This is a genomic window from Maribacter sp. ACAM166 (genome assembly GCF_005771495.1).
Classification (GTDB): Bacteria; Bacteroidota; Bacteroidia; order Flavobacteriales; family Flavobacteriaceae; genus Maribacter.
Genome location: NZ_VAUW01000032.1, coordinates 1 through 49729 on the forward strand (window position 1 = coordinate 1; position 49729 = coordinate 49729).

Annotated in this window: 37 protein-coding genes and 1 pseudogene; 30 read left to right on the top strand and 8 right to left on the bottom strand. The window is 35.5% G+C overall.

Features of this window, described 5'->3' with window-relative positions:
• Both ES765_RS16715 and ES765_RS16720 read right to left on the bottom strand, forming a co-directional pair.
• Positions 1 to 119: pseudogene (locus ES765_RS16715) on the bottom strand (IS1595 family transposase); the annotation flags it as partial.
• 260 nt (positions 120 to 379) lie between these two features.
• The gene (locus tag ES765_RS16720) at positions 380 to 2635 is read right to left on the bottom strand and encodes an FUSC family protein (RefSeq protein WP_138115484.1); all 2256 of its coding nucleotides are present in this window, start codon (positions 2633 to 2635) and stop codon (positions 380 to 382) included.
• Positions 2636 to 3158: 523 nt separating this feature from the next.
• Here ES765_RS16720 and ES765_RS16725 point away from each other — a divergent pair.
• The 16 genes from ES765_RS16725 (at position 3159) to ES765_RS16800 (ending at position 21699) form a co-directional block, all read left to right on the top strand.
• Entirely contained in the window at positions 3159 to 3581 is a 423-nt protein-coding gene (locus ES765_RS16725; RefSeq protein WP_138115486.1) for an HYC_CC_PP family protein, read from the top strand.
• A 128-nt stretch (positions 3582 to 3709) separates the two neighbouring features.
• A complete protein-coding gene (locus ES765_RS16730; RefSeq protein WP_138115488.1) occupies positions 3710 to 7474 on the top strand; it encodes an efflux RND transporter permease subunit in 3765 nt (1254 codons plus the stop codon).
• A 79-nt stretch (positions 7475 to 7553) separates the two neighbouring features.
• Entirely contained in the window at positions 7554 to 7919 is a 366-nt protein-coding gene (locus tag ES765_RS16735) for a four helix bundle protein (protein WP_138115490.1), read from the top strand.
• 115 nt (positions 7920 to 8034) lie between these two features.
• Positions 8035 to 9243 (top strand): TolC family protein, encoded by a 1209-nt coding sequence (locus tag ES765_RS16740; protein ID WP_171017341.1) that lies wholly within the window; start codon positions 8035 to 8037, stop codon positions 9241 to 9243.
• Positions 9244 to 9245: 2 nt separating this feature from the next.
• Positions 9246 to 9812 (top strand): helix-turn-helix domain-containing protein, encoded by a 567-nt coding sequence (locus ES765_RS16745; RefSeq protein WP_138115492.1) that lies wholly within the window; start codon positions 9246 to 9248, stop codon positions 9810 to 9812.
• Between the two features lie 75 nt (positions 9813 to 9887).
• The gene (locus ES765_RS16750; protein ID WP_138115494.1) at positions 9888 to 12272 is read left to right on the top strand and encodes a multicopper oxidase domain-containing protein; all 2385 of its coding nucleotides are present in this window, start codon (positions 9888 to 9890) and stop codon (positions 12270 to 12272) included.
• A 2-nt stretch (positions 12273 to 12274) separates the two neighbouring features.
• Complete coding sequence (locus ES765_RS16755) at positions 12275 to 13588, top strand: APC family permease (protein WP_138115496.1); 1314 nt, start codon at positions 12275 to 12277, stop codon at positions 13586 to 13588.
• A 20-nt stretch (positions 13589 to 13608) separates the two neighbouring features.
• The gene (locus ES765_RS16760; protein ID WP_138115498.1) at positions 13609 to 14148 is read left to right on the top strand and encodes a hypothetical protein; all 540 of its coding nucleotides are present in this window, start codon (positions 13609 to 13611) and stop codon (positions 14146 to 14148) included.
• A 67-nt stretch (positions 14149 to 14215) separates the two neighbouring features.
• The gene (locus tag ES765_RS16765) at positions 14216 to 14407 is read left to right on the top strand and encodes an SHOCT domain-containing protein (RefSeq protein WP_138115500.1); all 192 of its coding nucleotides are present in this window, start codon (positions 14216 to 14218) and stop codon (positions 14405 to 14407) included.
• A gap of 6 nt (positions 14408 to 14413) precedes the next feature.
• Entirely contained in the window at positions 14414 to 14800 is a 387-nt protein-coding gene (locus tag ES765_RS16770) for a DUF302 domain-containing protein (protein ID WP_138115501.1), read from the top strand.
• Between the two features lie 40 nt (positions 14801 to 14840).
• Entirely contained in the window at positions 14841 to 15458 is a 618-nt protein-coding gene (locus ES765_RS16775) for a DUF3347 domain-containing protein (RefSeq protein WP_138115502.1), read from the top strand.
• 73 nt (positions 15459 to 15531) lie between these two features.
• Entirely contained in the window at positions 15532 to 15990 is a 459-nt protein-coding gene (locus ES765_RS16780) for a heme-binding domain-containing protein (protein WP_138115503.1), read from the top strand.
• Positions 15991 to 16001: 11 nt separating this feature from the next.
• Entirely contained in the window at positions 16002 to 18500 is a 2499-nt protein-coding gene (locus tag ES765_RS16785; protein ID WP_138115504.1) for a heavy metal translocating P-type ATPase, read from the top strand.
• Positions 18501 to 18518: 18 nt separating this feature from the next.
• Positions 18519 to 18989 carry a DUF305 domain-containing protein gene (locus ES765_RS16790; RefSeq protein WP_138115505.1) on the top strand — a complete coding sequence of 157 codons (471 nt, stop codon included), beginning with the start codon at positions 18519 to 18521 and terminating at the stop codon, positions 18987 to 18989.
• A gap of 45 nt (positions 18990 to 19034) precedes the next feature.
• Positions 19035 to 20774, top strand: coding sequence for an efflux RND transporter periplasmic adaptor subunit (locus ES765_RS16795; protein WP_138115506.1), 1740 nt, complete (start codon positions 19035 to 19037; stop codon positions 20772 to 20774).
• A 697-nt stretch (positions 20775 to 21471) separates the two neighbouring features.
• Complete coding sequence (locus tag ES765_RS16800) at positions 21472 to 21699, top strand: hypothetical protein (RefSeq protein WP_138115507.1); 228 nt, start codon at positions 21472 to 21474, stop codon at positions 21697 to 21699.
• A gap of 193 nt (positions 21700 to 21892) precedes the next feature.
• Here ES765_RS16800 and ES765_RS16805 read toward each other — a convergent pair whose 3' ends face one another.
• Positions 21893 to 23428: a pyruvate kinase gene (locus ES765_RS16805; RefSeq protein ID WP_138115508.1), complete on the bottom strand. Its 1536-nt coding sequence runs from the start codon at positions 23426 to 23428 to the stop codon at positions 21893 to 21895.
• Between the two features lie 63 nt (positions 23429 to 23491).
• Entirely contained in the window at positions 23492 to 24247 is a 756-nt protein-coding gene (locus ES765_RS16810) for a carbonic anhydrase family protein (protein WP_138115509.1), read from the bottom strand.
• 1943 nt (positions 24248 to 26190) lie between these two features.
• Here ES765_RS16810 and uvrA point away from each other — a divergent pair.
• From uvrA to ES765_RS16845, 6 genes are all read left to right on the top strand, one after another.
• On the top strand, positions 26191 to 29025 hold the full coding sequence (gene uvrA, locus ES765_RS16820) for an excinuclease ABC subunit UvrA (protein ID WP_138115510.1): 2835 nt from the start codon (positions 26191 to 26193) through the stop codon (positions 29023 to 29025).
• A gap of 40 nt (positions 29026 to 29065) precedes the next feature.
• Entirely contained in the window at positions 29066 to 29752 is a 687-nt protein-coding gene (locus tag ES765_RS16825) for a TIGR00730 family Rossman fold protein (protein WP_138115511.1), read from the top strand.
• Between the two features lie 53 nt (positions 29753 to 29805).
• Positions 29806 to 32610 carry a metalloprotease gene (locus ES765_RS16830; protein WP_249356555.1) on the top strand — a complete coding sequence of 935 codons (2805 nt, stop codon included), beginning with the start codon at positions 29806 to 29808 and terminating at the stop codon, positions 32608 to 32610.
• A gap of 157 nt (positions 32611 to 32767) precedes the next feature.
• Positions 32768 to 35179 (top strand): thiamine pyrophosphate-dependent enzyme, encoded by a 2412-nt coding sequence (locus ES765_RS16835; RefSeq protein ID WP_138115512.1) that lies wholly within the window; start codon positions 32768 to 32770, stop codon positions 35177 to 35179.
• Positions 35180 to 35427: 248 nt separating this feature from the next.
• Positions 35428 to 37695, top strand: coding sequence for an aminotransferase class III-fold pyridoxal phosphate-dependent enzyme (locus ES765_RS16840; protein ID WP_138115513.1), 2268 nt, complete (start codon positions 35428 to 35430; stop codon positions 37693 to 37695).
• 27 nt (positions 37696 to 37722) lie between these two features.
• Positions 37723 to 38100 (top strand): DoxX family protein, encoded by a 378-nt coding sequence (locus ES765_RS16845; protein WP_138115514.1) that lies wholly within the window; start codon positions 37723 to 37725, stop codon positions 38098 to 38100.
• A 3-nt stretch (positions 38101 to 38103) separates the two neighbouring features.
• Here the strand turns inward: ES765_RS16845 and holA are convergent, their stop codons facing one another.
• Positions 38104 to 39105 carry a DNA polymerase III subunit delta gene (gene holA / locus ES765_RS16850; RefSeq protein ID WP_138115515.1) on the bottom strand — a complete coding sequence of 334 codons (1002 nt, stop codon included), beginning with the start codon at positions 39103 to 39105 and terminating at the stop codon, positions 38104 to 38106.
• A gap of 26 nt (positions 39106 to 39131) precedes the next feature.
• Here holA and ES765_RS16855 point away from each other — a divergent pair, with 26 nt between their 5' ends.
• The 3 genes from ES765_RS16855 to ES765_RS16865 all read left to right on the top strand — a co-directional run bounded on the left by ES765_RS16855 (position 39132) and on the right by ES765_RS16865 (position 41541).
• Positions 39132 to 39578: a type I restriction enzyme HsdR N-terminal domain-containing protein gene (locus tag ES765_RS16855; RefSeq protein WP_138115516.1), complete on the top strand. Its 447-nt coding sequence runs from the start codon at positions 39132 to 39134 to the stop codon at positions 39576 to 39578.
• A 12-nt stretch (positions 39579 to 39590) separates the two neighbouring features.
• Complete coding sequence (locus ES765_RS16860) at positions 39591 to 40592, top strand: glycosyltransferase family 2 protein (protein ID WP_138115517.1); 1002 nt, start codon at positions 39591 to 39593, stop codon at positions 40590 to 40592.
• Positions 40593 to 40686: 94 nt separating this feature from the next.
• Positions 40687 to 41541: a flagellar motor protein MotB gene (locus ES765_RS16865; protein WP_138115518.1), complete on the top strand. Its 855-nt coding sequence runs from the start codon at positions 40687 to 40689 to the stop codon at positions 41539 to 41541.
• Positions 41542 to 41743: 202 nt separating this feature from the next.
• On the opposite strand, the gene ES765_RS16870 is transcribed toward ES765_RS16865, so the two are convergent.
• From ES765_RS16870 to ES765_RS16880, 3 genes are read right to left on the bottom strand one after another with little or no spacing between them, the layout of a single operon-like run.
• On the bottom strand, positions 41744 to 42364 hold the full coding sequence (locus ES765_RS16870; RefSeq protein WP_138115519.1) for an L-threonylcarbamoyladenylate synthase: 621 nt from the start codon (positions 42362 to 42364) through the stop codon (positions 41744 to 41746).
• A gap of 6 nt (positions 42365 to 42370) precedes the next feature.
• Complete coding sequence (locus tag ES765_RS16875; protein WP_138115520.1) at positions 42371 to 43261, bottom strand: family 16 glycosylhydrolase; 891 nt, start codon at positions 43259 to 43261, stop codon at positions 42371 to 42373.
• 59 nt (positions 43262 to 43320) lie between these two features.
• Positions 43321 to 45645 (bottom strand): ATP-dependent helicase, encoded by a 2325-nt coding sequence (locus ES765_RS16880; RefSeq protein ID WP_138115521.1) that lies wholly within the window; start codon positions 45643 to 45645, stop codon positions 43321 to 43323.
• Between the two features lie 271 nt (positions 45646 to 45916).
• Between ES765_RS16880 and ES765_RS16885 the strand changes: the two genes are divergently transcribed.
• The 5 genes from ES765_RS16885 to ES765_RS16900 all read left to right on the top strand — a co-directional run.
• Positions 45917 to 47227, top strand: a complete 1311-nt coding sequence (locus ES765_RS16885) for an amidohydrolase (RefSeq protein ID WP_138115522.1) — start codon at positions 45917 to 45919, stop codon at positions 47225 to 47227.
• A 652-nt stretch (positions 47228 to 47879) separates the two neighbouring features.
• Positions 47880 to 48020, top strand: a complete 141-nt coding sequence (locus ES765_RS21855) for a hypothetical protein (RefSeq protein WP_171017340.1) — start codon at positions 47880 to 47882, stop codon at positions 48018 to 48020.
• Between the two features lie 26 nt (positions 48021 to 48046).
• On the top strand, positions 48047 to 48817 hold the full coding sequence (locus ES765_RS16890; protein WP_138115523.1) for a hypothetical protein: 771 nt from the start codon (positions 48047 to 48049) through the stop codon (positions 48815 to 48817).
• An 88-nt stretch (positions 48818 to 48905) separates the two neighbouring features.
• Positions 48906 to 49424, top strand: a complete 519-nt coding sequence (locus ES765_RS16895; protein ID WP_138115524.1) for a hypothetical protein — start codon at positions 48906 to 48908, stop codon at positions 49422 to 49424.
• A 145-nt stretch (positions 49425 to 49569) separates the two neighbouring features.
• A partial coding sequence (locus tag ES765_RS16900) for a transposase (RefSeq protein WP_138115525.1) occupies positions 49570 to 49729 on the top strand: 160 nt, incomplete at its 3' end.

Below are 49729 nucleotides of genomic sequence, written 5' to 3' on the forward strand. Positions count from 1 at the left end.
CACTTAAGGCATTTATATGTATTTCTTCCCTTTAAACCAGCTAGATATTCTTTACAATCCAAGTCCGTTTTGAACCGATCAGAGAACTCTAGAATGTTTTGACCCTTAAATATGTCCATAATTCAACATATTCACTAATACTAAAGATAAGCACTTATCTACTGACCTCTATAAGTCATTATAAAGGTAATGATTTACCCCTAGCTCTGCCTCGGGGTAGTTCATTTAAACGCTTCTATTTTAAATGCGATAATAGCGGAATAAAAAAGAGACTTATAAATGAAGTTATTGACCATCGCTAAATTCAATCTTTCAGGGTTATGTCTGTAAATAAGAATAAGATGCATGATAGGCGTATTTCCTTAAAATAATTATAACCCTACTGTTCATCTACAAAAGAAGAACGATAACGTTCAGTCGCCTTTCTTAGGGTTTCTGAAAGGGATTTTAACCAGCTCATGTGATTGGTAATCAAATAGGCTTCTTGAAGACCATGAAGCGTCTCAGTGTCTAATTCGGTGTTACCCTGTCTGATATTTTCATCTCGCAAATTTGATAATTGCTGGTATTTGTCCAACAAATTCTCTTGCGCATATTCAACCGTTTCTTCAGCGATTTTTTTCTTGATTTGTGTTTGGCCCAAACTATCGTACGACATTTGTAGGGTATTGGAAATTTTTTTGATGAGTAGATTAAATTCTTTCGAGGCAGGCGTGGTTTTATGATTGCTGATAAAATTACCTATGGATGCGATGGCCGATATCATGGTCTGATTAAGGGTCACAATTTCATAAATCAGTTGATATTCTTTTTGTTTCGATTTTGGGTCTTGTGTTAATCGTTGAAAGGCAGCATTTAAATTACTTATAGCAAGAAACGCCTCTTTCCTTGCCACATTATAAGAAAGTTTGTGTTTTGATGTATCTTCATAGAACTGTTGTGTTGCTAAAAGATATTTTTTGTTCATTCTTAAAGCATTAAGAAGCACCTGTTTTAAATTATCGGCTTCCCAACTTGGCAAAAGCACATAATTTGCAATGACAGCGATAGATGAGCCAATAATGGTATCGATGACACGATATTGAATCACTTCAAAAGCATTCGGATTGATTAAGGAATACACAAAAATGATACTGATGGTAATTAACGCAGCTGCAGATTTATAATTTTGCTGAATCAATGAGAATGCCAATACCAATGAAACAATTGCCAATACCGAATAGATTACTACATTTTGCGTAATCAGTACAATACCAACAGCTACTCCTGCACCAATCAGTGTACCGATAATTCGATCTTTCGAACGCACTTTGGTTAGTCCATAGCTAGGTCGCATAATAACAACGATGGTGAGCAGAATCCAATACGTGTTTGGGATGTCTAAAAGAAAGCCTAACAGATATGCAAATACAATCGCAATGGCAAAGCGAGATGCATGTCTAAACATTATAGATTTTAAACTTAAATTCTGAACAAGCACATTGAGTCTGTATTCCTGGAGCGTTAAAAACTGGCTCGAATCTTGTCTTTTTAAGGATATTTTGGAGGCATCTTTGACATTCGCCATTACACGTCTAATAACCCTAATTTCTTCAAGCAGTTGTTCTTGGTAATCGTATAAGTTTTTCAATATTAAAGCACCTTCGCGTGCTTCAGGTAATTTGACGGTATCAATGTAATCTGTAATAGATTCGTTCGCTTTTAATAATGCATTTAAAAGATTATTTTTATTTGGTATTTTATCATTTTGAATCAATAATTCAGACAAACGGATAAGGTGGTTGCCCATTATTTTGTTCAGCTTTTTGGAAGATTTTAGGTATCCTTTTCGATTACCAAAAATCCTATCAATCATTTTATAATCCAAATGTTTTGCCTCTATCAATTCGAAGATATTGATAGAGGAGCGTAAAATAAGTAGTTGCTTTTCATCATAATGCGAACGTCCTGAACGTTTACGCTTGGTAAGCAGTGTTTCTCGAAGTGTTTCATGCTTCTCGTTAATTTGATTTTGAAGGACGAAGGTTTGTTTAAGGAGCTCCTCACGCTTAGTTTTCTTTGTCAATAATTTAGCTCGTAATTTTAGATACTCACCGATAAAGAGAAGCGTATCTGACAATAGCTGGTTCTGATCTTTTTTTGGAGCAAGTTTTTGAAAAATAAAGGATACGACTAAATACCAAAGCCCACCAACTCCCATTAAGGCAACGTGAACTAAAATCTCATTCGGTGTTTCTTTTTGAATGGCAAATGCCAATACCATTGCTAACAAGCCAGAAAAGGATACCAAAGAGGCTCTAAAACCATAAACTGAAATTAGCGAAACAATAAACGAAATAATCGTAAGCGCCACCAACAAAAGAGGTAAGAAAGGTTTTGAAAATAAGATTATGATTGTAATAACCATTGTTAATCCAATACTGATTAAAATGGCATTGACCTTACGTTTAATACTTCCTGGAATGTCACTTGGCGCATTTAATAAAACACCAACGACAACAGCTGGAGCATATTCAAAATACCCAAAAAAATACAGTATAGCAAAAGGCACAACAATCCCTATCCCAAGCCGAATTCCTCGGTCAAAGTTGGAACCTTTTAGAAATAACTCTAGTTGTATGAGTTTTTCTTTCAAATGGATTTACAATTTAATTGTAAAGTTAGGATAATTGAGTTGAAGTATTGTCTCGTGTAATTATTTTTGTTACTGCATTTAAAAGAATTGCCTAGTGTAAACTAGTTGGTTAAAAGCCTTTTGGATATAGACTGATTTGTTACACTATGCTCTTGAATTCGGGTATTCATTATCAATAATTCTAAAAGCGTACTAGCCCCTTATTTCTTTTAAAACAGCAGTTTATACTATTCTGATAGATTTAGAAGATTCAACATGATTTACGAATTATCATACGTTTAAAAACGACCAAATGATAAGTACAAGTAAACTAATTTAGGGTTTTAGAAACTTCAAAAAATGCTGGGTTTAAATACCCTAAGTTCGATTAAATGTAAACTAAGGTTTATTTGAACTACACGATTTTAATATATTTTGCGAAAAATTATGGTACTATAGATCAGCTCCCTACATCATAATTCATGTTTTAAACTTCTGTTAAATAATACAACGAATCTTTAAATTTCGTACTTTTGATTTAACAATGGAAGAAGCTTTACGTAAAATAGCGTCTATTTCAATGGCATTTATTGTGCTATTCTCCACCATGTCCTTTTCTGTGGATGTGCACTATTGTGGGGACCATTTGATAGATTTCAGCCTTTTTAATAAGGTTGATACGTGTATGATGAAAGCGGAAAAGTCGAAATCATCTAGCGAATGTGCGGTGATAAAAATGGAAATGGATTGCTGTTCAGATGTCGTAGTTATTATCGAAGGTCAGGAAGACTTAAAAATATCATTTGACCAGCTTGCTTTTGAACAACAATTATTTATTACGTCTTTCGTTTATTCCTACATCAATTTATTTGAAGGATTTGATGACAATGTAATTCCATTTGAAGACTATTCCCCACCTCCACTGATTAGGGATATCCATATCCTAGACCAGACCTTCTTGATTTGATTTTTAAACATTTCCCGATACCTATCGGGACTTAGCTCAGCGGTAATCGTTTTGGGCTTGTTTTGTTGTATTCAATTTCTTGGATACCCCTAAATAACCAATGTTTAACGGTCTAATTATTATATCCTATGCTGAATAAAAGCATAAAATTCCTAATAGAAAACAAACTTGTTGCGGTACTGATGCTCGTCCTATTTGTAGGATGGGGCATCGTGAATGCTCCTTTTAATTGGAATACGGGATTCTTGCCCACAGACCCTGTTGCGGTAGATGCCATTCCTGATATTGGTGAAAACCAACAAATTGTATTTACAAAATGGCAAGGGCGTTCACCACAGGACCTAGAAGACCAGATAACCTATCCTCTTACTTCTTCACTATTAGGTATTCCTGGAGTAAAAACTATTCGCAGTTCCTCAATGTTCGGTTTTTCAAGTATCTATATCATTTTTGAAGAGGATATAGAGTTTTATTGGTCACGAAGCCGCATCCTAGAAAAATTAAATTCCCTACCAAGTGGATTGCTGCCCGATGGAGTTAATCCTGCTTTGGGTCCAGATGCCACCGGATTGGGTCAGATTTTTTGGTATACTTTAGAGGGTCGAGATAAAGATGGTAATGTAACAGGTGGTTGGGATTTGCATGAACTCCGCAGTATCCAAGATTACTATGTAAAATATTCACTTTCTAGTGCTAGTGGCGTGTCGGAAGTGGCATCTATTGGAGGTTTCGTTCAAGAATATCAAGTGGACGTAAATCCTGAATTGATGCGCCAATATAACATTGGTTTAAGTGATATTGTAAAGGCTGTAAGAGAGAGTAATCAAGACATTGGCGCGCAGACCTTGGAAATGAACCAAGCTGAATATCTTGTTCGAGGTCTGGGGTATGTAAAATCTATCGAGGACATAGAAAATGCGGTAGTCACATCAGAAAATTATACTCCAATAAGAATTAAGGATGTTGGGAAAGTGCATTTAGGGCCAGCACCCCGAAGGGGTATTCTAGACAAGGAAGGTGCGGAAGTCGTAGGAGGTGTGGTAGTGGCTCGATACGGCGCAAATCCGTTAGAAGTCATCAATAAAGTTAAAGACCAAATCAAAGAATTAGCGACTGGCCTACCTTCCAAAGTATTGGCCGATGGTCGTACATCGCAAGTTACCATTGTTCCATTTTACGACCGTAGCGAATTAATACAGGAAACCTTGGGTACGCTAAATGAAGCCTTGACTTTAGAAATCTTAATTACCATTCTGGTCATTATCATTATGGTGTTCAATCTTAGGGCATCCATTTTGATTTCAGGTTTGTTACCCGTTGCCATATTGATGGTTTTTATTACAATGAAACTCTTTAATGTTGATGCCAATATCGTAGCGCTATCCGGTATCGCTATCGCTATCGGTACCATGGTTGATGTGGGCGTAATTCTCGCTGAAAACATGATACGGCATTTGGAAGATGAAAAATTACGTTTTAAAGAAAACGGAATTGAATACACTACAAATGAAGTCATCTATAATGCAACCTCAGAGGTTTCAGGAGCAATCCTTACTGCAGTACTAACGACGATTATTAGTTTTATTCCTGTATTTACAATGATAGGTGCCGAGGGTAAACTATTCCGACCGCTGGCATTTACAAAAACAATGGCACTTAGTGCGTCGTTGGTCATCGCTTTATTCTTGATCCCACCCTTTGCTGCCTTTCTTTTCAGAAAAACAGATATTCGGGAACGCTCCAAATATGTTCTCAATGGGGTACTTATTACCTTGGGTATAACCACAATCTTCTTTGGGTCTTGGTTGGGTATTATTTTAATTGCCTTTGGCATAGTTGCATTTCTAAAAATCCAGAGAAAACTTACCGCTAAGCGTGCCAATTTGGTTAATATCATTATATCTTCCACGGCAATCATATTCCTGCTGGCAGAATACTGGCGCCCCTTGGGCTTTGATAGAAGTATTGTAATGAACCTGATTTTCGTAGCCATAATCTGTTTCGGATTGTTGGGCGCATTTTCGCTGTTCAAAAGGTACTATTCTAGCATCCTGCAATGGGCATTACAGAACAGACTTCTATTCCTTATCGTACCGGCCACCGTATTGACATTGGGAATTATTATCATGAGAAATACAGGAAAGGAGTTCATGCCGGCACTCAATGAGGGGACTTTCCTATTGATGCCGACCTCCTTGCCACATGCTGGAGCAGAAGAAAACAAACGGGTCTTGCAACAATTGGATATGGCGGTTGCCAGCATTCCTGAAATTCAAACGGTTGTTGGAAAATCCGGTCGTACGGAATCCGCACTAGACCCTGCACCACTTTCTATGTACGAGAATATAATTCAGTACAAGTCAGAATACATGCGAAATGAAAAAGGGGACCGTCAACGCTATAAAGTGAATAATGACGGGCTTTTTGTATTGAAAAAAGATAGGTTCTTAATCAATCCAAATAATAAAGTGGACGATAGTGCCAACTATGACACTTCACAACTTGCGACTACAGCGACAAGTGAAGAACTGATTCCCGATGACGATGGCGAATATTACAGGAATTGGCGACCGAAAATTAATAACCCTGATGATATTTGGAATGAAATTGTTCGGGTAACAAAACTTCCAGGTGTTACTTCAGCACCCAAACTTCAACCCATCGAAACCCGGCTAGTCATGCTGCAAACGGGAATGCGAGCACCCATGGGAATTAAAGTTAAGGGGCAAAATTTAAGACAAATCGAGGCCTTTGGCCTACAACTGGAAGAAATACTCAAACAAGCCGAAGGGGTAAAGGAACAAGCCGTTTTCGCAGACCGTATCGTAGGAAAACCATACCTCTTGATTGATATTAAGCGTGAACAACTGGCCCGTTACGGTATCTCAATAATGGATGTCCAAGAAGTACTGCAAGTGGCCGTTGGCGGCATGCCCTTGACCCAAACGGTTGAAGGTCGGGAACGTTATGCCGTTCGCGTGCGCTATCCAAGAGAACTTCGTGCAAACCCAACAGATCTCAAGAATATTTATGTACCCGTTGAAAAAGGCAGTCCGGTTCCTCTTGGAGAACTTGTTGATATTAGATATGAGCAAGGCCCCCAGGTCATAAAAAGCGAAGACACATTTTTAGTCGGCTATGTTCTGTTCGATAAGTTAGATGGTTTTGCTGAAGTAAATGTAGTCGAAAGCGCACAAGCCTTGATTCAAGACAAAATCGATAATGGAGAATTGACGGTACCCAAAGGTATAAGTTACAAGTTTACGGGAACCTATGAAAACCAACTACGAGCAGAAAAGACCCTGTCAATCGTGGTGCCATTGGCACTCCTCGTTATCTTTTTAATTCTCTATTTCCAGTTTCGTTCGGTTGCTACTTCTTTGATGGTATTTACAGGTATTGCCGTAGCCTTTGCAGGTGGTTTTATAATGATATGGTTATATGGTCAGGGTTGGTTCTTCAATTTCAACCTATTCGGGGAGAATTTACGGGAGCTATTTAACATGAAGACCATTAATTTGAGTGTAGCGGTATGGGTAGGTTTTATTGCATTGTTCGGTATTGCTACCGATGATGGGGTTGTAATGGCAACCTATCTAACACAGACCTTCGACCGTGAAAAACCTATGGACAAAAAGGGAATTCGCTTAGCTACACTTGAAGCCGCTGAAAAGCGTATTCGCCCCTGTTTGATGACCACTGTTACTACTATTTTGGCATTATTACCTGTATTGACTTCTACCGGAAAAGGAAGCGATATCATGATTCCCATGGCGATACCCATTTTTGGAGGGATGATTATCGATGTTACATCGTACTTCATTGTTCCGGTGCTATATAGCTGGAGACAGGAAATGAAAGTTAAAAGAGAAAGACTGAAAGTAAAAAATTAAAGGAGATAAACTACAAGTGAAAAGTTAGAAGTGCAATGGTTCGAAGTTGTGAATGAGAAGTGTTTAAAGAAATGAAGATATGGCTGAAAGTATTTTTAAAACCAAGAGTTATCAGTTTGCTATTTTAATAGTGAAGTTATCACAGACATTAGTTTCTGAAAAGAAAGAATATGTCTTAAGTAAGCAACTTTTAAAAAGTGGAACTGCTGTTGGCGCATTGATTAGAGAAGCAGAGTTTGCCCAAAGTAAAGGTGACTTTAGCCATAAAATGAGTATTTCTTTAAAAGAAGCTAACGAATCTGTTTACTGGATTGATTTACTTAAGGATACAAATTATATTAATGAAGGCACGCATACGTCGTTAGTTTCAAATTGTAAAGAATTGGTCGCCATGCTAGTGAGTTCTATAAAAACCACTAAATCTCGAATAGAATATGGAAAATAAAAAACTAAAAGTAAAAAGTGAAACGTTCACTCAGTTAACAATGCCAATCATTGAAGTACGGTATAGAAAAATTGATACCTATAGTTTTTCACTTATCGCTTTTCACTTGAAGAGAATGCTCATTTTTAGTTTTTCACTATTCATTATCCACTTTTCATCAGCACAAGAATTACAAGGATACATTCAGGAAGCTGAAGCGAACAACCCAGAAATTCAGGCCTACGAACTACGCTATAACATTGCTAAAGAGAAAGTCGGCGAGGTCAATACATTGCCCAACACTTCGGTAAGTGCAGGCTATTTCGTCAGCGAACCCGAAACCCGAACAGGTGCGCAGCGCGCCCGATTTTCTGTATCTCAGATGTTGCCATGGTTCGGTACCATTACCGCCCGTGAGAATTATGCTAGTGCTATGGCCGAAACCGAATTTGTACAAATCGCTATTGCCAAGCGCAAACTCGCCCTGTCAGTCGCCCAATCGTATTATGAACTGTATGCTATACTAGGAAAACAGGAGGTGCTGCATGAAAACATACAACTCTTAAAGTCGTATGAGCAGTTAGCTTTGACTTCTGTAGAAGTAGGGAAAGCATCGGCTGTGGATGTACTGAAGTTGCAAATTCGACAGAACGAATTGCAACAACAAAAAGAGGTTTTAGAACAGGAATATCTAGCGGAACAGACTGCCTTTAATACCCTTAGAAACCAAAAGAAGAGCCTTGCCGTCAATGTAGTTTCCGAATTGTTACTTCCCATAGAAGACCCTAGTTACTCAGAAAACGGGCTACAACTTAATCCAGAACTGTTGAAGTATGACCGACTCTACGAATCTATAAAACAGTCGGAACTTCTGAACCAAAAAGAAAGTGCACCTGACATCGGTTTTGGGTTGGATTATGTGCCCGTTTCGGAACGTCCCGAAATGAATTTTAGTGATAACGGAAAGGATATTGTGATGCCCATGGTATCTCTATCTATTCCCATTTTCAACAATCGCTACAAGTCAATTTCAAAACAGAACGAATTTAGGCAACTGGAAATTCAATCCGAAAAAAACGGACGGCTGAATATACTGGAAACTGTTTTCGCAAGGGCTATATCACAACTTAATCAAGCACGAATCAAGTTCAACACCCAGGCTAAGAACCTTAAGCAGGCTAGGGATGCCGAAGAAATACTGATAAAGAACTACGAGACAGGTACCATCGACTTTAACGATGTTTTGGATATTCAAGAACTACAACTAAAGTTTCAAACGAACCAAATCGAATCAATTAAAACGTATTACAAACAAAGTTCAATTATAAATTATTTAATCAACTAATTATGATTAAAGATTATTTTGTGAAAAATATGGTATGTGATCGTTGTATTAAGGTACTACGGGACGAACTTATGGAACATAACTTAAAGTTGTTGGAAATTGAGTTGGGTAGACTGAGATTATACATTGAGAGCGAATCTGAATTCGAGAAATTGGAGGCCATTTTTAAAAATAATGGATTTTTGTTATTGGAAACACCGGAGCATAAATTGATAGAAAAAGTCAAAATAGAATTAATAAAGATGCTGCAATCCATTCCGTTGAACTTGAACAAGAAATTATCTGTCTATTTGGAAGAAAAATTGAATCGAGACTATTCTATGATAAGTAGAATATTTTCTGCTACAGAACACATTACTATAGAGAAGTACTTTATCAAACTAAAAATAGAAAAGGTAAAGGAGTTAATTCAGAACAAGGAAAATAATTTTACAATGATTGGTCAACTTTTGGATTATAGCCATATCAATCATTTGAGCAGTCAATTTAAAAATGAAACAGGAATGAGCCTGTCGGAGTATAAATTACGACAGAACAATTCTAGGAATTCGTTGGACAAAATTATGTAGATAACTACCATAATTTTGGTGCAAGTCGCTAAAATTCAGAAGTATTTTTGATAGATATTTAGAACTAATAATATTATGAACAAAAAAATTATTATGTTTTTTACAGCTCTGATATCCTTTGGGGTCAGCGCACAAGAACTACAATATTCTGAAGGTAATATCGATAACTTACCGGTTAGAGAACATACCATAACCTTACGTCAAGCAACAGTTAATATAGCAGAAAAAGACGTAATGGGAATGACCGTTAACGGAACTATTCCTGGCCCTACTCTAGAGTTTACAGAAGGAGACTACGCCGTTATCTATGTGAAAAATGAAATGAGTGTAGAAACTTCTGTGCATTGGCACGGACTGTTATTACCTAATTTTTATGATGGTGTACCCTACTTAAATACACCGCCCATAGAACCAGGGCATATACAGAAATATGAATTCCCTATAAAACAATCAGGAACGTATTGGTATCATTCGCATACCATGTTACAAGAACAAAGTGGGGTATACGGTTCTATTGTTATAAAACCTAAAAAGCAAACATTAGCTTATGACAAAGAATTGGTATTGATGCTATCTGATTGGACAAATGAAAAGCCAATGAACGTTCTCAGAAATCTAAAACGAGGAAATAAATGGTACGGTATTAAAAAAGGTACTGCGACACCACTAAATCAGGTTATTTCGCGTGGAGCTTTTGGAGCACAGCTCAATTTTTGGAGACAGCGTATGGAAGGCGCAGATATAGCAGATGTATATTATCCTGCTTTCTTAATTAATGGAGAAGAGACTATAGAATATCCAGAATTGAAACCTGGTGAAAAGGTGCGATTGAGAATTATTGATGGTGGCGCTTCCACATCTTTTTGGATGACTTTTGGCGGAGAAGATCCACTACTAATTTCAGCCGACGGTCTTGATGTTGTTCCCGTAAGAAAGAACAAAACTTTTATTGGTATTGCTGAAGCTTACGATTTTATTGTAACCATCCCAGATGAAGGGAAAATAGAATTTAGAATAACAGCACAAGATGGTTCTGGAACTGCATCTGCTTTTTTAGGAAATGGGAAGATTCTGCCTGCTATAAATATTCCAAGGCCAGATAAAATTGGAATGATGAAAAAAATGGCAAAGATGGATATGAAAATGGGAGCGCATGCCTTAAAATTTCAACCCAGAAAAGATAAACGCTATGAAATAAAGATGGAATACGGAATGCAGATGAAAAAAAAGCAAGGGGTGAGTATGAATACTTCTGAAAAGAATGAAGATGCAATGAAAAACAGGAATCATTCCGAGATGAAAGGAATGGAAATCAAGAAGGATTCAATACATATGGATCATTCCAAGATGAAAGGAATGGAGATGGGTAAGAATAAAACACCAATGAAAATAGATGGTATGGATATGAAGGACGGAATGAGTGATATGCCTGATGTAGATATGTTTTCAGCGTATAATTACGATTACCTCAAATCGCAAGAAAAAACTACATATGATGCTTCTGTTCCAGTTAACGATATCCTATTAAATCTTACAGGAAATATGGATCGCTATATCTGGAGTATGAATGGCGTGCCTCTTTCTGAGACAGATAAAATTAAAATTAAAGCAAACGAAGTAACTCGTATCACTTTTAATAACCTCACAATGATGCACCACCCTATGCATTTACACGGTCATTTCTTTAGGGTTATTAATAAAAACGGAGCTTATTCGCCTCTAAAGCATACCGTGAATGTACCGCCTATGCAAGAAGTGACCATAGAATTTTACGGTAATAATGGCGACGAAGTTGGCGATTGGTTCTTCCATTGTCATATACTCTATCATATGATGGGTGGTATGGCTCGTATTATAAGCTATGATACACCTAGGGATCCAAGAATGGATGAATTTCCAGTGTCTAATATTATTCAAGAAACCAATAAGTGGTATTCGTGGGGAATGGTAGATGCAGCTTCACATACAACAGGATTTAATCTGGTTACTTCAAATATCAGAAACCAGTTTAACGCTTCTTTTGAATATGGATGGAACAAAAATTTGGAAGGAGAGTTCACGTATGAACGGTACTTACACGATTATCTACGTGTTTTTGGTGGTGTTAATATAGAAAACGAAACGCAAGAAAGTTTTGATGAATTTAAAACAACTGCAGTTGTTGGAGTTCGTTATTTAACGCCCTATTTATTTGCCCTTGATGCTCGAATTGATAATGAATTAAAGCCAAGAATTGGGTTAGGACGAAGTATCATGCTATTCCCTAAATTCGCTGTTTTTGGTTATTATGAATATCAAATAGATTTAGGTTTTGTCAATGATCTACCTATAAATAAAAATGTTACTTCAGAAACTGTTTGGAGTGCAGGAGCTGAATACATGCTTTCACGAAATTTTTCTCTAATGGCTAGTTACGATAACAGATATGGTGCTGGTGGTGGATTGTCCGTAAGATTTTAATGATGAAAAATAACTATAAAAAAGATAGCCTATCACTAATAGGAGCCATAGCACTAGGTACAGGTGTAATGATTGGTGCTGGCATTTTTGCCCTATTGGGCCAGGTCGCTGAACTATCAGGCAACTTATTTCCATTCGCCTTCATTGCTGGAGCTATAATTTCAGGATTTAGTGCTTATGGGTATATCAAATTGTCAAATGCATTTCCGTCTTCCGGTGGTATTGCTATGTATTTGGTGAAAGCCTATGGTAAAGGAACTGTTGCAGCATCGGGTGCACTTTTAATGGCATTCTCAATGATTATCAATGAAAGTTTGGTAGCACGAACTTTTGGTTCTTATACGTTACAACTTTTCAATGTAGGAGACAACAGTTTTTGGGTTCCCATATTAGGAGTACTTCTTATTGTTGGAGCATTTCTAATTAATATTTCAGGAAACAATATTATTGGAAAGTCATCATTAATTATGGCTATTATTAAGGTAGGAGGTATCGCAATTTTTGCCATAGGAGCGCTTTGGGCTGCTGAATTCTCTTTCGAAGATGCTATTTCGTTGAATAACTCGACAAATTACCCAACAACAGATTATTTAGGTGCATTGGCTTTATCAATTTTGGCATATAAGGGGTTTACTACCATCACAAACAGTGGTGGAGAAATTGTAAACCCAAATAAAAATGTAGGAAGAGCTATTATTATTTCACTAATCATATGTACGGTAATATATGTATTAGTGGCGTTTGCGGTTTCTTCTAACTTAACTATTATAGAAATTGTAGCAGCTAAAGATTATTCATTAGCAGAAGCTTCCAAGCCCGCTTTTGGTAAATACGGATTATGGTTTACCGTTGGTATAGCAATAGTAGCTACCATATCTGGAATTATAGCCAGCATCTTTGCCGTATCAAGAATGACAGCAATGTTAACGAATATGAAGCTCATTCCACATAAACATTTTGGTATGCCGGGAAATATTCAAAAACACATGTTGGTGTACGTTACTGTTATTGCAATGATACTAACTATATTTTTTGATTTAAGTCGTATAGCATCTTTGGGTGCAATATTTTATTTAGTCATGGACATCGGCATCCAATGGGGAATACTGCGAAACTTAAGAAAAGAAGTTCAGGCTAATTCAGCTATAATCATAACCGCTATACTTTTAGATGTCATCGTCTTAAGTGCCTTTTTATGGATTAAAGCAAGCTCTGATATAACCGTAATCATTGTAGCAATAGTGGCTATGACTCTTATCATTTTAGGAGAAAGATGGTTTTTAAAAACTAACAAACACAAACAAGATTCAGAATAAATAATTTAAAATTAATAATTATGAAAAATTCAAGAACAACAACTGTGAAAATTTTAATGGCAATTGGCTTAGTAGGAACAATGGTCAGTTGTAAATCAACCTTCAATGCCACCGAGATATTGCAGGTTAATAAAAATAAAAATGCCATATACCAAGAAATCATTACAAACCCTGTTCAGTTTACCGATTTCATCACTGAGGCACGAAAAAGTGAAGGGGCCAAAAAGATAATGATGAAGGCTCATATGGAACAGATGGAATCTGGAAAAATGAAAATGATGATGGAGAAAAATCCTGAAATGATGCAAAAGATGCAATCCCATATGCAGATTATGATGGAAAAAAATCCGGAAATGATGCAAAAGATGCAATCCAAAATGCTAAATAAAATGATGGAGAGTGAAAAGGGTCGTGAAATGCTGATGGATGAAATCCATAATAACAAAATGATGAAAAAGCAAATGAAAACAAAAATGATGCAAATGATGAATGAAAACCCTGAAATGATGAAAAAAATGAAAGGGAAAACGAAAGGGAAAATGAAAAATGATGAACAATAAATTCCTACCCTTATGATTGGGAAACTACAAATAAAAATAATTAGTTAACTATTAAAAATATACAATTATGATGATGTGGTGGTGGATATTAATACCGGTTTTGCTTGTAATGGGCGTATTTCTATACAATGGAAGAAATAGACAAAATACCGAGAAGATAGAAAATCCTATGGATATTCTGGATAACCGATTCGCCAAGGGTGATATATCCAAAGAAGAATATAAAGAACAAAAACGAACGTTGAACACTAAAAATTAAAAGACGATGAACTATTATTTTAATAAAACAATCAAAGGCACTTTTGAAGAGGTCATTAAAAAAGTCACAGAAGCATTAAAAGAAGAGGGTTTTGGAATACTTACAGAAATAGATATAAAGGAAACCCTTAAGAAAAAACTTGATGTTGATTTCAAGAAGTATAAAATTTTAGGGGCATGCAACCCACCATTTGCGCATAAGGCTCTTGTGGTAGAAGATAAAATTGGGACGATGTTGCCTTGCAATGTCATTGTCCAAGAATTGGAGCCAGGAACCATTGAAGTTGCTGCTGTCAATCCGATGGCCTCAATGCAAGCTGTAAATAATGAAGAACTCCATAAAATAGCATCTCAAATAACAGCAATGTTAGAAGATGTGATTAAAAAATTATAGAATTTTAATAATAACAAGTAAATTTTAAATCTAAACACAAATGAAAAAAGTAAGGATAACAACAGCAATTTTTGTAATGTCTTTCGTAAGCCTAACAGTAATGTCTTGTAAAGACAGTAAAAAGGAGAATTTGGAAAGTGATAACCATTCTGAAATGACCCATGATGCTACTAAAGATAACACCATGGAACATGATAACATGGATATGGTATCCCATGTTGGGCAAATGACCGGTTCAAAACAAGTGATAGCAGATTATATGACCTTAAAAGAAGCCTTGGTAGCCACTAATAAGGACGCAGCTGCAAAGGCAGGTAATAAAATGGTTGGAAGTTTAAAAATCTTTGAAATAAGCGGTTACACTTCATCGCAACAAAAAGAACTCCAAGACATTATTGTAGACGCTACAGAGCATGCTGAACATATCGGTAAGAGCGAAATGGACCACCAACGCGAACATTTTAAGACCTTGAGTAAAGATATGATGGATATGGTAGAGATTACAGGAACCGATGCGACACTATTTCAACAATCTTGCCCAATGTACGATAAAGGTAGTTCCTGGTTGAGTATGAGCAAAGACATCAAAAATCCATACTACGGAAGCAAAATGCTGACCTGTGGTAAAGTGGAGAAGGAAATTAAATCCAAGATGTAATCATCAAATAAAACCTGCAGGTTATTTCCGCCTAATTTTATAGCGGATTCCTTGTAAATTTAATAAGGTATAAATGAAATTTTTTAAAATCATAACTTTGATATTGTTGGCTGTATTTGTTGTTATTCAATTTTTCCCCACGGAGCGCAATCAAAGTAATGTGGTGCCAAAAACAGACTTTTTGTTGGTCAACAATCCACCACAAAAAATCAGAGCCATATTGCAAGAATCCTGCTACAATTGCCATAGTAACAAAACAGATTATCCTTGGTACAACATGATTCAGCCCGCAGCTTGGTATTTGGAAGACCACATTAAACATGCTAAAGGCGAATTGAATTTTAATCTTTGGGATGAACTTTCAGATAGAAGGAAATCCAGTAAACTTCGGTCTATTATAAAGCAGATTGAAAACGACAAAATGCCTTTAAGTTCATATACACTAATTCATAAAAAAGCTCTTTTATCTGAAGTCGAAAAACATAATATTATTAAATATACGACTCAATTGAAAGATAGTTTATCATATTAATTTTAAATATCATGAAACATACCTATCACATACAAGGAATGACTTGCAACGGTTGTCGCAGTCACGTTGAAGAAACACTTTCAAAAGTGAAAGGTGTTTCAAAAGCAACGGTTAATTTAGAAAAGGAAGAAGCTACTATCGAAATGGATTCGCACATTACTATTGAGACTTTGCAGAAAGCGATGCAGGATAATGGCGGTGCATACAGTATTCATAAATTTGGAGAGCACAATACAACGAAAGAAGCAGAAAAGGAAAAGCCTAAGGGAGCAGGAACAGGAACATTTTACTGTCCTATGCATTGCGAAGGTGAAAAAACCTATAACAAATCAGGCGATTGTCCTGTTTGTGGAATGGATTTGGTCGAGGAACAAAATTTATCTGCAGTATCCACTGAGCAATGGACCTGTCCAATGCACTCAGAAATTGTAAGGGACGAAGCAGGTTCTTGTCCTATTTGTGGAATGGATTTAGTACCAATGCAACCCGACGATTCGGCAGAAGAGAAAAGCTATAAAAAGCTGCTTAAGAAATTCTTGATTGCACTTGCTTTTACATTACCCATTTTCCTGATTGCTATGAGCGAGATGATTCCTAACAATCCATTATATAATGTAATGGAGCAAAAAAAATGGAATTGGGTACAGTTTGGGTTATCTATTCCTGTAGTGTTCTATGCTACGTGGATGTTTTTTGAACGTGCTTATAAAAGTATCCAAACGTGGAATCTCAATATGTTTACCCTTATCGGTATTGGATCTGGTGTAGCGTGGTTATTTAGTGTTTTTGGCATGTTCTTTCCTGATTTTTTTCCAGAACAGTTTAAAACCGAATCAGGTGCAGTACACGTTTATTTTGAAGCGGCAACCGTGATATTAACACTTGTGTTATTAGGACAACTTTTAGAAGCTCGTGCGCATAGCAAAACCAATTCAGCAGTAAAAGAGTTGTTAAAGTTAGCCCCCAATAGAGCTATAAAAATAGTGGATGGTGAAGAAGTTGAAGTAAGTATTGAAAAGATAGCATTAAATGATATTCTAAAAGTAAAACCAGGCGAGAAAATTCCAGTGGATGGATCGATAACCGAAGGGGATACAACCATTAATGAATCTATGATTACTGGAGAGCCTATTCCTGTAAATAAATCTGTAGGCGATAAAGTCAGTAGTGGTACAATCAATGGTAATCAATCTTTTTTAATGAAAGCTGAAAAAGTTGGGGGCGATACTTTGCTATCGCAAATTATTCATATGGTTAATAAAGCCAGTAGAAGTCGTGCGCCAATTCAAAATTTAGCAGATAAAGTATCTGGTTACTTTGTGCCTGTTGTGGTCATAATTTCTATAATAACCTTTGCAGTTTGGGCTATTTGGGGTCCAGAACCAGTTTATGTCTATGCGTTCGTCAATGCCATTGCGGTGTTGATAATTGCGTGTCCGTGTGCGTTAGGTTTGGCAACACCAATGTCCGTGATGGTAGGCGTTGGTAAAAGTGCTCAAAATGGTGTGTTGATTAAAAATGCTGAAGCTCTTGAAAAAATGGATAAGGTTGATACCCTTATCATTGATAAAACAGGAACTATTACCGAAGGAAAACCAACAGTAGAAAAAATAGGTTTTTTCAATGATAGTTTCAGTGATAGCGAAGTGTTACAATACATCGTATCAATAAACAGCAATAGCGAACATCCATTGGCTGAAGCAACGGTCAAGTATGGTAAAGAACATAATGCTGAAATTTTAAAGTCAGATGCATTTAGTGCAGTTACGGGTAAAGGGGTTGAAGCCACTATTAATGGTAAAAAAGTAGCATTAGGTAATCCAAAAATGATGGCATATGCACATGCAGAAATTACCTCGAAAATGCAGGAAGAAGCCAAAACCTATCAAAAACAAGGTAAAACAGTTTCGTACTTATCGGTAGATAAAATAGTTGCTGGTTACGTAGTTATTGGAGACAAAATCAAGGAAACCAGTGCAAAAGCGATCAAAGCACTTCAAGACAAGGGTATAGCAGTACTAATGCTTACAGGTGATAATCATGATACAGCGCAGGCAGTAGCTTCAGAACTCAACCTTACGGATTTTAAAGCAAGTATGTTACCTGAAGATAAAATGAAAGAAGTAGAAAAACTGCAAGAAAAAGGTAAGGTCGTTGCTATGGCAGGTGATGGTATTAATGATGCACCTGCATTGGCTAAAAGTGATGTTGGTATAGCAATGGGTACAGGAACGGATGTAGCCATTGAAAGTGCAATGATAACCTTGGTAAAAGGTGATTTACACGGTATCGCTAAAGCACGAAATTTAAGTCATGCCGTAATGAGAAACATAAAGCAAAATCTATTTTTCGCACTTGTCTACAACACATTGGGTATACCCATTGCAGCAGGTGTATTATTTCCCATTTTCGGAATTTTGCTCTCCCCTATGATAGCCGCATTAGCAATGAGTTTTAGTTCAGTTTCTGTCATTGCCAATGCCTTGCGATTACGAACAATTAAAGTTTAACTACAAAAGCAATTTAGAGTGGAAAATTCAAAAAAAAACAATAATTACAGAACCTTTTTTATAATGCTGGGTTGCTCATTTGTAGCAATGTATATCACAATGTACTTAAACACCTATGTAGTAGACCATGTGTATTTTAGCTTAACTCGTTTTTATATGACTTGTTTAGGTATTTCAACTATGGCAGTTATAATGTGGTTTTTTATGCGGAATATGTATAAAAACAAGAAGAAGAACATCGCAATTCTCCTTGGAAGCTTTGTCTTATTTGTTGGTGCATTGGGACTCGTAAGAGCACAAAAACCAATAATAGGTGATGTGCTTTGGATGAAGGCAATGATTCCGCACCATTCAATTGCTATTTTAACCAGTGAAAGAGCGGATATTCAAGACCCGGAAGTAAAAAAATTGGCCGATGATATTATAAAGGCACAGAAGAAAGAAATAGAGGAAATGAAGGCTATGATAAAGCGTCTGGAACGCAAATAGCACTTGGCGTAACAAGCTATATTAAAACAGTTTTAATCAAAAATTATGAATAAAAACATCATGTATCTCGGTATTGCGGTCATTGTAGGCCTATTTGCTGGTTGGCTTATTTTTGGTGCTTCTACAGAAGACTCAATGTCAACCACTGTTAGTTCTAACAATGAGGATAGTCATGAGCATTCCAACGAATCATCGGCTCAGATGTGGACATGCTCCATGCATCCTCAAATCATGCAGGTTGAACCTGGTGATTGCCCTATTTGTGGTATGGAATTGATTCCGGTAGAATCTAGCGCAGACGGGTTGGCTATGAACGAAATTAAAATGACCAAAAATGCGATGGCATTAGCCAATATAAGAACTACTATAGTGGGCAATACATTGGAGAATGAGGATAATATGATTTCGCTCTCAGGGAAAATAAAAATGAACGAAGAAGAAAATGCCATTCAGGCCAGCTACTTTGACGGTAGGATAGAAAAGCTCAATGTAAACTTTGAAGGCCAAGAACTAAAAAAAGGCCAACTGTTGGCAACTATCTATGCCCCAAATCTTGTAGCGGCACAACAAGAGTTGATTACCGCAGCTTCTTTGAAAGAATCCCAACCTTTACTTTACAACGCCGTGCGCAACAAACTAAAACTTTGGAAACTAACTGAAAGCCAAATCAATACCATAGAAGAATCTGGAAAGGTTCGTGAAAATTTCCCGATTTATGCGACAGTTTCAGGAACCGTCTCCGAAAAAATGACTTCCGAGGGGGATTACGTAAAGCAGGGACAACCTATCGTAAAAGTGAGTAACCTGAATTCAGTTTGGGCGGAGTTCGATGCCTACGAAAATCAAATACCACAATTTAAAACGGGCCAAAAAATAAAGGTAGTGACCAACGCTTATCCCAATAAGGAATTTGATGCAACAATTTCCTTCATAGACCCTGTTCTAAATACCCAGACCAGAACCTTAACTATACGTGCTACCTTAAAAAATAAAAATGGTGAATTTAAACCAGGAATGTTTGTTAAAGGCAAAATTCAAGCAAAATCAAGGGATACTTCCGAACAACTGACCGTTCCGGCAAGTGCGGTTATGTGGACAGGGGAACGCTCATTGGTCTATATAAAAACAAATCGGAATGAACCGGTATTCGAAATGCGAGAAGTAACCTTGGGAAATAGAAATGGAGATATATTTGTAGTTGCTTCAGGCTTACAAAATGGTGATGAAATTGTTACTAATGGAACATTTACGGTAGATGCTGCCGCACAGTTACAAGGCAAAAATTCGATGATGAATCAAGGTACAGGCAAACAAGAAGCCTTAGTTTCAATGTCAGATATGAAAATGACATTTCCCGAAGCTTTTGAAAATAGTTTTCAAGGAGTTCTCACCTCTTATCTTCAAATGAAAGACGCATTTGTGGCGAGTAATACCAAGAATGTTTCGGCTTTTTCGAAAGAGGCTTCACAAAAGCTACAGGCCATTAAGACAGGTAACTTACGTAAAATGGAGAGAACCCATTTTTCAAAAATAAATGAAATGTTTAAAGCAATTTCTAAAAGTGACAATCTCGAAAATCAACGAGAACATTTCGTTGTGCTAAACGAAAATATGGTACCTATTGCAATGAATATCAAGAACATCAGTTCTAAAATATTTATTCAAAAATGCCCCATGGCAAATAATAATAATGGGGCGTTTTGGATAAGTTCAGACAAAGAAATCCGGAATCCGTATTATGGAGCGCAGATGATGACGTGTGGAAGTGTGATTGATAGCTTGTAATAAGTGAACTGAAATGTACTATGAAAAAGTAGGTTTTAGAGTAAGAGAATTTTTTAGAACCTCTTAAGAACCCTAAGCTATATTTATAATTATTAAAAAATCTTAATTAAAAAAGGCTGAAAATTTTTGCGCTAATCCATCACCATATATTTGAAATAGGATGGTAATGTTTTTGAAGAGGCTTTAGATTGTAACGAAATCATCTATAAGCTTTATTTGTATGACTATGTTTTATTACGCTAATAACAGACAGCCGTCTAGTTATTTTAAAAATTTATAAAAGCAAGAGAAAGGTTTCTTTCTGGAAGTTTTTTTGTCCGTATTAATTGTTTCTATATAGATCTTTTTAATGTGATGTTAGGTTTTCTTAAATAACCCTTTGGTTTATATGAAAAGTGACCTTTACGTGAATCTTCTAAAAAAATTCGATAGATATGGGTAAATGAACTTTTAAGAAAGACTCCTGTCAAGTATAATTATAGGCCCCATTATTCAGAGTTTTGACACCAATATAATATTCGGTTATGGGTGGGTTTAGTAATAGTAAAAGCAAAACGAACGCTGTTCAGTGATTTTCGTTTTGTGCGTGTTAGGAGTACGTAAATAATTTTAAAAAGAAATTAATAATCAAACGATAGGATTTGAAGCATAATTTTTGTTTAATTACATTTACAAAATTTTAAATAAGATTATAATTATGGACATTTTACAAGAAGCATTAGAATTTGAAAAAGCCAAGATGAGTAATATGACTACTAGTGATCGGGTGACAGCCTCAAGAGAAGCAAAACGACTTATTTTAGCTATCAACGAAATTTACAAGAATACAAAAGATGAAACCTTAATGGATGTAATGAAGCGATTGACTGTTAAGAAAAAAAGAATTGATGTTCGACTAAAAGGAAGACCAGATTCAGGAATATAATAATACGTTATGGAGCAATCGATTTTTATAGAGTCTCCAAATACATATATTTTGGAATTAATTCCTTGCTTCGTTATAATCTTATTCAATTTAAAAGGGCTCTCAATTTAAGTGACATTTATGAGATTCTACTGAACATCCTTTAATCCCATTATCTATTAATTTCAGAGGGATATGTTGATTTACCTAGAATTTACTTCAGATGTAACTCTTGATTCCCTTTAATAATTCTCAGGTTATGCCTTGCGACTTCGAGTGCCCTTAACATTTTTTTGTTCTTATTATAGTGCTCCTCCATCCTCAATAATATATTTTTGAGTATACCTACGGCATCTGTGATATATGGTCCTTTGTTGAGCATTACACATTCCGCTTGTACACTTAAAACTACATCTGAAATTTCCGCTCTAGTGGCTAATCCTTTTTTCGCCATACTTTCCAAAACCTGAGTGGCCCAAATAACGGGTATATGAGCTGCTTCACATATGGACATAATTTGGTTTTGTACCTCAGATATTCTGTCGAAACCTACTTCGACTGCTAAATCTCCCCTTGCAATCATTACCCCTATCCTAGGTCTTTTCATAGCTTCAAAAAGTATACGCGGCAAATTATCAAAGGCTTCCTTATTCTCTATTTTAAAGACCACTGCTGTTTCAATGTCGTTAATGTCAGTGAGTTTGTTATACAATGCTTTTACATCTTCCGGAGTTCTCACAAAAGAGTACCCAATAATATCCGCATTTTTACAGGCATAAGGGAGCAATTGCAAATCTTGGAATGTTAACGATGGGAGGGTAAGATGGGTATCGGGTAAATTGATTCCTTTACCTATTCTTAATTTCTTTTTAGTCGTATTCTGTATTTGTATTAAAACACCATTGGAAGATTTGAAGGTGACCTTACCTTCTATAGCACCATCGTCGAAGAATATTCTATGGTTTACTTCAAGATCATCTATAATCTCTGGCAAAGCAACTGTTATGACAGTATTACGAACTGTGTCTACGAATGTCCCTTCGTTAAATTGTGATTCTTTCATTAACTCAAAGCAATCATTCTGGCTAATATAGATTGCATTGACTTGGTGGAATTTTTGTTGGTCTAGGGAATACTTGTACAGGTTGCCTACTCGTATCTTCGGTCTAGGAAGGTCCATGAAAATACAGGTTTTAATTTGTAGCTCTTTACTTGCTCTTTTTGAATTGACTAATATGCGATTCCAAAGTGCTTCATCTCCATGGCTTAAATTCATACGTACAATTTCCATACCTGCCGTTAGCAATCCTTTCAATAAAACGATATTTTGCGAAGCCTCGTCGGGCATAGTGACCATAATCTTTGTTCGTAATATGTTCTCGGAAACATTAAATAAAGATTTTGAACGCGCCTCCAAAAGTGTATTGCTTTCCGTATACCCTAGAGAGGATTTTTCTACATCTCTTTCTATCGAAATACCTTTAATCAGTTTAATTAAATCAAGGGTACGGGAAACATTCTCAAGAACATAACCTGCACTAGTACCTAGTGATGAGATTCCGAGTTTGTTCAATTCTGCTTGGATATCCCTTAGGTCAATACTCCTCAAGGTCAAGTAGCTTAATAAATTTTTGGCACTATACACATACTCTTCATTGATATCTTCTAGTATCGTACTTATTTCATTGCCAGAATCAATGAGGTCATCGTATACGTCCTGAACCTTTTTTTCTAAAATAGTTATATCCATATCTTTTATTTAATTATCTAGTTGAAAACCTACCTCTATTGAAGTAGGTTTAATCAAAACCCACTATTTAATAAAATTTACAACTCCAGTATCCATATCATATACAGCACCTTTAATAGCGATTTCACCGTCTTCTACCATGGTTCTCAATATTAAACTTTCCTTTACTATCTTCTCCATGTTAATCCGGACGTTATTTTCGCTTACCTCGTGGACTAACAACCTATTTTTTGAAGATTTGGGTCCACTCGACTTGGTCGATATATCCACTGCCGGTTTTATATTTACAAGCATTTTTGTAATGTGTCCCAGTTCGGCGCCATCTATCGCAGCGTGTATCGCACCACAATTTTCGTGACCTAAAACCAGTATAAGTTTTGCTCCCGCAATCTTTGTAGCGAATTCCATACTTCCTAAAATATCGTCGTTCACAAAGTTTCCGGCGACCCTTGCTACGAATATATCACCGATGCCCTTATCAAAGACATCCTCTACCGGAACCCGACTATCCACACATGAGAGCACAATTGCTTTTGGGTACTGGGCTTCCGCACTTTCTCTTATTTGCATGGAGTGGTCTCGCGCAGTAAGATCACTGCTAACAAACCTTTCATTGCCTGCAGCTAGGCTGTTGAATACATCTAGTGGTGTTAAGGCTGCCTGTTCTTCTTCGCTAAGGACATCTTCAACAAGGATTCGGCTGCGCTCTATTTCTACAGTGCCCTCTTTGGATTGTTGCCCAAATACAGTTGCAGGAATAAAAATCGATGTCATAAAAATCGTGGTAGTGATACCAATAGAATTTAAAATGGTTCTCATAATGATTGTTTTAATATTCCATACAAAAATATAATCCCGTTTTAAAATTAATACCATTACTAATCATAATTAATAGTTAAACTTTTATATATTAATAGTATTACTATTAATATTGATTTAAAATAATTCAATAGCCCCTTTAACCTTTAAATTTTTCAACAAGAGGATTACTGTATATCTTAGGTACAACACATTGTCAAAATAGCTAGCTATAGAGTCACCCAGCGTAAAAAAAGGTCTAATAAACAACCATCACTAAATTTAAGTGAGCCAGCATAAACGGGTCAAAGTGAGGCCCTAAATAAATTGACTCAATTTGCGAAAAATCAAAACTTTTTTTCTGAAAAGACAATGGCCAACAAACCAATAATCAAAAGAAAAGCAAAACAGGATAATAAAAAAAGCAAACAGCAATCAAATCACATTCATTAGAAACAATAAATATTTAAAGTTTTGGTCAGATGCAAAAGCATATGCCGCCCTTATAAGTTCTGATTTAAATATTGATTTTTGCGACTAACGTGCCTTTACTAACGTAAAAAATGTTGATTTGGAAATGACTAAAATATTAGTGTTTTTTAATCTGTCTTCACCTGTATTAGACTGAGATATACAACCAACTACTGTGATCCATGAAATTGCAAAAATTGGTAAGGGCTGATAGATTAGTTCAAATACTTTAGCTGATGTTGTTATTAGTGGCGGGAGCACCTCAATAAAAGACCACACTACCTTATATTCTGCCGCACCAATTGGTGCTGGCTCTGGAGTTATGAATTATGTGGAAGCTGGAAAACTGTTTTAGGTTACCCTCCTCAAGATGCAAGTGATATGTTAAGGCAATGGACCACTGTAAGTAAGTTAACAAATAAATTAGGTAGTTTTTTTAGAAAACGACTTGCGCCTGTTTACTCCTCTTTAGTCGTTAAAAATTGGACAGGACATGCATAGGAGGTAAGTATCAATCTAAAAGGTGGTTAAAAACCAAACTATATTCTCGATTATTTAAGTTGTTTTTGACGATAGCTTTGAGCGTTATGAGTACCAAAAATCAAAGTGGAACTCTCAAAATAGGGATATCGTGTTTCTAGACCATGAGTAGCCCAACCAAACGAGGTTAAATTATCTGTTCGCAAGATGAAAGCAAAAGTTAAGGATTACCACGGACAGGAGTGACAATTATCCACTAAACTATCCGGTCTTTAGAAAGAACTAGCTTCGGGTTTCAGATAATACCTTTATAGACACGAAATAGAGGTTTATGTATACCACCGTAATCATCAATTTGTTCCATAGATAAGGTTGCTGGGTAGTCAATCGGCGACACCTTTAATAAAGACGATACTATAATCTAAGGAAGAAATGTTAGGGTTAAGTCCAATAATATCAACAAAAAAACTCATATTTCATTCCGATATGGAATTCCTTATATCCGAACAAATCACAACGCCTTATAAAACTTAGGGTTAGGAAGAAAAGATAATTGTTGAGACAATGCGGTGGCAGAATTATTTTTAAAGCACTTAAAGGTAGAATGGCCCCACAAATATAGTTATGGATATATATCAAAACCCGAGTTATACTTTTTTAATGGATAGAAACTTGGTACAACAGAAGAAGGATACTCTCTGCTTTGAGATAGTAAACCATAGAAAAAAATAAAATGTACAATAAACAAATAGGGCATAATCTTTATCAGATTGTTTACTTTTATTGACAGTCCAGTAATTTATCGGCTCCCAAAACCTAATCAGAAAAGGAAGAACTCTCGAAACTTTAGTTTGTCTATTTTTGATTACAGCATTTATAATACCAGTATATTAATCGTTAAATCTCCAAATATTTCTACTTAACATAATAAGTGGGTATTGAATCTTCAAAGAGTTTCTTCAAGTATATAATTCGCACTCAAAATCGTACTTTTACATCTTTGCTATGAATTCATGACTGATTACGAAGAAAATATAGAAGTTAAAGGCGCTCGCGTACATAACCTTAAAAATATTGATGTTACCATTCCTAGAAATAAACTTGTTGTAATAACGGGTCTATCTGGAAGTGGAAAATCTTCTCTGGCATTTGACACTATTTATGCCGAAGGACAACGACGCTATATTGAAACCTTTTCCGCTTACGCAAGACAGTTCTTAGGTGGGCTTGAACGCCCAGATGTTGACAAAATTGATGGGTTGTCTCCGGTAATTGCTATTGAGCAAAAAACCACCTCAAAATCTCCAAGATCAACAGTAGGTACCATTACTGAGGTGTATGATTTCTTACGCTTACTTTTTGCCCGTGCTGCGGATGCACACAGTTATAATACTGATGAAAAGATGGTAAGTTACAGCGATGAACAAATTAAAAATTTGATTATCGAATCTTACGATACTAAGAAAATAAACATTCTTGCTCCTATTATTAAATCTAGAAAAGGACATTACAGGGAGCTTTTTGAGCAGATTGCTAAACAAGGCTTTGTAAAAGTTAGGGTTGATGGCGAGATAAAAGATATTGTTAAAGGAATGAAGGTGGATCGGTATAAGACCCACGATATTGAAATAGTCATCGATCGTTTAAAAGTTATTCAGAACGAAGATTTTCATAAACGCCTTTCAGAAACTATAAATACCGCAATGTATAGCGGAAATAATGTACTAATGGTATTGGAAGAAGGCACAAAAGTACCTCGGTATTTTAGTAGAGATTTAATGTGCCCTACAACGGGTATCTCCTACCCTACTCCAGAACCTAATACCTTTTCGTTCAACTCACCTAAAGGCATGTGCCCGAATTGCAGCGGGTTAGGTCATGTTTATGAAGTCAATGAAAAAAAGATATTCCCGAATAAAAAACTATCCATTATGGGTGGTGGTATCGCACCATTGGGCGAATACAAAAAGTCTTGGGCCTTCAAGCAGATAGAAACAATTGCACAACGCTATAATTTTGAACTTACCGATGCTATTCAAGATATACCTAATGATGCTATTGAAGTTTTATTGAATGGAGGAAAAGAAAGTTTTGAAGTTGATTCTAAATCCTTAGGGGTTAAAAGAACCTACAAAATCGAGTATGAGGGTATTTCTAAATTTATAAAGAATCAGTTCGAAGAAGCGGCATCTACATCTCTTAAAAGATGGGCCAAGGAATATATGGACAAGATTACTTGCCCATCGTGTACCGGTTTTCGACTGAAGAAAGAATCCTTATTTTTTAAAATCGAAGACAGAAATATTGCAGAATTGGCCAATCTAGATATCGTAGAACTTTCTGAATTTTTCACGAATCTTGATAAAAGACTAGAAGGGAATCAATTAAAGATAGCTGAAGAAATAATAAAGGAGATTAACACTCGAATACAATTTTTGTTAGATGTTGGTCTTGATTACTTATCATTGAACAGAAGCTCAAAGTCACTTTCAGGTGGCGAAGCACAACGTATTCGTTTAGCAACACAGATTGGCTCTCAATTGGTTGGTGTGCTATATATTTTAGATGAACCAAGTATTGGGTTACACCAACGCGATAATGAGCGATTAATTAAATCTTTAGAATCGTTAAGGGATATAGGAAACTCGGTAATTGTAGTTGAGCATGACCGTGATATGATCGAACGTGCAGACCATGTGATTGATATTGGGCCTAAAGCTGGTAAAAACGGAGGTGAAATTATTTCAGAAGGAACCCCTGAAGAATTGAAAAATTTCAACACTTTAACGGCGGATTATATGACCGGCATCAAAAAAATTGAGGTTCCTAAAACGAGAAGAAAGGGAAATGGTCTCGAAATTGTGTTATCTGGTTGTACTGGTAACAACCTGAAGAACATATCGGTTACATTTCCATTAGGGAAAATGATAGGTGTTACTGGGGTATCTGGTAGTGGTAAATCGACGCTAATTAACGAAACGCTTTATCCAATTATGAACGCCTACTATTTTAATGGGGTCAAAAAACCGATGCCGTATAAAAAAATATCAGGTTTAGAGCATATCGATAAGGTAATAGAAATTAATCAATCACCAATTGGCCGAACACCTCGATCTAATCCTGCAACATATACAGGTCTTTTTAGCGAGGTAAGGTCTTTGTTTGCAAAAACAACTGAAGCTGCAATTAGAGGATATAAACCTGGTAGATTTAGCTTTAATGTAAAAGGAGGGCGTTGCGAAACCTGCCAAGGTGGTGGGTTAAGGGTTATTGAAATGAATTTTTTACCTGATGTTTATGTTGAGTGTGAAACTTGTAATGGTAAGAGATTCAATCGAGAAACATTAGAAATAAGATATAAAGGCAAGTCTATTTCAGATGTTTTAGAAATGAAAATTGATGAAGCTGTTGCATTTTTTGAACTAATTCCTAAAATACATCGTAAGTTAAAGACAATACAAGATGTTGGTTTAGGGTACATATCTTTGGGTCAACAATCAACCACTTTGTCTGGTGGGGAAGCCCAACGTATAAAATTGGCAACAGAACTTTCAAAGAGGGATACTGGCAATACCTTTTATATTTTAGATGAGCCTACTACTGGACTTCATTTTGAAGATATTAGGGTTTTGATGGATGTTTTGAATAAATTGGCTGATAAGGGGAATACTGTTTTGGTTATTGAACACAATATGGATGTAATCAAAATGGTAGATTACATTATAGACATTGGCTATGAAGGTGGACGCTCTGGTGGTCGATTGGTCGCAAAAGGTACTCCTGAAGAAGTAGCAAAAGATAAGAAAAGTTATACGGCAACATTTTTAAAAAGAGAATTGAAAAGTTAAATATAGCCATCAATAAACAATGAGATTAATATAAAAATAGATGAGATCAGAAAAACATCATAAAGGTTGGAATGAAATAAAAACGAATGACTCATGGGCTATTTTTAAAATCATGGGCGAATTTGTCAATGGTTTTGAACGCATGAGTAAAATAGGTCCGTGTGTCTCTATTTTTGGTTCCGCTAGAACAAAAGAGGAAGATCCATATTATAAACTGTCAGTCTCTATAGCAAAATCTATTGCAGAAGCAGGATATGGTGTTATTACTGGAGGTGGCCCTGGTATCATGGAAGCAGGAAATAAAGGGGCAAATCTTGCTGGTGGTATTTCTGTAGGACTAAACATTGACCTTCCATTCGAACAGCATGACAACCCATATATAGACAATGATAAAAGTTTAGATTTTGACTATTTCTTCGTAAGAAAGGTTATGTTCGTAAAATATTCTCAGGGTTTTGTAGTAATGCCAGGAGGATTTGGGACACTAGATGAACTATTTGAAGCAATTACCTTGATACAAACCCATAAAATCGGAAAATTTCCGATTATCTTGGTCGGAAGCGATTTCTGGACAGGTCTATTCGAATGGATTAAAGGCACTATGCTAAAAGTTGGTAATATTAGTGCAGAAGATTTAAATCTTATTAAAATTGTGGATACAGAAAAAGAAGTTGTAGAGATTATTGATTCCTTTTACAAAGGCCATTCTATGAGTCCTAATTTTTAATCTTAGCCTTGACCCACAACTTCAATTTACTTTTCTGTTTAAGTTTAATTCTTTTGGTTTCTGTTGGAACAAAAGGGTATGCGCAATATGAAACTGACCTTACGGTAAGTTTAAATGAATATACCAAAGAACTGGAAATTCGTCAAGAATTCACATACTACAACAACTCTAATTATAACTTAGGTGTGCTATATTTTAATGATTGGGCAAATGCCTATTCAGATAAGAATACAGGTCTCGCCAAACGGTTCGCCCAAGAATTCAAAAAATCATTGCATCTTGCCAAGGATAGCGAGCGTGGTGCCACCACTATTATTAGTGTAGTAGATGATTCGTATAATGGTTTACAATGGACCCATACAGAAGGTGAAGATATCCTAAAGGTAACGTTGGCAGATATTTTACTTCCAAAACAATCCACAAAAGTATTTATAACCTACAAAGTAAAATTACCTCCTAATAAATTCACTCCTTATGGGTATGACCCTAAAGGAACCTATTATTTAAAGGATTGGTATTTAACACCAGCAGTCTATGATGGAAAATGGGAACTTTACTCAAATAAAAACTTAGAAGATCTCTATACAAATGTAACCAACACAGTCATTAATTTTAAATTCCCCGACAGTCTCTATTTAGCTTCAAACTTTAAAATAGAATCACTTTCAGAGTTCCCTAATGGTCAATTTGCTCAATTAAAGGGGAGCCTACAAAGGAGCGGTGAAATAATTTTAAAAACAGAGAAGGAGTTTATAACCCACACGACTCCGTACATGACATTTCTCACCAATATAAAGGCCCCAAGGTACAGTAACATAGGGCAAGGGCTTTCTATAAATAAGGTTGCAGATTTCATATATACTAATTTAGGAGCCTATCCACATGAAAAAGTATTGGTTAGTGAACTAGATTATGATAAAGACCCCTTATACGGTCTAAACCAATTACCATCATTTATAAGGCCTTATGAAGAACAGTTTCAGTTTGAAATGAAATTCCTTAAAACAGCTTTAAATAGTATTTTAAGGGAAACCATGTTTTTAAATCCACGAAAAGAACAATGGTTAAATAGTGCCATATCTAATTACTTGATGATTGCGTATGTAGAAGAGTACTATCCTAATCAAAAGCTTATGGGGAAATTGTCCAGTATTTGGGGGTTTCGCAGTTTCGAATTGGCCAAAATGGACTTTAATGATCAGTACGCTTTTCTATATAATCTTACCGCTCGAAAAAATTTAGATCAAGCACTACAAACACCAAACGACTCACTGATTAAATTCAATCAAAAAATAGCTAACAAATATAAAGCTGGCTTAGGTTTAGCTTATTTAGCTGATTATATAGGCAAAGAAAAGGTAGATAAAAGTATTAAAACATTCTTTGAGTATTATAAATTAAATACAGTTAAAGTTCTCGACTTTGAATCCATTCTAAAACGATCTACAACACAGGATATCAATTGGTTTTTTAGGGATTATGTTTCCACTGATCGAAGAATTGATTTCAAAATAAAAAACGTAAAGCAAAAGCAAGATTCTTTATTGGTTACTATAAAGAACAAGGAAGGAACAAATGTGCCAATATCCGTATTTGGTCTTAAAAATGATTCAGTAGTATCCCAATACTGGTTTAGTGATATTAAACTCGAGGAAACATTTACCATTCCCAACAATGAGGAAGATAAATTGGTGTTAAATTATAATCAGAAAATTCCTGAATTTAATCAAAGGGATAATTGGAAGTCTTTAAAGGGGTTTTTATCAAGTAACAAGAAATTAAAATTCACCTTTTTCAAGGATGCTGAAAATCCATATTTCAATCAGGTCTTTTATGTTCCGGTTATCAATTTTAACATATATGATGGTTGGGCACCAGGTATACGTCTTTATAATAAAACCCTTCTTGAGCGCCCTTTTGTCTATGACTTCTCTCCCTCCTATTCTTTTAAGGAAAAAGCATTCGTTGGATATGGTAAATTTAGTTATCGAAAATATTTAAGCAAGAGCGGTCTGTATGTCGCTAATTATGCAATTGGAGCCTCCACCTCGCATTTTAATGAAAATTCAAGATATACTTCAATCACTCCATCTTTTAGTTTAGGCTTTAGACCTGAAGATTTAATCTCTAATAAGAGGGAGTTTTTATCCTTTAGGTATGTAAACATTTTACGTGATTTTGATACTTCTTTACAGAATTTGGCCAGTGATCCAGAAAATCCTGATTATAGCGTTTTTAATGCTCGTTACATCAACAGAAATAACGGCATAATAGATTACAATTCTTGGTTTTTAGATTTTCAATTGGCCGGTAATTTCAGTAAAGTGTCATTTGAATATGAGTACCGTAAATTATTTAAAAACAACCGACAATTGAATCTTAGATTCTTTGCTGGTAAATTTTTGAGCAATAGAACAAAAACAGACTTTTTTAGCTTCGCATTAGACCGCCCCACAGATTACCTTTTTGATTATGGGTATTTAGGTAGGTCTGAAGATTCAGGTATATATAGCCAACAGATTATTATAGCCGAAGGTGGATTTAAATCATTTTTAGATGATCAGTATCGGTTTTCAAATGACTGGATGACCACAGTGAACGGTAGTTTCAATGTATGGCGATGGATTGAGCTCTATGGAGACGCAGGTTTGGTTAAAAACACAGGACTTAGCGAAAAATTCGTGTACGACTCTGGGGTTCGTTTAAATTTAGTCACTGATTATTTTGAATTATATCTACCAGTATATTCAAATAACGGCTGGGAAGTTTCACAACCTAACTACGGGGAGAAAATCAGATTCATAATAACGGTAAGTCCTAAAACATTGACTGGGCTATTTACAAGAAAATGGTTTTAAACTGATAAATTTTAAATCAGATATTACTTTTCTATTATTAAATTCAATAAAACACAGTTTTTACCCTATTTTGTTGAAAAATATGTAATAAATTAACTAGCAACGGCATTGCTATAATCTTCCTGATTTGGTAGTTTTGTATAAACTAGTTAAATACATGGACGTTTCTTCAAAAACAAGCAATGACATTTCTTTTGATGACTTCAAAGAGCAAATCATACATGATTATGAAATTGCTTTTTTGAGTAGAACTTGTAGTTTGCTAGGAAGAAAAGAAGTACTTACCGGTAAGGCGAAATTCGGCATCTTTGGCGATGGTAAAGAACTACCACAATTAGCAATGGCAAGGTCGTTTAAAAATGGTGATTTTAGAAGTGGGTACTATCGAGACCAAACTTTCATGATGGCTTTGGGCCTTCTTAAACCTAAAGACTTCTTCCACGCACTTTATGCAACAACTGCTATTGAAATGGAACCCATGAGTGCTGGAAGACAAATGGGTGGTCACTTTTTAACCCACAGCCTTAATACAGATGGAAGCTGGAAAGACTTGACCAAGCAAAAAAACAGTAGTGCCGATATATCTTGTACAGCAGGTCAGATGCCACGATTATTAGGCTTGGCGCAAGCTTCAAAAGTATATCGTAACCAAAAAGGGCTTGATAGTGCAAAATTCTCGGTAAACGGAGACGAGATTGCATGGGGTACGATAGGGAATGCAAGTACGAGTGAAGGAATGTTCTTTGAAACTATTAATGCCGCCGGTGTTTTGCAAGTGCCAATGGTCATTAGTATTTGGGATGATGAATATGGTATTTCCGTACCGGCAAAACATCATACTACAAAAGAGGATATCTCAAAAGTACTTTCTGGGTTTCAACGCACAGATAGTGAAAAAGGATATGAAATTTTTAAGGTAAACGGTTGGGATTATACGGCACTTATGCATGCCTATGAAAATGCGGCAGACATAGCCAGGCAAGAACATGTACCGGTAATGATTCATGTAAAACAATTAACACAACCCCAAGGTCATTCTACTTCAGGATCTCATGAACGTTATAAAGACAATAAGCGTTTAGAATGGGAACGTGATAATGATTGCAACAAGCGTTTTAAAGAATGGATTCTAGAATCTGGCATTGCGAGCAATGAAGAATTGGAAACTATTGAGAAAAGAATTAAACGAACGGTAAGAGAAGCTAAAAAACAAGCATGGGAAGAATATTTAGATGGTCTTCTATCTGCTAAAAAAACATTGGTGAATTTAATTCAGCAAGCTTCTTCTAAAAGTCCAAACAAGAATTTTTTAAATAAATTAAAGAATGATTTAATTGCCACAGAAGAACCCGTTAAAAAAGATTTGGCCATTTCTGCACGTAAATCTTTACGTTTTCTTTTAGGGGAAACATCAAATGAAAAAGCAGCCTTAAGCGAATGGACTTCTAAGTTTCTTAAAGAAGCTCAATATATATATAGTGCACATTTATATAGCGAGAACGAGAATAAAGCTACGAATATAAGAGCAATTCCTCCGGTCTATATGAGTGAATCTGATCAGGTAGATGGTAGAGTTATACTACGGGACAATTTCGATAAATTATTTGAAAAATATCCTAACACTTTAATTTTTGGTGAAGATACAGGGGTTATTGGTGATGTAAATCAAGGCCTAGAAGGAATGCAAGAAAAATATGGTAACATTCGTGTAGCTGATACAGGGATACGTGAAACGACCATCATTGGTCAAGGAATAGGAATGGCGCTAAGAGGACTTCGTCCAATCGCTGAAATTCAATACTTGGATTATATTTTTTATGCTATGTCAACGCTAACAGACGATTTAGCATCGCTATTATATCGAACTGCCGGTAAACAGAAGGCTCCTTTAATTATAAGAACAAGAGGCCATAGGTTAGAAGGCATCTGGCACTCTGGTTCTGAAATGGGAGGACTTATACATTTATTGAGAGGAATGTATATTCTGACTCCTCGAAATATGACCCAAGCCGCAGGTTTCTACAATACTCTTTTAAAGAGTGATGAACCCGCACTGGTTATTGAAAGTTTAAACGGTTATCGTTTAAAAGAAAAAAAACCAAATAATCTGGGTGAATTCTGTACACCTATAGGTAAAGTAGAAACTATTAAAGAAGGTAATGATATAACCATAGTTTCCTACGGGTCAACATTAAGAATTGTTGAAAAGGCCGCAAAAGAGCTTTTAGAAGTGGGTATAGATGCTGAAATAATTGATGCACAAACCTTACTCCCTTTTGATATTGAAAAAGACGTATTAGTAAGTGTTAAAAAAACAAATAGGTTATTAGTTGTTGATGAAGATGTACCTGGCGGATGTTCTGCTTACTTATTGAACGAGATCATTGAAAAACAAGGCGCATTTAGCTATTTAGATAGTGCCCCTCAAACGTTGAGCGCCAAAGCACACAGACCTGCTTATGGTACCGATGGTGATTATTTTTCGAAACCAAATCGGGAAGATATTTTTGAAAAAGTGTATGCCATAATGCACGAAGTGAGTCCGAAAGACTATCCTAAATTACGATAGTTCAACTACTATCTTAAAGTCAAAGAATCCCATTTAAAAAGGAATTCTTTGTTTAATATATTTTATAACTGATTTTTAATATCAGATGCTGCTTTCTTTACAGTTGACATATTCTCACTCAATTAGTATAAATATGGTGCTGTCCTTCTAAATTCATTTCTAAATTTTTAAATTGTATTTACAAAATTATCTCACATACCTCTATTGATTATAATTAACTTTCCATTTTAAACAACCATCCTTAAATCATGGTAGAAGAATTACATTTAGATTTAATTTTAAAAGAGCACTATGCCATTGATAGACCTTCAATCACTAAGCTAGAGGGATACGATAGTATTAATTTTAAAATAGAGACCAATACTGATATCTATGTTTTAAAGGTGTACCCCAATTCAAGCGAAGTTTTAGAATTGATTTCAGCCGAAAATGAACTATTATTAGCACTAGAGCATATGGGTGTTTCTTGCTCTAGGTTAATAGCTACAAAATCTGATACGTTTAATTTAATCACAGATAAGTACACATTTCGCTTACTAACCTTCTTAAGTGGCACTTTTCTAGCTGAAACAATACATACTAATCTTTTATTGGCATCTTTTGGATCGACCTTAGCGAAAATTGATAGTAGTTTAATAAACCAAAATAATGCTGCTATAAAGGCAAAAGAAACACAATGGGATCTGAAACATTTTCAAAAAAATTGGAAGTATTTAGCTGACATCCCCGATGCTAGCGACCGAAGCTTAGTTGACTATTTCTGCCTACAATTCAATGAACATATACTGCCTTTACAGTACGAATTTAGACAAAGCATTATTCATAATGATGCGAATGACTGGAATGTGCTTGTAGATAATGATGAAGTAACGGGTATCATAGATTTCGGGGATATGTGCCATTCTTGGCTCATTAACGAGTTGGCAGTAGGTCTTACCTATGTTTTAATGGAAAAAGAGAAACCGTTAGAAATTGCATTCATGGTCATACAAGCATATCATGCTGTATTTCCTTTAGATGAAAAGGAAGTAGACTCACTTTACTATTTAATTGCTGCACGTTTGTGCACTAGTGTTTTAAACTCTGCGCATACCAAAAAAATCAAACCAGAATCATCTTACATTACTATTAGCGAAAAATCGGCTTGGAAGCTTTTACGTATCTGGGTCTCGATAAATCCAATACAAGCCAAAAATACATTTAGAGATGCGTGTAATTTTTCAAAATTGGTAGGCAAAAGTCTTAACGAACAACTTGAACATCGGAAAAAAAATATTAGTTCTTCCCAGTCCCTTAGTTATTCAGAACCCATTCAAATGTCTGGTGCAGCATTTCAATACATGTATGACACCGATGGGAATACTTTTCTCGATGCTTACAATAATATTATTCAAGTGGGCCATTGCCACCCAAACGTGGTTAGGGCTGGGCAACGAACAATGGCTAAACTAAATACCAATACAAGATATCTCTACGATGAATTGTTGTCATATACTGATCATTTATTATCCAAATTTCCATCTCATCTTACTAAGGTGTTTTTAGTGAATTCTGGTAGTGCTGCATCAGATTTAGCATTACGTATTGCAAAAACACATACTGGGAAACAAAAAGTTTTGGTGTTGGAGCATGGGTATCATGGTAATACCCAAAATACAATCGATATTAGTCATTATAAGTACAATCATAAAGGAGGTACGGGTAAAAAGCAAGATATTCTGCAAACAGAACTCCCAAAATGCTTTAACACCAATCTAGGAACAGAAGAAGATATAGCCAAACATTATGTTGCATTAGCGCAAAAAAAAATTGAAATAAATGAAGGCCAGATTGCTGCTTTTATAGCAGAACCAATAGTTGGTTGTGGCGGACAAGTACCTTTACCCAAAACCTATTTAAAAAGCATCTATGCAGAAATACGCAAACAAGGTGGCTTATGTATCAGTGATGAAGTACAAGTTGGTTTCGGCAGGTTAGGTAAATACTTCTGGGGCTATGAAATGTATGATGTTATACCAGATATTGTGATTTTAGGCAAACCAATAGGTAACGGCCATCCTATGGCAGCAGTAGTCACTACTGAAGAAATATCTAATAGTTTTAATAACGGAATGGAGTTCTTTAGTTCGTTTGGTGGCAATCCTGTCTCATGCGCTATTGGAGAGGCTGTATTGACCACTTTAGAGGAAGAGGATTTACCAAATAAAGCACATCAAGTTGGAGCGTACTTAAAGAAAGGGTTACACACTCTTCAAAAGAAATATCAAGAATTGGCGGACATACGGGGTGAAGGGCTTTTTCTTGGCGTAGAAATTTTAGATTCACAGGGAAATGCAGGAACTGAACTAGCATCCTTTATAAAAAACGAGCTTCGCTCAAAATTTATACTTATTAGTACCGACGGACCTTATGATAACGTGCTGAAAATTAAGCCACCTCTGTATTTTACTATAGAAAATGCAGATCAGCTACTACAAGAACTGGATGAAATTTTAAATAAAATAAAAAAAAATTAATACTTTTAAAGTAAATTATTTTAACACATGAAAAACCCCCTCCTTAAGGATATCGGCTTAGCCTTTTTTAGAATTTCCGTTTCCGCAATGTTGCTAACACATGGTCTTCCAAAATTTCAGAAACTAATTTCAGGTAATTTCGAATTCGGTGATCCAATTGGTATAGGAGCAGCTCCTTCATTATTTTTAGCGGTAATTGGAGAATTCATTTGCCCTATATTAATCATCATAGGCTTTAGAACTCGATTATCGGCTATACCAGCTGCCATTACTATGGGTGTTGCCGTTTTTATAGCTCATGGCGCAGACGGTTTTGGAACCAAAGAAAAAGCGCTATTATATTTAGTAGCTTTTCTTACCATAATCTTAGTTGGTCCTGGTAGATTTGGTATACATAGAAAATAATATTTAAACTATTTTATACAATAGTTCTTTAAGCAAATCGGCATCACTCATTGTAGCAGAACCAACACCTTTACCTTTTAAGTCCATTTCTCGCAAACTTGAGATTATTGAACTTACTTTTTTCATTGGGTAATTTCTTGCAGCAGTCTGTATTTCATTTACAAAATATGGATTGATCCCTAAGGTACTGGCTACATTTTTTGGAGCGTGATCGCTTAACCCATGATATTGCAACAACTGAGTAAAAAAGGAATTCAATAAAGTTACTGTTAGGACAAAGGGATTATCTTTAGGATTTTGGGCGAAATACGTAATTATCTTTGCTGCTTTTACTATATCTCGTTCACCAATCGCCTTTTTCAACTCAAAGTTGTTATAATCTTTACTTATACCTATATGCTCTTCTATATGCTGAGGCGTAATGTCGGTTTGTTGAGGTAATGCCAACTTTAATTTTTCAAGTTCTTTACTGATTTTACTTAAATCAGTTCCTAAATATTCTACCAATAATACAGCGGCCTTATGAGAAATGGTGTATCCATTGCTCAATAAATTCTTTCTAAGCCAATCGCTCACTTTATTTTCATAAAGCTTTTTACTTTCAAAAATGACACCGCTCTTTTTAATTATCTTAAATAACCTCTTACGTTTATCAAGCTTTTTATATTTATAACAAATTACAAGAATAGTTGATTGTTGTGGGTTTTCGGCATAAGCACATAGTTGTTCAATCGTACGTGAAAGGTGTTGGGCCTCTTTAACAATAACAACTTGCCGCTCAGCCATCATAGGATATCTCTTTGCATTACCTACAATATCATCAATGGACACATCACGACCATAAAGAACCGTTTGATTGAATTCCTTCTCATCTTCGGTCAATATCGTACTCCCTATATAATCTGCTATTTTATCAATAAAATAAGCTTCTTCTCCATAAAGGAAATAGACAGGACTAAACTGTCCCTTTTTTATTGTATTGACTATTTGTATCGCTTCATCCATCCAGAAAAATTCATCAACTTTGTGTAATGCAGCCTCTTAATTTCCCTAGCTACACTTTCAGGGTCAAAAATAGCGAAAATAGAACCTTAATTTTTGACGATATACGTAAAAAATTTGTGGTGCTAACTCCAGAAGAGTGGGTTAGGCAACATGTGGTTCGATATCTGCTGATAGAAAAGAAATATCCTATAAACCATATCAATGTCGAAAAACAAATCAAACTGAACGGATTAATAAAAAGATACGATATTGTTGTTTTTAATTCAAATGGCAAACTACATATTCTTATTGAGTGTAAAGCACCAGCAATACCAATATCTCAAACTACTTTTGACCAAATAGCACAGTACAATATAAAACTTAATGCCAATTATCTAATGGTCACTAACGGACTTTCACATTTTTACTGTCAAACAGACACTCAAGCGGAAAAATATGAATTTATGCAAGAAATTCCTGATTTTAGCCGTTAATTTGCCATCGTTTTGAAAATAGCAATAGTCATATTAAATTGGAATGGTGAAGTTCTTTTAGAGCGGTACTTGCCTTCTGTTATCGAACATTCTAATGATGCAGACATCTACGTAGCCGATAATGCTTCTACCGATGATTCAATCGCATTCGTTACTTCAAATCATCCATCCATCAAAATAATAAAAAATACTGAAAATGGAGGTTTTGCAAAAGGATATAACGATGCCTTGGTACATGTTAATGCAGATATCTATTGCTTATTAAATTCTGATGTAGAAGTAACACCAAATTGGCTGACTCCCATTAAAGATGCTTTTTTAAATATACCAGACGTTGCCATTATACAGCCTAAAATTCTAGATTTACTTAAAAAAGACCATTTTGAGTATGCTGGCGCAGGCGGCGGCTTTATAGATCAATTGGGATACCCCTTTTGTAGAGGTAGAATATTTCAAACCCTAGAGCGAGATACTGGTCAATATGATGATATAAAAGAGATTTTTTGGGCAACGGGAGCCTGTATGTTCGTTAGAAAAAATGTGTTCGAAGAACTACATGGTTTTGATAATGATTACTTTGCCCATCAAGAAGAAGTAGATTTTTGCTGGCGTGCTAAAAACCATGGTTATAAAATAATATATGTAGGTGCTTCTAAAGTATTTCATCTAGGTGGTTCAACCTTAAGTAATATGAATCCAAAAAAAACATACTTGAATTTCAGGAACTCCTTATTTTCAATAACCAAGAATCTACCTAGAAGAAAAGCCTTTCTCATTATTTTCTTACGATTGCTTTTAGATGGTATTGCCGCCCTACGCTTTATATTTCAATTTCGGTTTAACCACTTTTTTGCGATTTTTAGGGCTCATTTAAGCTTTTATAGACAGTTTCGGAAGATGTACAAAAAACGTGAAAAGACTAAGTTTTTAAGAAAATATTACATAACTCAGTCCATAGTCTGGTCTTATTTTGTACATAAGGTAAGAAATTTTAACATTTTAGTAAAAGATTAACTATGCTGCTAGATAAGTGACTTTCTAATTCTCTAATTTTGAAATTGCTTAAGGGCGAAAATAAAGTAACTAAATATTAATATACATTTAAATTATGAAGAAAATATTATTAGGATGTCTTGGAGTAACGCTTTTATTATCTTCTTGTGTATCGCAGAAGAAATATGCAGACCTTGAAGCAAAACACAAAGGAACACAAGATTTGTTGAATTCTGCAACGGTCAAATTAAACGGTTGTTTAGAAGAAAAAGCTACAGCTTCATCTAGACTTCAAACTTTAGAAGATCAGAATGCATTTTTAAAAGCCAATAATCAAGATTTGATTAATAATATGGGCAACTTGACAACTTTAACTACTAAAGGTGCTGAGAATTTAGAGAAATCTTTGGAAAGTCTTCAAGAAAAAGATTTGACCATTCGTAAATTAAATGATGCCATTACCCGTAGAGATTCTGTAAACCTTTCTTTGGTACAGAGCTTAAAAGGTGTTTTAGGAAATATGGATGACGAGGACATTGAAATCAGTGTTGAAAAAGGTGTTGTATTCGTATCTATTTCTGATAAATTATTGTTTAGTAGTGGTAGCTACAACATAACTAGTAGAGCAAAAGAAGTTCTAGGTAAAGTTGCTAAAGTAGTAAACAACAAGCCTGATTTCGAATTTATGGTAGAAGGCCATACTGATGATGTACCTTACAACGCAGGTGGTGTTTTATTAGACAACTGGGATTTGAGTGTTAAACGTGCAACTTCAGTAGTACGTATTTTACAAAATAGTTTCAATGTTGACCCTAAGAGAATGACTGCTGCAGGTAGATCTCAATACATTCCTGTATCTAGCACTGAGAAGTCTAGAAATAGAAGAACCCGCATCGTTGTTCTTCCAAAAATTGATCAGTTCTATAGCATGATTGAAGAAGGAATGAAAGATCCCGCTATCAACAATTAAGAATCCTGATTCTGAATAAAATTAAAGCGACCCAAATAAATGGGTCGCTTTTTTTATATCTATATTTTAAGAAGCTATACTAAAATTTATTGATAGAAGTATACGAGACATTTAACGGAATATGTTTTTTTAGAAATGAAAATCCATCCGTTTTAGGCTTTGCTTTAAAATACGAGGCTAGCCAAGCGAATATAATTAGAGATTAAAGAATATCTAAACTACCTTTTCCTTCACGAATAACTTCAGGATAGCCTGTAGACAGGTCTATAATTGTCGAACCAATATTTCCACCATAACCACCATCGACTACAATATCAACAAGATTCTCCCATTTTTCAAAAATGAGTCCAGGATCCGTAGTGTATTCCAATACATCATCATCATCACGAATAGATGTTGATACTATTGGGTTACCTAATGCTTCTACTAAGGCTTTTACAATATTATTATTAGGCACACGAATACCTACGGTTTTCTTTTTCTTGAAGTCCTTTGGTAAATTGTTATTTCCTGGTAAAATAAAAGTGTAGGGGCCGGGCAATGCCCTTTTCAAAATTTTGAAAGTAGCGGTATCAATTTGCCGAACATAATCGGATAGGTTGCTTAAGTCGGTACAAATAAAAGACCAATTAGCTTTTGTAAGTTTAATTCCTTTTATGCGGGCAATTTTCTCCAATGCCTTTGTATTGGTAATATCGCAACCCAAACCATAAACGGTATCGGTAGGATAAATGACTAAACCACCTTTTCGCAAAATCGCTACTACCCGCTTTATTTCTTTCGGGTTTGGGTTCTCTTCGTATATTTTAATGAATTCGGCCAACTAATTTTAATTTATTTGATATACCCTAATATAATCGATTTCCATTATAGCAGGAAAAATTGAAGTATCAACACCTTCAAGTCCACCCCAGTTACCTCCAACAGCAATATTCATTAAAAAATAAAAATCATTAGAGAACGGCCAACTTTCACCTGTAGAAGGTGTTGGACGCCTAAATGTAAATTGGATATTATCTACATCGTCGACATAAAATTTTATGTACTTATAAGACCATAATATTCCAAAATTATGAAACTCCTCTTCTATAGTTTCCAAGTCCAATGCCCCAGATGTTATTTCAGTACCATTGGTATGGTTATTTGCCGTACTATGCACCGAAAAATGTGTTTTATTTGGTTTAAAACTAACATACTCCATCATATCAATTTCGCCACATGCTGGCCAACCTACTGACTGTATGTTGCTACCAAGCATCCATAATGCCGGCCAAGTACCGTTTCCTTTATGTTCAGGAATTTTTGCCCTTATTTCCATTCTGCCATATTTAAAAGATTCTTTACTATTTAAGCGTGCAGAAGTAAATGCACCTTCGATGGTATTATCACTGTTTTTTTTAGCAATTATTTTCAAAATTCCACCACTAACTTCTGTATTTCCTTCCGCTTGATAATTTTGAAGTTCATTATTTCCCCATCCATTACCACCAGTCTCGAAAGTCCATTTATCATCTGAGATGGAAGTACCTTCAAATTCATCGCTCCAAACCAAAACCGCATCATCCCAATAATCAGCATCATCAGGGTCTTTGACATCCGTTTCATTTTCAATAGGCTTTGGGTCTGGTGTTTTTGAAATCTCTGTCTCTGCAACATTAGAACTTGAGCAACCGATAAAAAACATGGTCAGCAAAACAGAAATCGAAGTACAATTTTTCATATTTTTTTATATCAATATAAATCAAATTTTCCAAAGTATCGTAAATTTCATTTTTCCCTCTAAAGAACCTCTAGTTTTGCAAACCTTAGTAACAACTTCTTTATATCGCCCTTGTCAAACATTATTTCGGCTTTCCTATCATTACCGGACCCTTCCATTTTAACCACTTTACCACGTCCAAACCGTGTATGGTTCACCATTGAACCCACTTCTAGATTTGGGTCAATCGTATTAGTATTACCAACTGGCACCGCCAATTCGGGCTTTATTTTACGTAATTTTTTAAGCTGATTCAAATTTGGTTGCCCGATACTAGGCGGTGTGCCCCTAACAGGTTTTTCCTGTCTTAATCTACTCTTATCTACCTCACCAAAAATATCGGCGTTAATAAGCGGTTTGTAACGATACCCGCCATCTACCGGCGTAAGATTTTCAACATACTGTTCATCAATTTCTTCTAAAAATCGACTTGGTTCGGCATCAACTAATTTACCCCATCTATACCTATTCTGGGTATAGGTTAGATATGCCTGTTTTTCAGCTCTGGTAAGTGCTACATAAAATAAACGACGCTCCTCTTCCAATTCGCTTCGCGTACTCATACTCATACCAGATGGAAAAAGGTCTTCCTCCATCCCTACGATATACACATATGGAAATTCAAGGCCTTTTGCCAAGTGAATAGTCATAAGGGCTACCCGATCATCATCTCCAGTATCATTATCCAGATTGGTAGCAAGAGCTACATCTTCTAAGAATTCAGTTATACTACCCGTAGCTTCATCAATTTCTTTTTGACCTTCAACGAAATCCTTTATACCGTTTAAAAGTTCTTCTATGTTCTCCATTTTGCCAATACCTTCTGGAGTTCCATCCTTTTTGAATTCCAAGAGAATTCCTGTTTTCTTTGCCACATGTTCGGCCAAGGCAAATGCATCTATACTTTCACTCATGATTTGAAAACTCTTAATCATGGTCACAAAATCCCCTAACTTACGTTTGGTTCCAGAATTTATCTTTAAATCGATTTTATCAATATTCTCCATTACTTCAAAAATGGAGCGATTATAATGATTGGCAGCAACAACAAGTTTATCGATGGTGGTTCCCCCTATCCCCCTAGCCGGAAAATTAATAACCCTTTTTAAGGCTTCCTCATCTTTTGGGTTTATAACCATACGTAAATACGACAATACATCTTTAATCTCTTTACGCTGATAAAAAGAAAGGCCTCCATAAATTCTATAAGGAATATCACGCTTACGTAATGCATCTTCAATAGACCTCGATTGAGAATTGGTTCTGTACAAAATTGCAAATTCCCCATTACCCATTTGCTCTTGCATTCGATGATCCCAAATAGAATTTGCAACAAAACGCCCCTCTTCTGCATCTGTCGGGCTTCTATGAATTTTTATAGCTGCACCATCATCGTTTGCGGTCCAAACAACTTTTTCTATTTGATTTTTATTCTTTGCAATTATAGAGTTAGCTGCATTTACGATATTTCTCGTAGATCGATAATTCTGCTCTAATCTATACATACCTACATTTTCATAATCTTTCTGAAAATTTAGAATATTACTAATATTTGCTCCCCTAAAGGAATAAATACTTTGTGCATCATCACCTACCACACAAATATTCTGAAAACGATCTGCTAATGCCTTTACTATTAAGTATTGAGAATGATTTGTATCTTGGTACTCATCTACTAAAATGTATCGGAAACGGTCTTGATATTTCATCAATACATCTGGAAAACGCGTCAGTAACTCATTGGTTCGTAATAAGAGATCATCAAAATCCATAGCTCCCGCCTTAAAGCAGCGATCTACATAATTTTCATATATGTCCCCTGTTCTTGGTTTCTTGGCCATGGCATCTTGCTCCACTAAATCAGAGTCATTTCGGTATGCCTTCACTGTAACTAAGCTATTTTTAAAGGAAGAGATTCTATTTTGAATCTGCTTATACTTGTAGATATCCTTGTCTAAACCCATTTCCTTTATGATGGATGAAATTAAACGTTGGGAGTCTTGGGTATCATAAATGGTGAAATTACTTGGATAGCCTAGCTTATTTCCATCTATACGTAATAATTTCGCAAAAACCGAATGAAAGGTTCCCATCCATAGATTTTTAGCATCCGTAGATCCAACAATATTAGAAATACGTACTTTCATTTCACGCGCTGCCTTATTGGTAAAAGTCAAGGCCAAAATATTAAAGGAATCTACCCCTTGTGCCATTAGGTGTGCAATTCTATACGTTAGAACACGCGTTTTGCCCGAGCCTGCTCCCGCAATCACCATTAAAGGCCCGTCTTTGTGTAAAACTGGAGCCTTTTGGGCATCGTTCAATTCATCTATAAATGAGCTCAAATTTTCATGTATTTAGAAGCGTAAATTTAACCATTATATAGGGATACAAAAAATGATCTGTTTTAGAATTATAAACAATGGATAGTATTTTCGTTCAATTTGAATATATTTAAAGTTTAAAAAAATTAAATTTTTTATCTGTTTGATATTTAATTAAATAAGTCTAAACTTGTTTAATTTTATCCTTACAAGCATTAAAATAATGAATTTAAATTCATCTTATTGAACAATTAAGACTACTAGAACTACTTATTAACATTAATTATCAAAAATGAAAAAATTAATACTATTGGCATGTATTGCAGCGGGTTTTATGGCTAATGCTCAAGGACCTAAATTGGATAAGGACTATGCATCCATTGAAAATAAAATAATTGAGTGGAGAAGATATTTTCATGAACATCCAGAATTATCCAATAGAGAATTCGAGACTGCGAAAAAGATTGCCGCACATCTTGAATCTTTAGGAATGGAAGTGCAAACTGGTGTTGCGCATACTGGTGTTGTGGGTATCTTAAAAGGAAATAAACCAGGTAAAGTTGTTGCATTAAGAGCCGACATGGATGCCTTACCGGTAACGGAAAGAAATGATTTGCCTTTCAAAAGCAATGTTACTTCAGAATATTTAGGTAACGAAGTTGGTGTAATGCACGCTTGTGGACACGATACCCACGTTGCAATTTTAATGGGTGTTGCAGAAATAATGTCAAAACACAAGGATAAAATAAAAGGAACTGTAAAATTTATTTTTCAACCATCAGAAGAAGGAGCACCTCCAGGAGAAGAAGGTGGTGCAGCTTTAATGATCAAAGAAGGTGTTTTACAAAACCCTGACGTGGATGCTATTTTCGGACTTCATATTAACTCACAAACTCCTGTAGGCATGATTCGTTACAAGTCTGGCGGAACTATGGCCGCAGCACAACGCTTTCAAATCGATGTAAAGGGAAAACAAAGTCACGGTTCGCAACCTTGGTCTGGTGTTGACCCCATTTTAATCAGTGCAAAGATAATTGACGGTCTACAGACTCTAATCAGTAGAGAAATGGATTTAACCAATGAAGCTGCAGTAATTACTGTTGGTAAAATTACATCGGGTGTGCGAAATAATATTATTCCAGAAACTGCTGAAATTGTTGGTACGATACGTACGTTAGATTATGATATGCAAAAGCAGTTAAATAAAAGGATGAGAGAAATGGTTAAATCAATTGCTGAAGCTTATAAAGGGGAAGCCACAGTAGAAATTTCTGATGGAACTGCAATTACTTTTAATAATCCAGAATTGACAGCTCAAATGGTTCCTACCATTGAAGCCGTTGCTGGAAAGGACAATGTAATAATAGCAAAAGCAGTTACAGGAGCCGAGGATTTTTCTTTTTACCAAGAAAAAGTACCTGGTCTATTTTTCTTTTTGGGAGGAATGACACCTGGAACTACAGAGTCCTACCCACACCACACACCAGATTTTTTAATTGATGACAGCGGTATGCTTCTAGGCGTAAAAACTTTAACACAAATGAGTTTTGACTATTTGAACAGTAATAAAACACCACGTTTGAATATGCAACCAAAAGGATAGTATTAATGGTATAATTCTATTCCAAGTCTACTCTGGTAGACTTGGAATTTTTTTTGTCTTATTTAGAAGCGATATTGGGCATCCTCATTCAGAAACACGATACTATTAAACATAATTTACCCGTAGTTGGCCACCTTAGATAATGCCTTACATATATTGGTTCCGAAATGTGCCCTATTTTGTAGTGAACAATCGAGAAGAATTACCTTTTAGTAAAATCGAAAGGGCTTTGGTTTGGCTTAAGCTTCAGCAAAAAAGGAGAACAATTATAAAGGATTCAGTTCTGACCGAGATTTCCACACCTATCAGCATCTATTCATTAAAATTAGAATGATGGCTTATGCTGTTCCCAACCGACACTAAAATGCTGCCGAACCAACACCTTTAGCTAGGCCATGGTAATTTATGTGTGCAATAAGCGTAATATCTTTTAGGTCAGAGAATATTACAAACCTATCTACAATGAGTTTTTCTTGTATGCAAGTTCAAGTATGTCAAACCAAATAAATGCCTTACCCGCAATATATTGCTTCAAAAAAAAACAGCCTTACGCCTGAAATCTGACCACTTGGCATAATATTTAAATACGTTCAGAAATTAATTTTCTGAAATCACACATACTGCAGTTTATGTACATCCAAGCCACTATTCTATGGATGATATACAAGTGAATGCTAATGATAATAACCTAAACAGACGTTTAGCCGCTACCTACGGATATAATAAAGCAAAAGTACCTTTTACAGGAGTTCAAGAATTAAAAGACTGTTCGTATCTTGGCTGCAAATTATAGATTAATCTACTTAATGCGTATTCAATATGATGAAAATATTTTTATGTTCAGTTCTTTTGCTTGTTGGTGTAATTAATGTTCAAGCGCAGAAGAAAAGAGAACTGATAGAACAAAATCAAGAATTAAAATTTCAACTTGATTCTGTAAAGCGAATTATTAGTACAGCACAGCACAATGAAAAATTAGGTCTTTTAAAGGCTGATGAGATGCAAACACAAGTAACGGAGTTACAAAATGCTAATTCCACTTTAATGAAAAACCTGAATAGCTTTGCTACATTATCCAGCCAGAATTCAGAGAATATCAATAAAACCTTGGCTACTTTACAGCGTAAAGAAGAACAGATGAGGGGTATTATAAATGGTATAGCCAGTAATGATTCTACGGCGGTCATGATATTGACCAATTCTAAACAGACATTAGGTGAAAATGCGAATGTAAATGTTTCCAACGGGACAGTAATTATTTCCGAAAAATTAGACTTTTTCTTTACCAATGGTTTAGGAACAACTATTTCAAGCGCTTCTAAAGTATGGCTAGAAAATGTTGCAAAAGTGGTAAATGCTAACCCAAAGAGTATTATTACAATAGCAAGCTTAAATATAACAGGAGAACTGGACCTCGCAATTCAGCAAGCCTCAACTATAGCAAGTATTCTTATTAAGGAGTATCAAGTGAATGGAAAACGTATCAACGCCATTGGAGCAGATGGCGGATTAAGTGAATCCATTCAAATAAAATTTCAGCCAGATTACAAGGAATTTTACACTGTGGCGAAAGGCGAAGTTCAAAATTAAAATACTTGCATTTCATCGATGAGCCAATATACTAATTGAACAAAAACGTCGTTTAATAGTGGTGTAATTCAACAAATAAACTCAAAAAATGACATCAGAACAAGTGTTTCAACTTTTCGCATATTTATTACCCTCAGTAGTTACTGGTGCTATTGCGTTCTACTTCTTTAGAATGCATACCAACAATGAAGAAGGGCGTAGACGTTTCCTTTTACATAAAGATTCGCAAAAAGATACCTTACCTATTCGTTTACAAGCTTATGAGCGAATGTGCTTATTTTTAGAACGTATCGCTATACCAAGTTTAGTCGTTCGTGTTACTCCAAAATCTCAAGATAAAGGCACTTATGAAAGTTTGTTGATTAAGAGTATTGAGACCGAGTTTGATCATAACCTTTCCCAGCAAATCTATATGACCGATGAGTGTTGGAATATTATCAAAGCTGCAAAAAGCGCAACAATACAAATGATAAGAAAAGCATCTATGAGCGAAACAGAATCTGCTGATAAACTTAGAGAAGACATTCTAAATGAAACGATGGATAAATCTTCACCTTCTGCTACTGCCCTAACATTTGTAAAGAGAGAGATTGGAGATTTATGGTAGGTTCGTTGTTGGTTAAAAACATCTAATCTTTACACTGCACGGATTATCAGTACTTTTTAAAGTTCAAGTTCAAGTTCAATATAAAATAAGATTTTTGAGTTAGTCATTTAAGCTCTGTATCTTGTTGTCAATAGAAACAACGTTTATGGAAGTATTTGAAGGACAGAATATATTGAGCTTTGTAAAAGAATTGCCAAATGATGATGCCTGTAAGGCATATTTAGCGAAAATAAAATGGCACGATGGTTTTAAATGTATGAAATGTGGTCACACAAAAGGATGTGAGAAATCTGGGTACAAGTATC

Bases quoted from the DNA above. Each gene is read 5' to 3' on its own strand.
- ES765_RS16725 (WP_138115486.1), top strand. From the start codon at position 3,159: ATGGAAGAAGCTTTACGTAAAATAGCGTCTATTTCAATGGCATTTATT.
- ES765_RS16730 (WP_138115488.1), top strand. From the start codon at position 3,710: ATGCTGAATAAAAGCATAAAATTCCTAATAGAAAACAAACTTGTTGCG.
- ES765_RS16735 (WP_138115490.1), top strand. From the start codon at position 7,554: ATGGCTGAAAGTATTTTTAAAACCAAGAGTTATCAGTTTGCTATTTTA.
- ES765_RS16740 (WP_171017341.1), top strand. From the start codon at position 8,035: ATGCTCATTTTTAGTTTTTCACTATTCATTATCCACTTTTCATCAGCA.
- ES765_RS16745 (WP_138115492.1), top strand. From the start codon at position 9,246: ATGATTAAAGATTATTTTGTGAAAAATATGGTATGTGATCGTTGTATT.
- ES765_RS16750 (WP_138115494.1), top strand. From the start codon at position 9,888: ATGAACAAAAAAATTATTATGTTTTTTACAGCTCTGATATCCTTTGGG.
- ES765_RS16755 (WP_138115496.1), top strand. From the start codon at position 12,275: ATGAAAAATAACTATAAAAAAGATAGCCTATCACTAATAGGAGCCATA.
- ES765_RS16760 (WP_138115498.1), top strand. From the start codon at position 13,609: ATGAAAAATTCAAGAACAACAACTGTGAAAATTTTAATGGCAATTGGC.
- ES765_RS16765 (WP_138115500.1), top strand. From the start codon at position 14,216: ATGATGATGTGGTGGTGGATATTAATACCGGTTTTGCTTGTAATGGGC.
- ES765_RS16770 (WP_138115501.1), top strand. From the start codon at position 14,414: ATGAACTATTATTTTAATAAAACAATCAAAGGCACTTTTGAAGAGGTC.
- ES765_RS16775 (WP_138115502.1), top strand. From the start codon at position 14,841: ATGAAAAAAGTAAGGATAACAACAGCAATTTTTGTAATGTCTTTCGTA.
- ES765_RS16780 (WP_138115503.1), top strand. From the start codon at position 15,532: ATGAAATTTTTTAAAATCATAACTTTGATATTGTTGGCTGTATTTGTT.
- ES765_RS16785 (WP_138115504.1), top strand. From the start codon at position 16,002: ATGAAACATACCTATCACATACAAGGAATGACTTGCAACGGTTGTCGC.
- ES765_RS16795 (WP_138115506.1), top strand. From the start codon at position 19,035: ATGAATAAAAACATCATGTATCTCGGTATTGCGGTCATTGTAGGCCTA.
- ES765_RS16800 (WP_138115507.1), top strand. From the start codon at position 21,472: ATGGACATTTTACAAGAAGCATTAGAATTTGAAAAAGCCAAGATGAGT.
- ES765_RS16805 (WP_138115508.1), bottom strand. From the start codon at position 23,428: ATGGATATAACTATTTTAGAAAAAAAGGTTCAGGACGTATACGATGAC.
- ES765_RS16810 (WP_138115509.1), bottom strand. From the start codon at position 24,247: ATGAGAACCATTTTAAATTCTATTGGTATCACTACCACGATTTTTATG.
- uvrA (WP_138115510.1), top strand. From the start codon at position 26,191: ATGACTGATTACGAAGAAAATATAGAAGTTAAAGGCGCTCGCGTACAT.
- ES765_RS16825 (WP_138115511.1), top strand. From the start codon at position 29,066: ATGAGATCAGAAAAACATCATAAAGGTTGGAATGAAATAAAAACGAAT.
- ES765_RS16835 (WP_138115512.1), top strand. From the start codon at position 32,768: ATGGACGTTTCTTCAAAAACAAGCAATGACATTTCTTTTGATGACTTC.
- ES765_RS16840 (WP_138115513.1), top strand. From the start codon at position 35,428: ATGGTAGAAGAATTACATTTAGATTTAATTTTAAAAGAGCACTATGCC.
- ES765_RS16845 (WP_138115514.1), top strand. From the start codon at position 37,723: ATGAAAAACCCCCTCCTTAAGGATATCGGCTTAGCCTTTTTTAGAATT.
- holA (WP_138115515.1), bottom strand. From the start codon at position 39,105: ATGGATGAAGCGATACAAATAGTCAATACAATAAAAAAGGGACAGTTT.
- ES765_RS16855 (WP_138115516.1), top strand. From the start codon at position 39,132: ATGCAGCCTCTTAATTTCCCTAGCTACACTTTCAGGGTCAAAAATAGC.
- ES765_RS16865 (WP_138115518.1), top strand. From the start codon at position 40,687: ATGAAGAAAATATTATTAGGATGTCTTGGAGTAACGCTTTTATTATCT.
- ES765_RS16875 (WP_138115520.1), bottom strand. From the start codon at position 43,261: ATGAAAAATTGTACTTCGATTTCTGTTTTGCTGACCATGTTTTTTATC.
- ES765_RS16885 (WP_138115522.1), top strand. From the start codon at position 45,917: ATGAAAAAATTAATACTATTGGCATGTATTGCAGCGGGTTTTATGGCT.
- ES765_RS21855 (WP_171017340.1), top strand. From the start codon at position 47,880: ATGGATGATATACAAGTGAATGCTAATGATAATAACCTAAACAGACGT.
- ES765_RS16890 (WP_138115523.1), top strand. From the start codon at position 48,047: ATGATGAAAATATTTTTATGTTCAGTTCTTTTGCTTGTTGGTGTAATT.
- ES765_RS16895 (WP_138115524.1), top strand. From the start codon at position 48,906: ATGACATCAGAACAAGTGTTTCAACTTTTCGCATATTTATTACCCTCA.